The organism is Marinobacter persicus (assembly GCF_002934325.1).
GTDB lineage: Bacteria > Pseudomonadota > Gammaproteobacteria > Pseudomonadales > Oleiphilaceae > Marinobacter > Marinobacter persicus_A.
The window spans coordinates 1-57024 of record NZ_PTIV01000024.1 but is presented as its reverse complement, the minus strand read 5'-3'; the positions used below and the strand labels follow the sequence as shown (position 1 = coordinate 57024).

57 protein-coding genes and 1 pseudogene (1 of these 58 only partly in view) are annotated in these 57024 nt (G+C 59.1%); 29 read left to right on the top strand and 29 right to left on the bottom strand.

Features of this window, described 5'->3' with window-relative positions; translation table 11 throughout:
• From BY454_RS12510 to fdxA, 3 genes are all read left to right on the top strand, one after another.
• Positions 1-415: the 3' end of an autotransporter family protein gene (locus BY454_RS12510; RefSeq protein ID WP_146082710.1), read on the top strand. Its footprint begins 1589 nt before the window's first position; 415 of the gene's 2004 nt are visible here — the last part of the coding sequence; its start codon lies off the left edge, out of view; it ends in the stop codon at positions 413-415.
• Between the two features lie 176 nt (positions 416-591).
• Positions 592-3219 (top strand): DNA mismatch repair protein MutS, encoded by a 2628-nt coding sequence (gene mutS, locus BY454_RS12505; protein ID WP_104416806.1) that lies wholly within the window; start codon positions 592-594, stop codon positions 3217-3219.
• 160 nt (positions 3220-3379) lie between these two features.
• Complete coding sequence (fdxA, locus tag BY454_RS12500; RefSeq protein WP_104416805.1) at positions 3380-3703, top strand: ferredoxin FdxA; 324 nt, start codon at positions 3380-3382, stop codon at positions 3701-3703.
• Between the two features lie 48 nt (positions 3704-3751).
• Here fdxA and BY454_RS12495 read toward each other — a convergent pair whose 3' ends face one another.
• Positions 3752-5380 carry an acyl-CoA synthetase gene (locus BY454_RS12495; RefSeq protein ID WP_104416804.1) on the bottom strand — a complete coding sequence of 543 codons (1629 nt, stop codon included), beginning with the start codon at positions 5378-5380 and terminating at the stop codon, positions 3752-3754.
• Between the two features lie 57 nt (positions 5381-5437).
• On the opposite strand from BY454_RS12495, the gene BY454_RS16890 reads away from it, so the two are divergent.
• From BY454_RS16890 to BY454_RS12480, 4 genes are all read left to right on the top strand, one after another.
• Positions 5438-5608, top strand: coding sequence for a hypothetical protein (locus tag BY454_RS16890; RefSeq protein WP_181049702.1), 171 nt, complete (start codon positions 5438-5440; stop codon positions 5606-5608).
• Positions 5609-5793: 185 nt separating this feature from the next.
• Entirely contained in the window at positions 5794-7299 is a 1506-nt protein-coding gene (locus BY454_RS12490) for a sensor histidine kinase (RefSeq protein WP_104425563.1), read from the top strand.
• Positions 7292-7939 carry a response regulator transcription factor gene (locus BY454_RS12485; protein ID WP_104416802.1) on the top strand — a complete coding sequence of 216 codons (648 nt, stop codon included), beginning with the start codon at positions 7292-7294 and terminating at the stop codon, positions 7937-7939. Before BY454_RS12490 ends, BY454_RS12485 begins: the two co-directional genes overlap by 8 nt.
• Before the next feature lie 3 nt (positions 7940-7942).
• Positions 7943-9133, top strand: coding sequence for a BaiN/RdsA family NAD(P)/FAD-dependent oxidoreductase (locus BY454_RS12480; RefSeq protein WP_104416821.1), 1191 nt, complete (start codon positions 7943-7945; stop codon positions 9131-9133).
• Positions 9134-9142: 9 nt separating this feature from the next.
• On the opposite strand, the gene BY454_RS12475 is transcribed toward BY454_RS12480, so the two are convergent.
• Positions 9143-10573 (bottom strand): phospholipase D family protein, encoded by a 1431-nt coding sequence (locus tag BY454_RS12475; RefSeq protein ID WP_258075649.1) that lies wholly within the window; start codon positions 10571-10573, stop codon positions 9143-9145.
• A 134-nt stretch (positions 10574-10707) separates the two neighbouring features.
• Positions 10708-11559: a universal stress protein gene (locus BY454_RS12470; protein WP_104416801.1), complete on the bottom strand. Its 852-nt coding sequence runs from the start codon at positions 11557-11559 to the stop codon at positions 10708-10710.
• Positions 11560-11693: 134 nt separating this feature from the next.
• Here BY454_RS12470 and BY454_RS12465 point away from each other — a divergent pair, with 134 nt between their 5' ends.
• Positions 11694-12974 carry an MgtC/SapB family protein gene (locus BY454_RS12465; protein ID WP_104416800.1) on the top strand — a complete coding sequence of 427 codons (1281 nt, stop codon included), beginning with the start codon at positions 11694-11696 and terminating at the stop codon, positions 12972-12974.
• 15 nt (positions 12975-12989) lie between these two features.
• Here the strand turns inward: BY454_RS12465 and alkB are convergent, their stop codons facing one another.
• Positions 12990-13640: a DNA oxidative demethylase AlkB gene (alkB, locus tag BY454_RS12460; protein ID WP_104416799.1), complete on the bottom strand. Its 651-nt coding sequence runs from the start codon at positions 13638-13640 to the stop codon at positions 12990-12992.
• A gap of 134 nt (positions 13641-13774) precedes the next feature.
• Between alkB and djlA the strand changes: the two genes are divergently transcribed.
• Positions 13775-14557 carry a co-chaperone DjlA gene (djlA, locus tag BY454_RS12455; protein WP_104416798.1) on the top strand — a complete coding sequence of 261 codons (783 nt, stop codon included), beginning with the start codon at positions 13775-13777 and terminating at the stop codon, positions 14555-14557.
• 9 nt (positions 14558-14566) lie between these two features.
• Here the strand turns inward: djlA and BY454_RS12450 are convergent, their stop codons facing one another.
• Positions 14567-15175, bottom strand: coding sequence for a methyltransferase family protein (locus BY454_RS12450; RefSeq protein ID WP_104416797.1), 609 nt, complete (start codon positions 15173-15175; stop codon positions 14567-14569).
• Positions 15176-15266: 91 nt separating this feature from the next.
• Positions 15267-16019, bottom strand: a complete 753-nt coding sequence (locus BY454_RS12445) for a pseudouridine synthase (RefSeq protein WP_104416796.1) — start codon at positions 16017-16019, stop codon at positions 15267-15269.
• A 102-nt stretch (positions 16020-16121) separates the two neighbouring features.
• Here BY454_RS12445 and BY454_RS12440 point away from each other — a divergent pair, with 102 nt between their 5' ends.
• Positions 16122-17747: a methyl-accepting chemotaxis protein gene (locus BY454_RS12440; RefSeq protein ID WP_104416795.1), complete on the top strand. Its 1626-nt coding sequence runs from the start codon at positions 16122-16124 to the stop codon at positions 17745-17747.
• Here the strand turns inward: BY454_RS12440 and BY454_RS12435 are convergent.
• Entirely contained in the window at positions 17744-20833 is a 3090-nt protein-coding gene (locus BY454_RS12435) for an efflux RND transporter permease subunit (RefSeq protein ID WP_104416794.1), read from the bottom strand. The genes BY454_RS12440 and BY454_RS12435 overlap by 4 nt on opposite strands.
• 3 nt (positions 20834-20836) lie before the next feature.
• On the bottom strand, positions 20837-21919 hold the full coding sequence (locus tag BY454_RS12430) for an efflux RND transporter periplasmic adaptor subunit (protein WP_104416793.1): 1083 nt from the start codon (positions 21917-21919) through the stop codon (positions 20837-20839).
• 285 nt (positions 21920-22204) lie between these two features.
• On the opposite strand from BY454_RS12430, the gene ilvG reads away from it, so the two are divergent.
• A complete protein-coding gene (ilvG, locus tag BY454_RS12425) occupies positions 22205-23905 on the top strand; it encodes an acetolactate synthase 2 catalytic subunit (protein ID WP_104416792.1) in 1701 nt (566 codons plus the stop codon).
• Positions 23902-24183, top strand: coding sequence for an ACT domain-containing protein (locus BY454_RS12420; protein WP_104416791.1), 282 nt, complete (start codon positions 23902-23904; stop codon positions 24181-24183). Before ilvG ends, BY454_RS12420 begins: the two co-directional genes overlap by 4 nt.
• Before the next feature lie 217 nt (positions 24184-24400).
• Here BY454_RS12420 and BY454_RS12415 read toward each other — a convergent pair whose 3' ends face one another.
• The 3 genes from BY454_RS12415 to BY454_RS12405 all read right to left on the bottom strand — a co-directional run bounded on the left by BY454_RS12415 (position 24401) and on the right by BY454_RS12405 (position 27841).
• Positions 24401-25483 carry a proline racemase family protein gene (locus tag BY454_RS12415; protein WP_104416790.1) on the bottom strand — a complete coding sequence of 361 codons (1083 nt, stop codon included), beginning with the start codon at positions 25481-25483 and terminating at the stop codon, positions 24401-24403.
• The gene (locus BY454_RS12410) at positions 25483-26610 is read right to left on the bottom strand and encodes an alcohol dehydrogenase catalytic domain-containing protein (RefSeq protein WP_104416819.1); all 1128 of its coding nucleotides are present in this window, start codon (positions 26608-26610) and stop codon (positions 25483-25485) included. The genes BY454_RS12415 and BY454_RS12410 overlap by 1 nt, the downstream gene beginning before the upstream one ends.
• Before the next feature lie 127 nt (positions 26611-26737).
• Positions 26738-27841 carry an AI-2E family transporter gene (locus BY454_RS12405; protein WP_104416789.1) on the bottom strand — a complete coding sequence of 368 codons (1104 nt, stop codon included), beginning with the start codon at positions 27839-27841 and terminating at the stop codon, positions 26738-26740.
• A gap of 200 nt (positions 27842-28041) precedes the next feature.
• Here BY454_RS12405 and BY454_RS12400 point away from each other — a divergent pair, with 200 nt between their 5' ends.
• The 5 genes from BY454_RS12400 (at position 28042) to BY454_RS12380 (ending at position 31984) form a co-directional block, all read left to right on the top strand.
• Complete coding sequence (locus BY454_RS12400; protein WP_104416788.1) at positions 28042-28842, top strand: MBL fold metallo-hydrolase; 801 nt, start codon at positions 28042-28044, stop codon at positions 28840-28842.
• 132 nt (positions 28843-28974) lie between these two features.
• The gene (locus BY454_RS12395; RefSeq protein WP_104416787.1) at positions 28975-29715 is read left to right on the top strand and encodes a YebC/PmpR family DNA-binding transcriptional regulator; all 741 of its coding nucleotides are present in this window, start codon (positions 28975-28977) and stop codon (positions 29713-29715) included.
• 15 nt (positions 29716-29730) lie between these two features.
• On the top strand, positions 29731-30480 hold the full coding sequence (locus tag BY454_RS12390; RefSeq protein ID WP_104416786.1) for a glutamine amidotransferase: 750 nt from the start codon (positions 29731-29733) through the stop codon (positions 30478-30480).
• 107 nt (positions 30481-30587) lie between these two features.
• Positions 30588-30989: a PA2779 family protein gene (locus BY454_RS12385; protein ID WP_104416785.1), complete on the top strand. Its 402-nt coding sequence runs from the start codon at positions 30588-30590 to the stop codon at positions 30987-30989.
• 14 nt (positions 30990-31003) lie between these two features.
• Positions 31004-31984 (top strand): PA2778 family cysteine peptidase, encoded by a 981-nt coding sequence (locus tag BY454_RS12380; RefSeq protein WP_181049701.1) that lies wholly within the window; start codon positions 31004-31006, stop codon positions 31982-31984.
• A 31-nt stretch (positions 31985-32015) separates the two neighbouring features.
• Here BY454_RS12380 and BY454_RS12375 read toward each other — a convergent pair whose 3' ends face one another.
• From BY454_RS12375 to BY454_RS12335, 9 genes and pseudogenes are all read right to left on the bottom strand, one after another.
• Entirely contained in the window at positions 32016-32660 is a 645-nt protein-coding gene (locus tag BY454_RS12375; protein WP_104416784.1) for a class I SAM-dependent methyltransferase, read from the bottom strand.
• Positions 32653-33654, bottom strand: coding sequence for a CobW family GTP-binding protein (locus BY454_RS12370; protein WP_104416783.1), 1002 nt, complete (start codon positions 33652-33654; stop codon positions 32653-32655). The genes BY454_RS12375 and BY454_RS12370 overlap by 8 nt, the downstream gene beginning before the upstream one ends.
• Before the next feature lie 62 nt (positions 33655-33716).
• Positions 33717-34520 carry an ABC transporter permease gene (locus BY454_RS12365; RefSeq protein ID WP_104416782.1) on the bottom strand — a complete coding sequence of 268 codons (804 nt, stop codon included), beginning with the start codon at positions 34518-34520 and terminating at the stop codon, positions 33717-33719.
• A complete protein-coding gene (locus BY454_RS12360; protein ID WP_308471503.1) occupies positions 34507-35124 on the bottom strand; it encodes an ABC transporter ATP-binding protein in 618 nt (205 codons plus the stop codon). The genes BY454_RS12365 and BY454_RS12360 overlap by 14 nt, the downstream gene beginning before the upstream one ends.
• Before the next feature lie 8 nt (positions 35125-35132).
• Positions 35133-35525, bottom strand: coding sequence for a hypothetical protein (locus tag BY454_RS12355; RefSeq protein WP_104416780.1), 393 nt, complete (start codon positions 35523-35525; stop codon positions 35133-35135).
• 116 nt (positions 35526-35641) lie between these two features.
• Positions 35642-37210, bottom strand: a complete 1569-nt coding sequence (locus BY454_RS12350) for a GNAT family N-acetyltransferase (protein ID WP_104416779.1) — start codon at positions 37208-37210, stop codon at positions 35642-35644.
• Between the two features lie 33 nt (positions 37211-37243).
• Complete coding sequence (gene thpR / locus BY454_RS12345) at positions 37244-37810, bottom strand: RNA 2',3'-cyclic phosphodiesterase (RefSeq protein WP_104416778.1); 567 nt, start codon at positions 37808-37810, stop codon at positions 37244-37246.
• Between the two features lie 28 nt (positions 37811-37838).
• The gene (locus tag BY454_RS12340; protein ID WP_104416777.1) at positions 37839-38510 is read right to left on the bottom strand and encodes an SDR family oxidoreductase; all 672 of its coding nucleotides are present in this window, start codon (positions 38508-38510) and stop codon (positions 37839-37841) included.
• 77 nt (positions 38511-38587) lie between these two features.
• Positions 38588-39649: pseudogene (locus BY454_RS12335) on the bottom strand (RNA-guided endonuclease InsQ/TnpB family protein).
• A 295-nt stretch (positions 39650-39944) separates the two neighbouring features.
• Here BY454_RS12335 and BY454_RS12330 point away from each other — a divergent pair.
• From BY454_RS12330 to BY454_RS12320, 3 genes are all read left to right on the top strand, one after another.
• Positions 39945-41006, top strand: a complete 1062-nt coding sequence (locus BY454_RS12330) for an alpha/beta hydrolase (RefSeq protein WP_258075647.1) — start codon at positions 39945-39947, stop codon at positions 41004-41006.
• A 112-nt stretch (positions 41007-41118) separates the two neighbouring features.
• Positions 41119-41688 (top strand): DJ-1/PfpI family protein, encoded by a 570-nt coding sequence (locus BY454_RS12325; protein ID WP_104416776.1) that lies wholly within the window; start codon positions 41119-41121, stop codon positions 41686-41688.
• A 137-nt stretch (positions 41689-41825) separates the two neighbouring features.
• Positions 41826-42329, top strand: a complete 504-nt coding sequence (locus tag BY454_RS12320; protein WP_104416775.1) for a C40 family peptidase — start codon at positions 41826-41828, stop codon at positions 42327-42329.
• Between the two features lie 7 nt (positions 42330-42336).
• Here the strand turns inward: BY454_RS12320 and BY454_RS12315 are convergent, their stop codons facing one another.
• Positions 42337-42942 (bottom strand): LysE/ArgO family amino acid transporter, encoded by a 606-nt coding sequence (locus tag BY454_RS12315; RefSeq protein WP_104416816.1) that lies wholly within the window; start codon positions 42940-42942, stop codon positions 42337-42339.
• Between the two features lie 86 nt (positions 42943-43028).
• Here BY454_RS12315 and BY454_RS12310 point away from each other — a divergent pair, with 86 nt between their 5' ends.
• Both BY454_RS12310 and BY454_RS12305 read left to right on the top strand, forming a co-directional pair.
• Positions 43029-43904, top strand: a complete 876-nt coding sequence (locus BY454_RS12310; protein ID WP_104416774.1) for a LysR family transcriptional regulator ArgP — start codon at positions 43029-43031, stop codon at positions 43902-43904.
• 15 nt (positions 43905-43919) lie between these two features.
• Complete coding sequence (locus tag BY454_RS12305; protein ID WP_104416773.1) at positions 43920-44324, top strand: DUF2721 domain-containing protein; 405 nt, start codon at positions 43920-43922, stop codon at positions 44322-44324.
• Between the two features lie 22 nt (positions 44325-44346).
• On the opposite strand, the gene BY454_RS12300 is transcribed toward BY454_RS12305, so the two are convergent.
• Both BY454_RS12300 and BY454_RS12295 read right to left on the bottom strand, forming a co-directional pair.
• Positions 44347-44937 carry a CPBP family intramembrane glutamic endopeptidase gene (locus tag BY454_RS12300; RefSeq protein WP_181049700.1) on the bottom strand — a complete coding sequence of 197 codons (591 nt, stop codon included), beginning with the start codon at positions 44935-44937 and terminating at the stop codon, positions 44347-44349.
• Between the two features lie 3 nt (positions 44938-44940).
• On the bottom strand, positions 44941-45795 hold the full coding sequence (locus BY454_RS12295) for a crotonase/enoyl-CoA hydratase family protein (RefSeq protein ID WP_104416772.1): 855 nt from the start codon (positions 45793-45795) through the stop codon (positions 44941-44943).
• Positions 45796-45901: 106 nt separating this feature from the next.
• Here BY454_RS12295 and BY454_RS12290 point away from each other — a divergent pair, with 106 nt between their 5' ends.
• From BY454_RS12290 to BY454_RS12275, 4 genes are all read left to right on the top strand, one after another.
• Positions 45902-46873: a ribonuclease Z gene (locus tag BY454_RS12290; RefSeq protein WP_104416771.1), complete on the top strand. Its 972-nt coding sequence runs from the start codon at positions 45902-45904 to the stop codon at positions 46871-46873.
• 98 nt (positions 46874-46971) lie between these two features.
• Positions 46972-47391, top strand: a complete 420-nt coding sequence (locus tag BY454_RS12285; protein ID WP_104416770.1) for a universal stress protein — start codon at positions 46972-46974, stop codon at positions 47389-47391.
• Positions 47392-48231 carry a M90 family metallopeptidase gene (locus BY454_RS12280; RefSeq protein ID WP_104416769.1) on the top strand — a complete coding sequence of 280 codons (840 nt, stop codon included), beginning with the start codon at positions 47392-47394 and terminating at the stop codon, positions 48229-48231.
• 49 nt (positions 48232-48280) lie between these two features.
• Positions 48281-50485 carry an OsmC domain/YcaO domain-containing protein gene (locus tag BY454_RS12275; protein WP_104416768.1) on the top strand — a complete coding sequence of 735 codons (2205 nt, stop codon included), beginning with the start codon at positions 48281-48283 and terminating at the stop codon, positions 50483-50485.
• On the opposite strand, the gene BY454_RS12270 is transcribed toward BY454_RS12275, so the two are convergent.
• From BY454_RS12270 to BY454_RS12250, 5 genes are all read right to left on the bottom strand, one after another.
• The gene (locus tag BY454_RS12270) at positions 50475-52442 is read right to left on the bottom strand and encodes a hypothetical protein (protein ID WP_104416767.1); all 1968 of its coding nucleotides are present in this window, start codon (positions 52440-52442) and stop codon (positions 50475-50477) included. The genes BY454_RS12275 and BY454_RS12270 overlap by 11 nt on opposite strands.
• On the bottom strand, positions 52439-52849 hold the full coding sequence (locus BY454_RS12265) for a PAS domain-containing protein (protein ID WP_219820632.1): 411 nt from the start codon (positions 52847-52849) through the stop codon (positions 52439-52441). The genes BY454_RS12270 and BY454_RS12265 overlap by 4 nt, the downstream gene beginning before the upstream one ends.
• A gap of 38 nt (positions 52850-52887) precedes the next feature.
• A complete protein-coding gene (locus BY454_RS12260; protein ID WP_104416766.1) occupies positions 52888-53295 on the bottom strand; it encodes a GFA family protein in 408 nt (135 codons plus the stop codon).
• Between the two features lie 167 nt (positions 53296-53462).
• A complete protein-coding gene (locus BY454_RS12255) occupies positions 53463-53726 on the bottom strand; it encodes a Txe/YoeB family addiction module toxin (protein ID WP_104416765.1) in 264 nt (87 codons plus the stop codon).
• Positions 53723-53965 carry a type II toxin-antitoxin system Phd/YefM family antitoxin gene (locus tag BY454_RS12250; RefSeq protein WP_104416764.1) on the bottom strand — a complete coding sequence of 81 codons (243 nt, stop codon included), beginning with the start codon at positions 53963-53965 and terminating at the stop codon, positions 53723-53725. Before BY454_RS12250 ends, BY454_RS12255 begins: the two co-directional genes overlap by 4 nt.
• Positions 53966-54166: 201 nt before the next feature.
• On the opposite strand from BY454_RS12250, the gene BY454_RS12245 reads away from it, so the two are divergent.
• From BY454_RS12245 to BY454_RS12235, 3 genes are all read left to right on the top strand, one after another.
• On the top strand, positions 54167-54349 hold the full coding sequence (locus BY454_RS12245; RefSeq protein WP_104416763.1) for an addiction module protein: 183 nt from the start codon (positions 54167-54169) through the stop codon (positions 54347-54349).
• 199 nt (positions 54350-54548) lie between these two features.
• Positions 54549-54788, top strand: a complete 240-nt coding sequence (locus BY454_RS12240; protein ID WP_104416762.1) for a type II toxin-antitoxin system ParD family antitoxin — start codon at positions 54549-54551, stop codon at positions 54786-54788.
• Complete coding sequence (locus BY454_RS12235) at positions 54788-55084, top strand: type II toxin-antitoxin system RelE/ParE family toxin (protein WP_104416761.1); 297 nt, start codon at positions 54788-54790, stop codon at positions 55082-55084. Before BY454_RS12240 ends, BY454_RS12235 begins: the two co-directional genes overlap by 1 nt.
• 65 nt (positions 55085-55149) lie before the next feature.
• Here BY454_RS12235 and BY454_RS12230 read toward each other — a convergent pair whose 3' ends face one another.
• Positions 55150-56901, bottom strand: a complete 1752-nt coding sequence (locus BY454_RS12230) for a GmrSD restriction endonuclease domain-containing protein (protein WP_104416760.1) — start codon at positions 56899-56901, stop codon at positions 55150-55152.
• Positions 56902-57024 lie beyond the last annotated feature (123 nt).

The following is a 57024-nucleotide window of genomic DNA, read 5'->3' as shown; positions in this document are numbered from 1 at the left end:
CGCGACAGCGGGCCTGAAGACAGACTATACCTGGATTCGCGATGAGTCCTATCGTGAAACCGGGGCGGGGCTGCTTAACCTGGATGTCGACAGCAACACCACCGAAGCCCTGGTAGTGGGTGTGGAAGGGCAGTTGTCCCATTCTATCAGCCAGTCAACCGAGCTTGGAGTGAACCTGGGCCTGGGCTACGACGTGCTGAATGAACAGGCCAGCATTACATCGAGCTACGCTGGCGCTCCCAGTGCCCAGTTCACAACAGACGGGATTGACCCCAACCCCTGGATTGCCACCGGTGGTTTTGGACTGACCCATGTTCTTGAGGCTGGTGCGGAACTGAGTGCCAGTTATGACGCGGAGTATCGTTCTGACTATCTGAGCCAGAGTGTGTCCCTGAAGTTACGCTGGGCTTTCTGATCGTCGAGCTGTTAAAAAGTAAAAAAGCCAGGGAGCGGCTCCCTGGCTTTTGGTTTTAGATTTCCCTAGGTTGCAATGAATCCGTACCGAATCAACGGAGCTTTTACGTTTCATCGCAGCCGGTATTTTCTTACAATCGCGGCTTTATCCAACGGCAACATCAACCGGACCAGTCCATGCCAGCACCCCAGACCGAACAGCCCAAACACACCCCCATGATGCAGCAGTACCTGAAGATCAAGGGCGAGCATCCCAACGAGCTGGTGTTCTACCGCATGGGGGATTTCTACGAGCTGTTCTACGAAGATGCCAAGAAGGCGGCGGAGTTGCTGGACATCACCCTCACCGCGCGAGGCCAGTCCGGCGGCAATCCGATTCCCATGGCAGGCATCCCCTACCATTCGGCGGAAAACTACATCGCCCGGCTGGTGCGAGGTGGCCATTCCCTGGCCATTTGCGAGCAGATTGGCGATCCGGCCACCAGCAAGGGGCCGGTGGAGCGCAAGGTGGTGCGCATTGTCACGCCGGGTACGCTGAGTGACGAGGCATTCCTGGAAGACCGGCGCGATAACCTGCTGGCGGCTATTTTCAGTCACAAGGAAAGCTTCGGTATCGCTTCGCTGGACATTTCCAGCGGCCGGTTTGCCGTGTCCGAACTGGCTGGGCTGGAGGCTCTGCAGGGCGAACTTCAGCGCCTGCGCCCGGCGGAAATCCTGATCAGCGAGGACTTTCCCTACGGCGAGATCCTGGAAGGCTTCACCGGCGTTCGCCGTCAGGGCCCCTGGCTGTTCGAGGAAGATTCGGCGCACCGCATCATTACCCAGCAACTGCAGGTCAAAGACCTGACCGGCTTCGGCTGCGAAGACCTGCACCTGGCCATTTGCGCCGCCGGCTGCCTGCTGCAGTACGCCCGGGAAACCCAGCGCACCGCCCTGCCCCACATTCGCAAGCTGAGCCGCGAACGGCGTGAGGACGCGGTGATCCTGGATGCCACCAGCCGCCGCAACCTGGAAATCGACACCAACCTGATGGGCGGCACCCAGCACACCCTGGCCTGGGTGATGGACCGCACCGCCACCGCCATGGGTGCGCGGGAATTGCGCCGCTGGCTGAACCGACCGCTGCGGGACGTGGAAACGGTGAAACACCGCCAGCAAGCGGTCTCCGCCCTGCTGGACGGTTTCCACTACGAACCGGTGCACGATCTGCTGAAGAAGGTCGGCGACATCGAACGCATCCTGTCCCGGGTGGCCCTGCGCTCAGCCCGCCCCCGGGATCTGGCCCGCCTGCGCGATGCCTTCCAGGCCCTGCCGGAGCTTCAGGGTGCTCTGAAGCCCGTCAACTCCCATCACGTGGTGAAACTGGCCACTACCGTGGGCGAGTACCCGGAGCTGGCCGATCTGCTGGAACGGGCCATCATTGAAAACCCACCCGTGGTGGTACGCGATGGCGGTGTGATTGCCGAAGGCTTTGATGAAGAGTTGGACGATCTGCGCAACATCAGCGAAAACGCCGGCCAGTTCCTGCTGGACGTGGAAACCCGGGAGCGCGAACGCACCGGCATCTCGACCCTGAAAGTGGGCTACAACCGGGTACACGGCTATTACATTGAAATCAGCCGCGCCCAGTCTGACCAAGCACCGGTGGACTACATCCGCCGCCAGACCCTGAAAAATGCCGAGCGTTTCATTACGCCGGAACTGAAAGAATTCGAGGACAAGGCCCTGAGCGCGAAAAGCCGGGCCCTGGCCCGGGAAAAGGGCCTGTACGATGACGTGCTGGAAGCCGTGGCCGAGCAGCTCGCGCCCCTGCAGGACGCCGCCCAGGCCCTGGCCGAACTGGACGTGCTGAGCAACTTTGCCGAGCGCGCCACCAGCCTGCGCTTCACCGCGCCGGAATTCACCGACCAGCCCGGCTTCAACGTGGAGGAAAGTCGCCATCCCGTGGTGGAACAGCTATTGAGCGAACCGTTTGTGCCCAACAACCTGCTGATGGACAACAAGCGCCGCATGCTGGTGATCACCGGCCCCAACATGGGCGGTAAATCCACCTACATGCGCCAGGCCGCACTGATTGCCCTGCTAGCCTATACCGGCAGTTTCGTGCCCGCCGACCGCGCCGTGCTGGGCCCGGTGGACCGCATTTTCACCCGCATGGGCTCGTCCGATGACATCGCCGGTGGCCGCTCCACCTTCATGGTGGAAATGACCGAAACCGCCAACATCCTGCACAACGCCACGGAACACAGCCTGGTGTTGATGGACGAAGTGGGCCGGGGCACCAGCACCTTCGACGGCCTGTCCCTGGCTTGGGCCACGGCCGAACACCTGGCCAAACAGACTCGCTGCTACACCCTGTTCGCCACCCATTACTTCGAGCTGACTCAACTGGCCGAAGATCTGGAGCACGCGGTGAACGTGCACCTGACCGCCACCGAACACGACGATTCCATCGTGTTCCTGCACAACGTCCACGACGGCCCCGCCAGCCAGAGTTACGGGTTGCAGGTGGCCAAGCTGGCCGGTGTGCCCCAGGGCGTGATCGCCAACGCAAAAAACCAGCTGGCGCAACTCGAGGGCGAAGAGCGGCCGACGGCGCCCACCGCGCCAACACCAACCGAGCAACCGGTGGCCAAGGCCAAAGCACAACCAACCGCCAGGGAATCCGTGATGCAGGGAGACATGTTTGCGAGCATGGAACCCAGCGTGGTGGAAGAGCGCTTGCGGGAGCTGGACCTGGACGGACTGACGCCCCGGGAAGCCCTGAACCAGCTGTACGAGCTCAAGGAAAAACTGGAAGGTTAAAAGAAACTGGCAGAAAATTGACCCAGGCAATAAGGATATAGCGAGCCAAAGCTTGCGGCAGTGCGGGTCGCTCCCTACAATATCGCGCACCCAATTAGAACTGGACCTGCTTCAACAGGCTCCTGATGAGACCGATTACTCCACGACCAGGGATCTGACTATGGCCTTTATCGTTACTGATAACTGCATCAAGTGTAAATACACCGACTGTGTGGAAGTCTGCCCGGTAGACTGCTTCTACGAAGGCCCGAACTTTCTGGTAATCGACCCGGACGAGTGCATTGACTGCGCCCTGTGCGAGCCGGAATGCCCCGCCGAAGCGATCTTCTCGGAAGACGAACTGCCGGCCGGCCAGGAGCCGTTTATCGAGATCAACGCCGATCTGGCAGGCAAGTGGCCGAACATCACCGAAAAGAAAGATCCGCTGCCGGATGCCGAAGAGTGGGACGGCAAGCCGGACAAGCTGCAGTACCTGGAGCGCTAAGTTCCGGGCACCGCCCTTCGCGCAGCGGGCGCAAACGCCCGCTGTCGCTTACTGCATTTCCTTCGCCTGATTACGCAGCACAAACTTCCGGATTTTCCCGGTTGAGGTCTTCGGCAAGCGCGTAAAGATCACCTTCCCCGGAACCTTGAACACCGCAAGGTGCTGCCGACAGAAAGCGATAATCTCGTCCTCGGTTACCTCATCCGCTTCCGGCTTGAGCGTCACAAACGCACAGGGCACTTCGCCCCATTTCTCGTCTGGCCCAGCCACCACGGCCGCCTCCAGCACTGCCGGATGCCGGTACAGCGCGTCCTCCACCTCAATGGTGGAAATGTTCTCGCCCCCGGAAATGATGATGTCTTTCAGACGGTCCCGGATTTCCATGTAACCGTCTTCGTGCCAGACCGCCAGATCCCCGGTATGGAACCACCCACCCCGGAACGCCTCGGCGGTGGCTTTGGGATTCTTCAGATACCCCTTCATCACGGTGTTGCCACGCAAGAAAATCTCGCCCAGCGTCTTACCGTCCTTGGGCACGGGCTTCATGGTTCTGGGTTCGGCCACCATGGTGCCTGCCAGGGTCTGGTAACGAACCCCCTGGCGGGCCTTGAGCCTGGCCCGGTCATGAACCGGCAGCGCATCCCATTCGGGCTTCCACGCACATAGAGTCACCAGGCCATACACCTCGGTCAGGCCATAGGCGTGGGTCACCCGCACGCCCATTTCCTCGATGCCCTGGATGAGCGGCGCCGGCGGCGCGGCACCCCCGGTCAGTGCGTTCACTTCGTGGTTCAGTTCGGCCTTGGCTTCCGCCGAGGCATTGAGCAGTGCGTTCAGCACAATGGGCGCTCCGCACAAGTGCGTTACCTGATGCCGGCGGATCAGCTGTAGCACCTTCTCCGGGTCCACCCGACGAAGGCAGATGTGCGTGCCGGCCATGGCGGTGATCGTCCAGGGGAAGCACCAGCCATTGCAGTGGAACATCGGCAGCGTCCAGAGGTACACCGGGTGCATGCCCATGGACCAGGCCGCCTGGTTCCCCAAAGCCTGCAAATAGGCGCCACGATGGTGATACACCACGCCCTTGGGGTTACCGGTGGTGCCGGAGGTGTAGTTCAGGGAAATGGCGTCCCATTCATCAGACGGGAACTGCCAGTGGGCCTGTGGATCACCCTCCAGCAAAAAGGCCTCGTAATCCAGCTCACTCACCGGCTCCCCTTCGCCGTATTCCGGGTCGTTCACATCAATCACCAGGGGCTTGCGCTCCAGGCGTTCAACGGCATCCCGAATCACGTCACCGTATTCCCGGTCAGCAATCACCACCGAGACTTCACTATGCTCCAGCATGTAGGCGATGGCGGCGGCGTCCAGGCGAACGTTCAATGCGTTGAGTACGGCCCCGGCCATGGGAATACCAAAATGGCATTCCACCATGGCGGGAATGTTGGGCAGCATCACCGCCACGGTATCGCCACGGCCGATACCCCGGCCATTCAGTGCCGAGGCCAGCCGCCGGCAACGCCGGCCAGTTTCGGCCCAGGTATACCGGATGGCCCCGTGAATAATCGAGGGATGGTCCGGATACACACTCGCTGTACGCTCAATGAAGTCAACGGGAGACTGGACCGCGTAATTGGCGCTGCTGGGCTCCAGATCCTGGTCATAAATGGATGTCACAACGAAAACTCTCTGGCCGGGCTATGGTTTCGAGGAAGCAATTCTGCAGTTAGGCCAGTGTCCCGTCTGGTTAATTCGCTGATCTACTGCGTAGCTCTGGGATTTCTGGCCAAGGCGCCAGTGTGCTGGTGTGGTGGTTCCACATCAAGCGCTGGCAACACCGGCCAGGAATCCCAGAGCTACGCCCTTCGGGAGCCACTGAGAGCGCTGATAGCCGCGTTGCGCTAATTCGATATGGGGCCACCATACCTTCATTAGCACGCCTTGCTCTCAGCGCTCTCAGTGGCTCATTAGGTCAGCGAATTAACCAGACGGGACACTAGCAGGTATACTATATACGTGCCGAACGATGAGCGCCCGGAACGATACCATAAAAGCGCTCTAATTCTTACGAGGAACCAGCAAAGGGCTTCATGAGTACCACTAAGCACCCTCACACCAGCCAGTTGCTACCCAACGACCCCCAGCCCACGCTGATTCTGGATCAACGGGGGCAGGTACTCGCGTCTACGCAGTCCACCAACGAACTGATGGCGGACGCCGACATCACCTCGCCGGAAGCCCTCTTGCCCGTTAACACCGTGCACCTGATCCGCGCCGCTCTTACACAGAACCGGGCGATTGAGGACGTGGAATCCAGCTTTGGGGATCGATACTGTGTCTGGTGCTTCATTCCCGACACCGACAACCAGCAGGTTGTGGCCCGGGGCCGGGAAGCCACCAAGGATATCCGGCTGCGCGAACAGGCCCAGCGCTCCAACCGCCTCTACCGTCTGATCACCGAAAACACCACCGACCTGATTTCCCGCCACGCACCGGATGGCCGTTTTATCGACGCCACCCCGGCCTCCTGGCAACTACTTGGCTACCGCCCGGAAGCCCTGCGCGGTAAGACGCTGGAAGAGGTTTTTGCCACCGAGCAGGCCGCCGAGAAGCTGGCCGAAGCGCATCACAAACTGCGTGAGGAGGGCTACGCCACCCTCACCCTGAAAATCGCCCATGCCGATGGCAAGGACCGGCATCTGGAAATCTCCAGCCGGGCCATTCGCGAAACCTACACCGGGGCGGTGGTGGAGGTGATCAGCGTGTCGCGCGACATCACCTCCCGGGTGGCCTCGGAAGAGAAAAACCGATTGCTGGCAGAGGAACTGGCCCACACCACCCGGCTGGCCACCCTCGGTGAACTGGCTTCCAGCGTGGCCCATGAAATGAACCAGCCGCTGGCTTCCATTGTGAACTTCGCCAGCGCCAGCCAACGGTTCCTGCAGGGCGCCGAGCACCAACCGGCCAGACTGGCGAAAGTGGAAGACGGACTGGAAAAGATCGTGCACCACGCCAACCGTGCCTCGGAAGTGATCAAGCGCCTGCGGGCCTTCCTGCGCAAGGGCCAAAAACGCATGGCGCCCATTGCCGTTAACGAGGTGGCTGGCAACGTGGCCCGTCTGTGCCAATGGGAAGCGGAAAAAAAGCGCGTACGCATTGTTGAAAGCCTGACCGACAGCCAGCCCATCGTCACCGCCGACCCGGTGCTGCTGGAGCAGGTTCTGATCAACCTGATCCGTAATGCCATTGATGCCAGCGTGGAAGCCCGCCAGAACGGCAGCAAGATTCAGGCGGAACTGGCCAATGTCATCATCACCACACGGGTGAACGACGATCAGGAAGTCCTCCTGGAAGTCACCGATGAGGGCATGGGCCTGAGCGAAGAAGCCATCCGCCAGATGTTCCAGCCCTTCTACACCAGCAAACCCCAGGGCCTGGGCCTGGGGCTGTCCATGAGCCGTTCGATCATCGAAGACTTTGGCGGGTTTCTGGACGCAATCCCCGCCAGCACCGGCGGCCTGACCCTGACCTGCCGATTCCCGGCGAACACACAACGAAACACGCCCGCAAGTATGGAGAACTGCCCCGATGACTGATTCAGCCAACAGCCAGTCGGCCACCGTATGCGTGGTGGACGACGACGCCGGCATGCTCGAATCCACCCAATGGTTACTGGAATCCGTGGGCCTGACCGTTCAGGCCTTCAGCGATGGCCGGCGGTTTCTGGACACCGTGAACGACACCAACGTCGGCTGCGTGGTCCTGGATGTGCGCATGCCCGGCCTTGGTGGCCTGAACGTTCAGGAGGAAATGCAGAAGCGCAACCTGAACATCCCCATCATTTTTGTCTCGGGCCATGCGGACGTACCGATCGTGGTTCGGGCGTTCAAATCCGGCGCCTTCGATTTCATCGAAAAACCGTTCAATCAGCAGTTATTGCTGGACAGCGTCCAACAGGCGCTGCAGGAGCACCAGAACGGTCGTCCGCTTCAACCGGACGCCAGTACCGACGAACTGCTCGACACGCTCACCCGCCGCGAAAGAGACGTATTCCTGCCACTGGCCCAGGGTTACACCAGCCGCGAGATTGCCGATCAGCTCGGCGTCAGCGTCAAGACCATTGACCTTTACCGGGCACGGGTCATGAAGCGCCTGGGCGCGGACCGCCTACCGGATGTGACCGGACTGGCCATTGCGGCCGGATTGCTGAATCCGTTGAATCTCCGAAAACAATAAATGATGGCGACCTCCTCCAACACCTACGACGTCATCATCATCGGCGCCGGCGCCGCCGGGCTGATGTGTGCAGCCACAGCCGGTTACCGGGGCCGGCGCGTGCTGGTGCTGGATCATGCCAACAAACCCGGCAAGAAAATCCTGATGTCCGGCGGCGGGCGCTGTAACTTCACCAACCTGAACAGTACGCCGGCGAATTTCCTGTCGGGCAACCCGCACTACTGCATCTCCGCCTTGAAGCGTTACACGCCGCAGGATTTTGTCGAGCTGATGGACCGCCACGGGGTGGAATACGAGGAGAAAGCACCCGGGCAACTGTTTTGCCGGGACAGCGCCAAGGATGTGCTGAACGTATTGCTGACCGAATGCGAATGGGCTTGCGCGGAGGTCCGCATGGAGACCTCAGTCAACAAGGTCACCGAAAACGAAGACGGCTATCGCCTCGCCACCAGCGCTGGCGAACTGACCTGCGAATCGTTAGTGGTGGCCACCGGCGGCCTGTCGATCCCCACCATGGGCGCGACCGGCTTTGGTTACGACATTGCCAGACAGTTTGGCCTTGAGGTGTTGCCCACCCGCGCCGGGCTGGTGCCATTCACCCTGCACCCGGAGCTCAAGCAGCAACTGGCCCCGCTGTCCGGTGTCAGTTGCCCAGTGGATGCCCACTGCCACGAGCACCATTTCCGGGAGCCCATGCTGGTCACCCACCGAGGCCTGAGTGGCCCGGCCATGCTGCAGGTGTCCAGCTACTGGCAGCCCGGGGATGAGGTACACATCAACCTGCTGCCAGCGCAGAAAATCCAGGAGGACCTGCTGGCCCTGCGCAAGGACAAACCACAGTCCACCCTCGCGCAGTACCTCAACCAGCACCTACCAAAGCGCTTCGCCCAGGCCTTCAACGAGCTACAGGGCTGGCAGGGGCCGTTGCAGGAGTGCCGGAACGCCGACATTGAACAGGTGGCCCACACCCTGGGGGACTGGACTATCAAACCCGCCGGCACCGAAGGTTACCGGACCGCCGAGGTCACCCTGGGCGGCGTGGACACCCGCCAGCTGTCATCAAAAACCATGGCGGTGAAAGAGCGCCCCAACCTGTTCTTCATCGGGGAAGTGGTGGACGTTACCGGCCACCTGGGTGGCCATAACTTCCAATGGGCCTGGGCTTCGGGTGTGGCGGCGGGCAACGAGGCCTGAAGCCGTGGCTTAAAGGTACTTCTCAATCGGCAGCCAGGACAGCACCCTCGAGGTGGTCCGCAACCAGAACCCGGCCCTGGGTTCATGATCAAACGTCAACTCATTGGCTTGCCAGACCAGATCACCGCTGTTATTCAGGCGCACGTGCCAACTGTTTTGCGGCTCAATCGCCTCTTGGATATCACTGGCGACAGCCTGGGCCAGCTCGGGGCTGTGGATAATGAGTACGGTTTCCCCGTTCAGGTAAATCGACCGCAGGTTCACGTTCAACGAGCCAATGAACAGGGTTTCCCGATCAAATACCACGGCCTTTGAGTGCAGGGTCAGCCCCTGCCCGCCACAGGCGCCGTTCTCCACAATCCAGTTGCGGCAGCCCTGGGCATCCGGGCGCAGCTCGTACAACTCCATGCCCTGGCGCAGCATTTCCTCACGCCACCGGGCGTAGCCGGAATGGTTTGTCACCAAGTCGTTGGTGACCAGGGAATTGGTGAAAGCCACCACGGAGAGCTCGTCGTTGCCAAAACCATGGGTTAGGTCCAACTGATCGTCCGTCAGGATGAGGTAGGCGGACTCGATCAGAATCTCCGACTCGGCCGATGCCGCCAACCGATACAATGCCTTCGCAGAGGGTTGTGGCGTGTTCGCAGGGGCCTCAAAGTCTGCCGGCGGCGGGTCGAACACCAGCTCAGCCTGGGCCGGAATCAATGCCTCGAACCGGCCCTCAAGAAAGGCCTGTGCCGCCTGCTGTCCGCGTGCCGGTTGGGCGTGAAAGCTCAGCTGGCCCGTACTTTCTGCCACCAGTCGGGCCCGTGCTTCGGCATCCAGGGCCACCTCCGGTTCGTACAGGCGACTGACCGGGTAGGTCCGGCCGTTATTCCAGTAGGCCAGAAAGCTGTCGCTCAGCGGCCCAATAAGCGGGCCCAACATCAGCACATCCCGGTCCCGGGCGTTCACTGCGGGGTCTTCGTCGAAGTATTCATCGCCGATATTGCGGCCACCCGTGATGCCTGCAGCGCCATCCACCACAAAGCTTTTGTTGTGCATCCGGCGGTTGACGCGGTCAAAGTTGGCCAGGAGAGAAAACCACCGGCCGACACCGCTGCGGGGCCGCACCGGGTTGAAAATACGGACCTCAATGTTGGGGTGGGAGTCCATGGTGGCAAACAGTGCGTCGTCACCTGCTGCGTTCATGTCATCCAGCAGTACCCGAACCTTCACGCCCCGGTCAGCGGCCGCAATCAGGCGACCGGCAAGGTAACGGCCGGTGGGGTCGTCATTCCAGATGTAATACTGGGCATCGATGGTATGGCTGGCCGCCTCAATCAGGGCGGCACGAACCAGGAACGCATCCCGCCCAGTATTCAAAAGACTGAAGGCGGTATAGGGGCTGTAAGGTTCCAGGTGCTTTTGACGCTGTTCCAGCACGAAAGAATCCGCCACAGGAACTCCTTTTAAACCCGCTTCATGAGTCATCGGGGACAGGCCGCTGGCACACCCTGCCAGGGCCAGAACCAGTAGCAGGGGGAAAATACGCAGCAGCCCCAAGCACTGATCACGGCAAATGATCTCTTTTATCAACGCAGGATCACCAGGGGCTTTTCCGCGGTTTTCAGCATGGTCGCCGTAGTACTGCCCACCAGGAATTGGCGAATGCGGGAATGGCCGTAAGCCCCCATGACCAGAATGTCGATGTCGTTTTCGTCCTGATACTCGTGCAATGCCGGCTCCACGTCCCCAGCCCGGATCGCTAAGGTGATTTCCGCACCCAGGTCGGCCAGCATCCGTTCGGCCTTTTTCAACTGCTCCCAGCGATCAGCGGTGTCGGGCCCCACCATCACCAGATGCAGCGGCATGCCCTTGAGCACCGGGCTGGAGGCTATCAGCTCCACACCCTTGAAAGCCGTTTCGCTGCCATCAAACGCCAGCATGGCACTGCGCGGTTCAGAGTATTCATCCGGCACCAGCAGGATCGGCCGGTGAGCACTACGGATAACCGTTTCCAACTGGCCGCCGGGGTGGATGTCCCGATCGGTGCTGCTTTCCCCGTGCAATCCCATGACAAACAGGCGGGTATCTTTCTCCAGCGCCAGTACCGAGTCGGTCAGGGTGCCGTGGCGCTGGCGCTTGATGGCGTCAGTCATTCCGCCTTCCCGGACGCGCTCCTCTGCCTTATCAAGCAGATGATGCCCATGCTCCCGGGCTAGCTTGGCACGCTTGCGGTCCAGCTCCGCCAGTTCGTCCAGCAGCTGTTCGCGGCTGCCAAGGCCAATGTTGCCCACCAGATCCGGCTCCGAGGGGTACTTCTCCTCATCCAACACATGCAGAAGCATCAAAGGCGCTTCCATGTGGCGACTGGCCCAGGCGCCGTAGTCACATACCGCCGGTGCGGCCCGGGAATCATCAATACAGGAGACAACTTGCAACATCTTCACCTCGCCTTGGAATCGCTATGCTTGTTATTGTGGCACCGAATCATGATATTTCGTTGTTGTGGCGCATTTTTTCTATAGTGCCGCAAACTTAAGCACCTGCGAACCCTTGAGCCCGGGAGACTCTTTACATGGACGACGTCGCCAGCCAATTCCTGACCAACCACCAGACCACATTTCACCTGGCCATCGCCCTGATGTTGGGCGCGCTTGTTGGCCTTGAACGTGGCTGGGACGCGCGGGAACAGAAGTCTGGTGAACGTATCGCGGGCATACGCACTTTTTCCCTCATCGGCCTGTTGGGCGGCATTTCCGCCCTGCTGGCAGACGAGATCACCGTCTGGGCGTTCCCGGTCTTGTTGATTTGCGTGGTGGCAATGGGATTAGTGGCCTACAGCGAACGCCTGGCTCACATTCGCAATTTCAGCATCACCGGCCTGGTGGGCATGGTACTGACGTTCTGTTTTGGCGCGATAGCCGTTGGCATTGATCCGGTCATCGCCACGGCAGCGGCGGTGGTCACAACCATCATTCTTGATAACAAGGCCGAAATTCACGGCTGGGTCCAGAAGCTTCAATCACATGAACTGGATGCCGCCCTGAAACTGCTGCTGATTTCCGTGGTCATGTTGCCACTGCTGCCCAATCAGGGAATGGGCCCGGGTGGTGTCCTCAATCCCCGGGAAATCTGGTACATGGTGGTGATGATTGCCTCGATTTCCTTCGTCGGCTACTTCGCCATCCGCATGGCCGGCACACGCAAAGGCATTCTTTTTACCAGCCTGTTTGCCGGGCTCAGTTCCTCCACCGCCCTGACCCTGCATTTCTCACGGCAAGCAGACAAGAACCCGGACTTTAACCCTCAGTTCGCCGCCGGCATCCTGATTGCCTGTGGCACCATGTTTCCCCGAATCCTGATCTACTGCCTGATCATCAATACCGCCCTGTTGCCCAACCTGATCTGGCCGGTGGCCGTGATGACGGTGCTGCTCTATGGTCCCGCCATCTTTATCTGGCGCAAACATTCCCGGCAGGCAAAGGTCAGCCAACCGCCCCTGAGCCAGAACCCGCTGGATCTGTCCTCGGCACTGGTTTTCGGCGCCCTGCTGACCGGCATCCTGTTGCTGGGTGAGTTCCTGAAGAACAGCTTTGGCGACGCCGGCATCTACGCGCTGGCCGCCACCTCCGGCGTGGCGGACGTGGATGCAATTACCCTGTCCCTCACCCGCATGTCCAACAACGACCTGGCCATGAACGTCGCCGTGGTGGGCATCGTCATCGCCGCTGCGGTTAACAACCTGGTGAAGTCCGGCATGGCCTGGAGCATCGGGAACCGTCAGACCGGCCTGATGGTGGGTGGCCCAATGGTGCTGTCACTGGCCGCCGGACTGCTGGTTGCCTGGCTGCAATAGCAATTGATGGCAGGCCTAGCCCGCCTTGCGGAAGGTCAGGTTGTAACGATAGGGACCGGTTAGGGGGTGACTCCCCTTCTTCAAAGTGAGCACCCCGTGATAGTTCAGCCGCGCCGGGCCGCCCCAAACCACCACGTCGCCGTGCTCCAGTAAAATCCGCTCGGGTTTGTCACTGCGTTTTGGGCCACCCATTTGGAACACAATGGGCAGCCCCAGGGATACCGAAACAATCGGCCAGGAAAAATCCCGTTCGTCGCGGTCCTGATGCAGGCCCATTTTGGCGCCGGGCTCGTAGCGGTTGATCAGGCAGGCGTCTGGCTGGAATCCCGGGAACCCGGCTTCCTCGGCCGCGCGCCCTGCAAGCTGTGAAAACCTCTCAGGGATCGCCGGCCAGGGTGCCCCTGTCTGCGGGTCCTCGTGTTGGTAGCGATAGCCCTTCCGGTCGGTGACCCAGCCCCAATCCCCGGCGCAGGTCATGGCGGCAGACATCTCGTGCCCACCCGGTGTGATCATGTTTCGAAAGCCAGCCTGGCGGGCAATCTTTTGAATGTCATCCAGCAATGTGGGCGCGTCAGCCCTGGCGAGACGACGCAACACGACCACGCCTTCACCCCGGGGCTCAGCCCATGGCTGCTCGTTTTCTGATTCGAACAAATCCCCGGTCATAAACAGCTCCCCTCCAGTCACACCGTCAGCATATCCAGCTCAGCCGTCTTCACCAAGTGAATGAACCGCGGGCCATGAACGTCCGGGCAAAAATCCGTATAGTAAGCGCTTCAGACAAGAATCAAGGACTTTCAATGCTGCTTGCCTTTTTCATTGGTGGCCTGATCGGCTACGCCTTCGGTCGCCTACCTGGATTTTTCATTGGCGGTGCCCTGGCCGTATTTCTGGTGAAACGGATCAGGAACCGGGTTGTCGGTCGTCTTCAGGAAATGCAAAGTGGGTTTGTTGAATCCGTGTTCGCAGTGATGGGGGCGCTCTGCAAGGCCGATGGCCAGGTCTCCCAGGATGAGATCGACATGGCGGAAGCCATGTTTATGCGCTTCCGCCTGAATGACGACCAGCGAGCTGCCGCCAAGGCAGCCTTCAACCGGGGCAAGGCACCGGATTTTGACCTGGACGCGGAACTGGATAGCTTTCTGCGCAATTCCGGTCGCCAGCCCGCCTTTTTGCAGATGTTCCTGCAGGTGCAGGTCCAGGCGGTGGCGGCGGATGGCCAGGTACACCCGGCAGAGCATGACATGCTGGTGCGCATTGCACGGCGCCTGGGGCTGCCGGAAAGCCAGGTGGACCAATTGGAAGCCATGCTGCGGGGCGCTTACGCTGGCCAGGCCGGGGGCGCCTCGAATTACTCGAGCAGCCAGCAGATTGACGATGCCTACAAGGTGTTGGGGGTAAGCTCGGAGGCTTCAGACCAGGAGATCAAACGGGCGTACCGCAAGCTGATGAGCGAGAACCACCCGGACAAGCTGGCTGGGCGTGGCATGCCTGAAAGCATGCGGGAAATGGCCGAAGAGCGGACCCGGGAAATCAGCCACGCCTACGATGTGATCAAGGAAGCCCGAAGCAAGGGACACTAAAAGCACTGTTTAAAGCCAGCGGGGCACCCGCTGGCGATACTCTTCATAAGCCTGCCCAAACCGGCTCGCCAGGGCCTTTTCCTCTTCTCTGGCCTGGCGGGTAATCACCAGCACCCCGGCCACCAGGCACACCAGCGAAAACACGCTGGGCAATGCCAGGAAAAACCCCAGCTGCCCCAGCATGACCGCCAGGAACAACGGATTCCGGCTGCGGGCAAAGGGGCCGGTAGTCAGCAGCTTGCCAGCATCCCGGCCTTCATCAATTCCGGAACGCCAATCTTCATGCATGTAAGCCTGCAGGTAGTTCACCAAAGTAAACGAGGCCATCAACACTACCATGCCCGCCAGCAGAACCGGCCACTGGTACAACCAGGGGAAAACGCCCAGCCATGGGTCGATATCCACGCCAATGCGGATAAGGCAGACTAAAAGGATGGCAGCCCGGAAAACATTGAAGGTATGGCGGTGCCACCAGGTGGCCCGGCCACGGCCACCGTAATTAATATGGGAGAACCCCATTCGATCATAAAGACCGATAGTCCGCGCGGAGAACTGCAGACCAATCATCAGAAAAAAGATGCCGAGAAAAACGCGGACAACCGGCTCCACAAGCTCCATCACACCTTCCGGGTCAGTAAATGAAGGGTCAGCATAATGCTGGCCGGTGGCGATTGAAAGTGATATCCATCAATGCAGAAAATGATAATTTTCAATGATCTTCGAGCAGGAATTGCCACTGCGCGGGAATTTCCCCGAACACGCCCAGCACCCGCACGAAACTCTCTTCCGGCGGCGCATACAGGGTGACTGGCTGGCCCGTCTCAGGGTGCTGGAAACTCAAATGGGTAGCCGCCAGCATCAAACGTCCCTCCCCGAACCGCTCGGCAAAATAGCGGTTATGTCGACCACGGCCGTGGTTAGCATCGCCAATGATGGGATGGCTGATGTGCTTCATGTGTCGGCGTAGCTGGTGCTTGCGGCCGGTCTTCGGTTGCAGCTCCATCAGGCTGTAGCGACTGGTTGGGTAGCGTTCGATGGCGACCGGTATTTCCGTGGTGGCCAGTCGCCGGAAATGAGTCAGTGCCTCCCGCACCGGCTGCGGCTCATTTTTTCTGCGTCGGTCCTCGGGTTCCTCCCGCAAGGGGTGATCAATGACACCGGATTCCGGCGCCCAACCCCGCACCATGGCCAGGTACGTCTTCGACACTTCCCCGGCCATCATGGCCTGCCCCACTAGCCGGGCGGTTTCCGAGTCCCGCGCGAACAGCAGAACCCCCGATGTGGGCCGGTCCAGCCGATGCACCGGGTACACGTGCTCGCCGCCGTTCAGTGCCCGGGCGTACTGCAGCGCAAACTCTGTTTCGTGTTTATCGATCGGGCTTCGGTGCACCAATAATCCAGCGGGTTTATGCACCGCCAACAGCCATTGGTCGCGATAAATTTCGGTCAAGGGGTTCAGCATGGGCAATCACAGCCGATAAAAAATGAACTGGCGGCAACAACAACCGCCTCCGGATGCCCGGATGATACTGCCCCTTTCATATTTTCTACAGGATTCGCGGCTATGACCTGGTTCTCCAAAAGTATCCTGAATCGCGTTCTTACCATCATCATTCTCGTCAATCTGGTGATTGCCGCCGTGGCCGGCGTGTACTTCAGCAAGACCCTGAAGACCGAGGAGCAATACGGCCAACTGATCAGCCAGGAGATGGTGACGGCCCTCAAAACCCAGGACATTCTGGGCGACTTCAAGACTCAGGTTCAGGAGTGGAAAAACGTACTCATCCGGGGCGGTGACGACGACCAGCGTAAAAAGTACTGGCAACGCTTCCTGGAAACCGAATCCGATATCCAGTCTCAACTGGATAAACTGATCCCACAAGTCACCAACCCCAAGGCCAAGGAGTTACTGACCCGCTTCCAACGCGCCCACCGAGAGATGGGAAGCGCCTACCGAAAAGGCTTCAACGCCTTTGTCGAGTCCGGATACCAGCAATGGGCCGGTGACAGAGCCGTGTCCGGCATAGACCGCGAACCCGCCAACCTGATTGAGCAGGCCGCAAGCAAGATCCGCGCAACAGCACTATCCCAATACGGCGAGCTCAAAAATAATGCCTCCACCACAAACATGCTGATGGCCGGGCTGCTGATCGCGGCCATCATTCTGGGCACCCTGGCCTGCCTGCTGGTGCTGGTGCGCTCGGTGGTTCGGCCCACCCAGGAGCTGATTGGCAAGCTCACCTACATTGGCGAGGGTAATCTCACCAACCCGGTGACCATGCAACGGCCGGACGAACTCGGCCAACTGGCGGATACCGCCCGGGCCCTGCATCGTTTCCTGTCGGAAACCGGCGACATGCTCAAACACAACGCCGAACAGCTGGCAGAAACCGGCGGCACGATTCGCGGCAACGCCAATACCGTCTCGGATCAGTCTGAACGCGCTCACCAGCGCATTGACCAGATTGCCACGGCCATGAATGAGATGTCGGCCACCGCTCAGGATGTGGCCAGCCATGCGGCTTCTGTCGCCAGTCAGGTGGAGGAAACCACGCAGCAGACCCGGCATGCCGATGAGCAAATCAACCAGTCTGTTGCCAGCATGAACCGGCTGACCGACCAGATTCACAGCTCCACCGAAACCGTGAAAAAACTGGCAGAGAGCGGCCAGCGGGTGGGCGATGTGATGAAGGTGATCCGCGAAATTGCGGACCAGACCAACCTGCTGGCCCTGAATGCCGCCATCGAAGCGGCCCGGGCAGGCGAAGCAGGGCGCGGTTTTGCGGTGGTCGCGGACGAAGTCCGCAACCTGGCTGCCAAGACCCAGGAAGCCACCGTGGAAATTGACGAAATTATTGCCAACATTCGCAGTGGCTCCCAGGATGCCACAGAATTCATGCAGGCCTCGGAAGTGGTGGCCCAGGAGAGCAGTGATTCAGTGGAAGCCGTTCGGCAGACCCTGGCAGACATCACCCAGCGCATGGCCAGCGTGAATGACGCCACCACCCAGGTAGCCACGGCCGCCGAAGAACAGACCAGCGTGAGTGAAGACATTAACCGCAACATCACCGAAGTGGCGGAAATCTCCGAGGCCATGCACAAGACGGCTGACGACAACCTGCGCACTGTGCCCGAACTGGAAGCCATGGCCCACAAAGCCCAGGAGCTGGCCGACCGGATTCGTCACTAACCGACGGCCCCGCCGCCACCGCCGGTCAGCCTTCGAAAGCGCTGGCCGGCGGCCTCACCCAGCACCAGCAACACCGGCGTCAGCAGCAGCGTCAGGAAGGTGGCAAATGCCAGCCCGCCGGCGATGGCACTGGAGAGCTGGGTCCACCACTGGGTGGATGGCGCGCCCAGCCCAAGGCTGGGAGACAACAGATCCACGTTTATCCCCAGCACCATCGGCATCAGCCCCAGCACGGTGGTCACAGCCGTTAGCAGTACCGGCCGGAAACGCAGGCACCCGGTTTCCAGGGCGGCCTCAAACGCAGGCCGCCCGTCTTTTCTCATCTGATTGAAGGTGTCGATCAGGATGATGTTGTTGTTCACCACGATCCCCGCCAGGGCAATGATGCCCATGCCCACCATTACCACGCCAAACGGTTGACCATTGAGCAGCAGGCCCAGCAACACCCCGGCGGTGGACAGCACAATGGCGGAGAGCACCAGCAGGGTCTGGTACAGGGAATTGAACTGGGTCAGCAGGATCAGCACCATGAGCCCGATGGCCACCAGGAACGCGGTGGTCAGGAAGTTGGCCGCCTGCTGCTGGTCCTCGTTTTCCCCGGCGGCGCGAACGGAAATGCCCTCCGGCGGTTCGGGCATCTGTGCCTGCAACGTCTGCAACAGTTCGTCCATTTGCCGACCGGCGGCCACATCCGATTTGATCGTAATGGTGCGCAACCCATCCACCCGCACCACGGTGCCGGTTTTATTGCCAGACTCCAGGGTCACGAACTGGGAAAGCGGCACCTGGCCCCGAGGGGTGTTGATGGTCTGCCGCTCCAACTGATCAAGCTCCCGCCAGTCCCGGGGTACACGCACGGCGATGTCCACTTCGTCGCGTACGTCTTCCGGGCGGTAGGTGGCCAGCACCAGGCCATTGGTTACCAACCGCACCGCGCTGCCGACACTTAGCACATCGGTGCCAAAACGGGCCGCTGCTTCCCGGTCCACCTTCAGGCGCCATTCAATACCGGGCAGGCTGCGGTCGTCCTCGATGTCGACAAAACCGCCCATCGCCCGCATTTGCTCCTCAATCTGGTCCACATAGTTATCCAGATCATCGCCATTGCGGCTACTCACCTGCAGCTCGATAGGCTTGCCCTGAGCCGGCCCGCCTTCCTGTTTGCGGAATTCCAGCTTTATACCGGGAATATCCGCGGTGCGTTGCTGGAAGTCGTCCAGGATCTTGCTGGCCGGGCGACGGGTGAACCAATCATTGAACTGGAACTGCAGCACGCCAATCACATCCGGCGCCATCTGGTTATCCGGGCTGATCATCGAACGGGCATACAGTGCCTTCACCTCAGGCATGCCCTGCAACCGCCGCTCCACTTCCCGGACAATGGCATCCCGCTCCCAGACCGACAGATCCCCCCGGGCACGCACCTGCACCTGGGCCGAATCCGGCTCCACGCTGGGGAAGAATTCCACTCCATGGTTGAAGCGAGCGTATGCCGCGTAAATAACCGCAATCAGCACCAGCGCTCCGAGCAGTGCCAGGCCCGGCCTGCGCAGCAATACCGCCAGAACCTGTCGATACACCCCCATCGCACGACTTTCCGACTCCGGTTGCCGGGAACGGCGACCACCACTGACACCACCCATGACCGGCAAGAACACCAGTGCCATGGCCAAAGAGGCCAGCAGGCAGATCAGCACCGTCATTGGCAGGTACTTCATGAACTCGCCCACCACACCGGGCCAGAACAGCAGTGGCACGAATACCGCCAGGGTGGTGGCGGTGGAAGCGATCACCGGCCAGGCCATACGCGAGGCCGCCGCCACCCAGGCGGCCCGGGATGACTGGCCATCGTCCAGGTTCCGGTCCGCCAGCTCGGACACCACAATGGCGCCGTCCACCAGCATGCCGGCCACCAGAATGAGGCTGAACAGCACCACAATGTTGAGGGTGAGCCCCATGCTCCAGATCACGAGGATGCCGGTCAGGAAGGCGCCGGGAATAGTCAGCCCCACCAGCAGGGCCGAGCGCGGCCCCATGGCGGCGATCACCACGATCAGCACAAGCACAATCGCAGTCAGCACGTTGTTGAGCAGGTCCGACAGCACATCCTGGACTTCATCGGACTGGTCCATGATATAGCGGATGTCCAGGGTGTCCGGCAGTTTCTCCTTCGCCTGGTCAATCAAGGCCCGGACCTGGTCCACGGTCTTGATGATGTTGGCGCCGGAGCGCTTGGAGACTTCCAGTACCAATGCCGGCTCGCCGTTGATGCGGGCAAAGCCGGTGGGGTCCTTGAAGGTACGCTGCAGCATGGCGACATCGCCAAAGGTAATCACGGTGTCGCCGCTGACCTTCACCGGCATGGCCATGACATCCTCTATGTTCTCGATTACCCCGGGCACTTTCAGGGCCATCCGGCCATTGCCGGTGTCCAGCGAACCGGCCGCCACCAGCTGGTTGTTGCGGCTGACCAGGGTCGCCAGCTGGTCGAAATCCACGCCGTAGCTTTCCAGCACCTGCGGGTCCACCACGATTTCCAGCAGATCCTCCCGGTCGCCGCCAATCTCCACTTCCAGTACTTCGGGGATGGCTTCAATCGAGTCCTGCAGCCGCCGGGCAATGGTGATCAGTTCCCGCTCGGACAGAGGCCCGGACAGGCCAATCGACAACACCGGAAACAGCGAGACATTAATCTCATGCACACGCGGCTCATCCGCTTCCCGGGGCAGCTTGCTGCGGGCGGTATCCACCTTCTCCCGCACGTCCTGCAAGGCCTTGTCCGGGTCAAACCCGGCGTCGAATTCCAGCATCACCGAAGCATGCCCCTCCGCACCGGTGCTGCGCATTTCCTTGATGCCTTCCAGCGATCGCAACTCCTGCTCCATGGGCCTTATCAACAGGCGTTCGGCATCCTCCGGGCTAATGCCGTCAAGGGTCATTGCCACGTAGATCATGGGAATGGTGACGTCGGGGTTCGATTCCTTGGGAATGGTCTGGTAGGCCGCCACGCCGCCCAGAATCAGGAAGAGAAAGGTCAGCAGCGTGGTCCGGCTGCGGTCCATGGCTGCGGAAATCAGTGCCTGCATGGATCAGTCCCGGGCGTCGGATTTTGCAACGGGTATCACGCGCTCGCCATCGGCCACAAACCCGCCACCCCGGGTGATCAGGCGGATTTTATCCGGCAGGCCGGCCACCCAGGCACCGTCGGTTGAAACGCTCAACAGGGTCACGGGTTCGAACACCACCTGGTCCCGGTCATTCACAAATTTCACGCCCGGACGACCCTCGTCGTTCAGGGACAGGTAAGCCGGGGAAATGAACATCGCCGGCTGTTCCGGCAGCAGGATGCGCAGGCTGGCCGAGCCACCGGCCACCCGTTTGCGTTCGGGGTTATCCAGCACCGCTTCCACCTGGAACGTGCGCGTGGCGGGGTCTGCCGCATTGGCGACAAAACTGACCGTGCCCTGGAGACTGCCGCCATCCAGCAGGTCCAGTTCCACCGTTTGGCCGGGCGTCACCCGGTGCACGCGCTGCTGGGGCACCTGGCCGGTGGCCTTGAGCCTGTCGATTTGCACCAGTTCAAACAGCGGGCTGCCCACCTGAACCAGGGTGCCGGGGTCCACGTCCCGGGCATTGATCACACCGTCAAACGGCGCTTTGGGCTGAAGATATTGCAGGGTGAGTTCGGCGGCGGTCAGTTCCGCCCGGGCCGCGGCCAGTTCGCTCTGCAGCCCCAGGATGTCGGTTTCCGCTGCCAGGTTGTTGGACCGCAGGCGACGGGCAGCGGCCAGATCGGCTTCCAGCTTGCGAACACTTGCCCGCCAGCGTTCCACCACGGCGTCCCGTCCGTCCTTCGACAACGTCAGCAGGGGCTCGCCGGCCTCCACCCGCTGGCCCAGGTCCACATGCAGTTGTTCAACGGTGCCACCAGCACGGGCACTGACCATCACCGACTGCCAGGGCTCCAGTTGCCCCTGCAGTTTCAGGGAGGGCTGATACGCCTGGGACTGGAGGGTCTGTACTTCAACCCGGGTGGGTTCGTCATTTTCCTGACCCGGCTCGGGCGGCGGCTCGTCACTGGCCATCCGGACCTCGCCGGTGGCCATCCAGACAACGAGGGCGACGATCACCAGCAGGGAAAGACCGAGTGAACTCCATTTTGCTCTAGTCATTGACGGCTCGCGTTTTAAAAGGGGTTGCATCCGGCTAAAAACCTGGGGTAGATTCTACACACATTGTTTGAATCAATTCAGAGCAGATTGTCGATTTCATGAATTTCAACGCCGTAGTCGTCCTAGTGAAGCTTGTCCTGGTGGTCGTGGTACCGTCCGGGGGCTTTTGCGTGGACAGACAGGTGAGATAGCAGATACCGACAACCTGACAAGACACGACAAAGCCCCCGGCACCGAAAGGTCCCGGGGGCTTTTTTTTGCACCGAAGAAAAAGGGAAAACGACCATGAACGGCGCACAGCACATTCTCGACGCGTTCCACCGCCACCACATCGGCACGGTTTTCGGCTACCCCGGCGGCTGCATCATGCCGCTGTACGATGCCCTGGTGGACGATGTCGGTGTCGAGCATGTGCTGTGCCGCCACGAGCAGGCCTGCGCCCTGGCCGCCGACGGCTACGCCCGGGCCAGCGGCAAGCTGGGGGTTTGTATCGCCACCTCCGGCCCCGGCGCCACCAACCTGATCACCGGCGTGGCCAACGCCCACCGCGACTCCATTCCCATGCTGGTGATCACCGGCCAGGTGGCCTCCGGCATGATCGGCACCGACGCGTTCCAGGAAACCGACGTACTGGGCATGACCCTGGGCATAGTCAAGCACAGCTATCTGGTGGATAGCGCGGAGGACATACCCGCCATCATGGAAGAAGCCATGGCACTAGCACAAAGCGGGCGCCCCGGACCGGTCTGGATCGACATTCCCAAGGACATCCTGCTGACCGACGTTAAGACCCCGACGCCGGAGCAAACACAAACCCCATCGGCCAGCACACCAGACCTCTCCGAAGCCCTGGCCATGCTGCGCGAAGCCAAACGCCCCCTGCTCTACAGCGGCGGTGGCGTCTCCCTGGCCAACGCCGAAGACAGCTTCCGGGCCTTCGCCGAGGCCTCGGCCATGCCCGGCGTAGCCACGCTCAAGGGCATCGGCAATGCCGGCAAGCACAACCCGAACGATCTGGGCATGCTCGGGATGCATGGCTCCCGGGCCGCCAACCGCGCGGTGGAAGAATGCGATCTGCTGTTCATTGTCGGCGCCCGGCTGGACGACCGCGCCACCGGCAAGCTGGACGGTTTCGCGCCCAACGCACGCACCATTCACATTGACGCGGACGCGGCGGAAATCAACAAATTAAGGGCGACGGATGTGGCGCTTCGGGGGGATCTGAGCGGCATACTGACCGCGTTCACCCATGAAATGGAAGCGCAGCCATTAGCCATCGACGACTGGCGGACCCAGTGCCAGACCTGGCGCACCACCGGCGGCTTCCAGGCCGCCGATAACGAAGAACCCCTGGCCCCGATTACCGGCCCCGCCTTCATTCGACAGCTCTCCCGTATCACTCCCGACAACGCCATCATTGCCTGTGACGTGGGCCAGCACCAGATGTGGGTGGCCCAACACTACCACTTCAATCACCCGCGCCATCATCTGACCAGTGGCGGTTTGGGCACCATGGGCTACGGCCTGCCGGCCGCTATTGGCGCGCAGTTCGCCGACCGGCAAAGCACCGTGATCAACGTGACCGGCGACGGCTCGTTCATGATGAACGCCCAGGAACTGGCCACCATCCGCCGTTACAACCTGCCGCTGAAGCTGATCATCCTGGACAACCAGTGCCTGGGCATGGTCCGCCAGCAGCAGGAGTTGTTCTACAACAACCGGGAGAGCCAGATCGATCTGGACGACAACCCGGATTTCGTGGCCATGGCCCGGGCTTTTGATATTCCGTCGCTGCACATCGAACGCACCGACCAGATCCGCCGGGGCATTGAAACCATCCTGGCCTACGACGGCCCGATGCTGCTACACGTGGCCATCAGCCGCGAAGAGAACGTCTGGCCAATCGTTAAGCCCGGCGCCAGCAACAAGGAAATGATCGACGAACCCAAGCGCACCACCACTGCCAAGAAGGAACAGGTAGCATGAACCCGACCAATAAAAACGCCGCCCCAAGCTACACCCTGAACTGCCGCATGGCCCAGGAAGCCGCCGCGATCGAACGCCTGTGTCAGGTGGTGCGTATTCGCGGTTTCCGGATTGCCAGCATGGCGGTGGAAACTGCCGGTGACTATTTCGACATTAATCTGACGTTGGAAGGCTCACGGCCGGTGGCCATGCTGCAGAACCAGCTGGAGAAGTTGCATACGGTGGCGGAGGTGGTTGTTAAGCAGCCTGCGGCGAAGCTGGCACGCCATTCAGCGTGAAATCTCCCGGCAGCTACTCGAGGATGAATGAGCAGGCGGGTAGGCCTTTCCAAAACTGTCTGCAGCCAGGGATGGCTGCAGTCAAGCTTACGACCGCCATGGACGGCGGAAGTGCAGATTTTGCAGGAGCAAAAATCTGCCAGGGACGTACTTGCGGGCGTGTTTTGGAAAGGCCTACCCGCTTGCTCTAACCCCTAGATAAGCCTATCGCCGGGGATTACCCCGGCAGTATCGTCTTATTGCCGGCTGTCGAAATATTGTGTGAATGCCGACTCGACAGAATGTGATGCAACCCATCGCATTCCACCATCGGGTCGTCGCAGTTCACCACAATATCCGAGCGGGTAATCACATAGCTCTTGCCGGTGATGCTGTTTTTCACCACCTGGTATTCGCCCTCGGTATGCACGGAGGTGAACTCACCGATAAAGCCGGTGTTACGCAGGGAGACAGTTTCCAGCTTGTCGCCCGGCTGGATCAGACCCTGGTAGTGCATCAGCGCAAGTCGGGCAGAGGTGCCGGTGCCGGTGGTGCTGCGGCAGATCACGCCGGGGTGCACATAGGTGGCCGACCGGGAGCGGTAATAACCATCCGCCACCTGTTCCACCGGGCCCATGAAGTGCAGGAACGGCAGGGGACCGACATCACCCAGGGTGTAATGGGAAAAGCCACGTTCCGCCTGGATGGCCTCGACAATGGCGTGGGCTGTGCGGGCCAGGTCCCGTTCTTCATCCATGGTCAGATCAAAGCCCAACGCTTTGGCATCCACCAGCGCATAAAAACCACCACTGTAAGCCACGCTATAGGTCACCTCACCAATGTTTGGCACATTGATGGAGGCCTCATAGGTGTGGATGTAGCTGGGCAGCCCTTCACACGTAATGGCTTCCACCACGCCGTCATGCACCACCGCCTCAATGTTCACCAGACCGGCCGGCGATTCCAGCATGAAATGCTGCTTGCCTTCCTGCTTGGGCACAATCCCCAGCTCCAGAACCGCCGTGGCGGTGCAGATGGTGTTGGAGCCGGAATAAATCGGGTAGCCCATCACTTCCATGATGATGTAGCCGACCGCCGCGCGCGGGTCAGTGGCTGGCACCAGCAGGTCCACCGACATTTCGGGGATGCCGTAGGGCTCTTCCAGCAGCAACCGGCGCAACCCATCGGCGTCGTCCCGCAGGTATTCCATCTGCTCGCGAACCGTCTCGCCCGGCAGCAGATCGATGCCACCCGTCACGATGCGGCTGACATCACCGCCGGCATGGGTGTCCATCAATTGGATGCTCAGTTCCGGTTTCATCAATTAGCCTCCAGGGCGAAAGGTTGGCCATGTTCCTGCCATTGCTCGTCGGGTACGATCACGATCTTGCCCAGATAGTTGCTGCCCCGGTGCACAAAATAATCCTCGGCCTTATGCAACTCAGACAGACGGAAGGCACCATGCAACACCGGCTTGAGGTGCCCGTCGCCAATCCAGGTCATCAACTGGGCCGCCTCCTCACGGGTGCCATGGGAGACGCCGAAAATCTGCACCTGATAGAGGTAGATCCGTGTCCAAAGGATCTCGCTGATGTTACCGCCGCTGGCCCCGGCGATGCTGAGGCGCGGATAGGTATGGCGGGCGTTCATGTCGAAGATCATGGCGTCAATGAAATAGTCGGTCATCTCGCCACCCACCAGGTCCATCACCGCATCCAGCGGTTGGCCGCCAGTGGCTTCTTTCACCCGGTCCAAAAACGTGTCCATGTCGCTGCGATCCAGCACCACCTCGGCGCCCAGATCCAGGAGCGAATCTGCCTTGCTCTTCTGGCTCAGCGCGTAGGGAATGGCACCGATAATCCGGCACAGCTGAATCAGCGCAGTGCCCACGCCACCGCTGGCGCCGGTCACCAGTACGTGTTCACCCGCCTGCACATTGGCGGAGGTCAGCATATGGAAGGCAGTCTGGTACGAACACATACCCATGGACGCCAGCTCGGCATCGGCCAGATCCGGGTTGGGAATGTGATGAAACTGGTCGGACGGCAGCGCCACGTATTCGGCAAACCCGCCATCCGCGCCGTGGCCATAATAATCCGGAGTCAGGTTGATGTCGGTGCGTTCGTTGGCATACAGGTTGAAATCCAGCAGCCCCCGCTCACCAATCCGGCTGCCACTGACGCCTTCACCCACGGCAACCACACGGCCAACAATGTCCGCACCCTGGATGCGAGGGAACTCAAGCGTGGGCTTGCCCCCCATCTGGAACGAGGTCATCTCGCCCTTTTTCGTGGGGTACAGGCCTTCCCGGGCCTTACGGTCGGTGTTGTTCTTCGCCGTGGCCGTTACCTGAACCAGCACCTGTCCGGCGCCCGGCTCCGGTACCGGTACTTCCTGATACTCAAGCTTGTCGGTGCCACCATGACCGGTCAGCACCATGGCTTTCATGGTTTCGGGAATCTTCGACACAAGTGCCTCCGTGTTGGTTCATCCAGTCACTGTCGGCGTCAGGATTTACCAAAGGATAGGAAAGATCTGCCGGCCTGTCAGGAGGGTATTTCGGGTAACTGCCAGTTCATCGGGCAATCACCTTGTACACCGGGCGCAGCTTGGGGATCTGTTTCAGCACCACCTGAATCACCGTCATCAGGGGCACCGCCAGAAGAACGCCCACCGGCCCCCAGAGCCAGCCCCAGAAGAAGATGGAAACAAAAATGACCACCGGGTTAATGGCCATGCGGAACCCGTGAATCCAGGGCTCCAGGAACAGCCCCACCAGTATCACCAGGCCGATAAAGCTCAGCGGGGCCACTGCCATCATCCATGGATTATCCAGGGTAATGACCGACACCAGGGTCAACAGACTGATGGTCAACACATTACCCAGGTAAGGAATAAACCGCGCCAGGCCAGCCACCAATCCCCAGACTGCGGGGTCAGGCAGCCCAATGGCCCAACAGATCAGGCCGGTGAGCAAACCCACGGACACGTTGTTCAGGGTCAACACCGCCAAAAACTGGGCTATCAAATGCTGGGAATCGTGGGTGATTCTCAGCACCGTTTTCCGGTGCTGGCGAGGCAATTGCTGAATGAAGTTGCGTATCAGCCGATCGCCGCTGACCAACAGGAAATAAGTCAGGGACAGCGCAAGCGCCAGCCCGAAAATGCCATTCCGGGCTTTCGATATCAGCTGGCTGCGCCAGGACTCGGTCTTCAGTACCACAGTCGTTGGCGAAGATTGATCCTCTTCCGACAACTTCTCCACGGACCGCTCCACCTCCTCGGCCGAGCGGCTGACCCGATCCAACTGACGCATGAATTCGCTGTCGCCCATCAGTACCCGCGAAAGGCCCTGAGGCGCACGCTCGGCCCACTCCAGCGCAGGCGCGGTAACCGCAGCCCCCAGCCCCACAATGCCCGCCAGCACCAGCAACACCAGCACCAAAGCGCTCACCACCCGGGGAATGTGCCATTTACGGCGAGCCTTTTTCACCAACGGCGACAGCAGCAGGCTGGTCATGATCGCCAGAGTGATCGGCAACACAATCTGGTGCGCCAGATACAGCGTGTAGAGAACGCCCAGCGCAAAAATCCCATACAGAGGCGTGCTCAGCTCTGCGGCGAGCTTCCTGAGGTTCTCACCCCCAGTGTCTTTGTGTTCCGGCGTTTGCTCATCCATTCACTAAACCTACCCTTTTCTAGCGACCGGTTTTAAAAGCCCCGCCCCCACTCTTGAGTTGAGCTTATGTGTTATCAAACTGCAATTGACTTGCAGCAAAAGGTGCCCCGGCGTGATTCTGTAATCTGCTCCGAGTTGCAATATCCGGCTCTTTTCACTCGCGCCGTAACGCCGGCTTTCTATTAATGCAGGAGAATTTAATGGCGGCTGAACCGATTGTTCTGTTTGACGATGGACATCATAAGTGCCTGATGTTTGATTCCCTCGTTACTGGTGAAGGCGTTCAGTCCAACCAGTTCCTGATCGTTGACGGCGAGCACGAAGCCCTGATTGATCCAGGCGGTGACCTGACCTACACCCCACTCTCCGTGGCAGCCTCCCGCTACATGAACATCCGGGACATGGACTTTGTCTTCGCCTCGCACCAGGACCCGGACATTATCGGTGCCATTGACCGCTGGATCATCCACACCAAGGCCAAGATCGTGACTTCCAAGCTCTGGTCGCGTTTCCTGCCCCACCTGGTGTCCAGCTACGTGAGCACCCAGCTCAGTGGCAGCGTGTACGACCGCATTATCAGTGTCCCGGATGGCGGCATCAATGTGAACTTTGGCGATACCTTTATCCAGTGCCTGCCCGCCCATTTCATGCACTCGGTTGGTAATCTCCAGTTCTATGATCCGGTCTCCAAGATCCTCTTCTCCGGTGATCTGGGCGCATCGCTGGGCGGCGAAGACGACCACAAACCGGTTGAGAATTTCGAAGAACACATCCCGACCATGATCGGCTTCCACCGTCGCTACATTGCCTCCAAGCGTGTCTGCCAGCTGTGGGCCAACATGGTCCGGAAAATGGACGTGCAGGCCATCGTACCCCAGCACGGCAAGCGCTTCGAAGGTCCGGCCATGGTGGACCAGTTCCTGAACTGGGTCGCCAGCGTGGACTGTGGCATCGACCTGGTCACTCAGGATAACTACCGCCAGCCGGTGGATTACGCCTGACCGCTTGTCCCCTTGTTTCCGCAAGGACGCGGAAACACCTTCTTCCTCCCTTCAAACCACAATAGCCCTGTTCCAATGCCTCCCGGTTGAGTAAAATCCGTTCTTTTGATGGAAAACCGAGAGGCACCACCGATGGGCAGAGCGTTCCAGAACCGCAAAGAGTCCATGGCCAAAACGGCCGCGGCAAAAACCAAGGTTTACAGTAAGTATGGGCGTGAAATCTACGTTTGCGCCAAATCCGGCGGTGTAGACCCCCAGGCCAACCTTTCCCTTCGTGGTTTGATTGAACGGGCCAAGAAAGACCAGGTTCCGGCTCATGTTATTGAGAAGGCCATCGACAAGGCCAAGGGCGGCGGCGGTGAAGACTACGCAGCGGCCCGCTACGAAGGCTACGGCCCGGGCAACTGCATGGTCATTGTCGATTGCCTGACCGACAACCCCAACCGAACCTTCGGCGATGTCCGCCTGGCCTTCACCAAAACAAAGTGCAAGATTGGCACCCCGGGTGCCGTCTCCCACATGTTTGACCACTGCGCCATCTTCGCTTTCGCCGGCGACGATGAAGAAGCGGTTCTGGAAGCCCTGATGGAAGCGGACGTGGATGTCACCGACATCGAACAAGAAGACGGCAAGATCACCGTCTTTACCCCGAACACCGAATACGCCAAAGCCAAACAGGCCCTGGAAGACGCGTTCGAGGGCATCGAGTTTGATGTCGACGAAATCCAGTTCCTGCCCAAGACCACCACCCCGGTGGAAGGCGACGATATTCCGCTGTTCGAGAAGTTCATGGACATGCTGAACGACCTGGACGACGTGCAGAACGTTTACCACAGCGCCGAACTGCCCCAGGAAGAAACCGCCAACGACTGATAGCAGGAGCCCTGCATGAAAGCCCCGACCACTGACCAGGCCCCGAAGGTGCTGATTCTTAAAACCGGCACCACCTACCCGGAAATCCGGGAGCAATACGGCGACTTTGACGCCTGGTTCGTGCGGGGGCTTTCGGATCAGCTCGACCTGACGGTTGTGGATGTCACCCGCGAGACTCCCCCGGGCCAGCCAACCGACTGGGACGGCGTTGTGATTACTGGTTCGCCAGCCATGGTCAGTGAACGGGCCGAGTGGAGTGAGAACGCCGCCGCCTGGACGCGGCAAGCGGTGGAAGCACAGGTACCGGTTTTGGGCGTATGTTACGGCCACCAGCTGTTGGCCCATGCCCTGGGCGGCAAAGTGGGATTTCATCCTGATGGCCGGGACACCGGTACCAAACAGGTCACCCTGCTGGATACCGCTCAAAACGACCCGATCTTTCAGCGCCTGCCGGCGCAGTTCCCCGCCCAGCTGACGCACAAGCAGTCCGTGCTGGAACTGCCACCCGGAGCCGTGTTGCTGGCCAATTCCAGCTTTGAGCCCCACCAGGCATTTCGCGTCGGCGACAGCGCCTGGGGCGTGCAATTCCATCCCGAATTCACCGACCAGATCATGAAGGCTTATCTTGAAGTGCAAACGCCAGACCTGGATAAAGAAGGTTTGGACGCGCCCCAGCTTCTTGCCGAGGTCACCCCGGCACCGGCGGCAAGCAAGGTTTTGACCTACTTTTCGGAACTGGTCACAGACCGCCTTGTCAGCGCCTGACATACTCCGCTCCCTCCCGGGCAGAGTTCGGATTGATTCTCAGTAATTTGAACCATCAACTGACTCTGCCTACGCTTTATTCAACACAGAACCGAGGAGGGTCTGAAATGTCTGAACTACGCGCTTATCTGAAGCAAGTCTCAATCGTTATGATTGCCCTACTGGCGATGGCGACCACCTTTTCCAGCGTTGCCAATGCCTCCATGGTCAGCACCGGCGATATGATCCAGCAGGAACAAACCCAATTGGACCGGCAGCAACTGTTGAATATGCTGGAAAAACAGGAAGTTCAGGACAAGCTCTCCGAGCTGGGCGTCAGTAAGGATACTGTGGCGGAACGCATCAACAACCTGACGCCCGCAGAACTGGCGGACTTTGAACAGCAACTCGCACAAGCACCAGCCGGTGAAGGCGTTGTTGGCGTCATCGTGCTGTTCTTTGTGGTCTTCATCGTTACCGACATGCTCTGTGCAACCGACATCTTCCCGTTCGTTCGTTGCATACGCTAAGCATTTACCCTGAGATGATTCACCGTCATCTAGCCCGGGGGTTGGGTGCCATTCTGGCACTCAGCCTCCTTGCCGGCTGCGCTTCCGCTCCCCCCTGGCCTGAAACAGGCTCGACTCAGGACTCAACCGAACGACCATCAACGGTACTGGTGGACGACGTCCCGTTCTTCCCCCAGGAAAAATACCAGTGCGGCCCCGCTGCCCTGGCCACCATGCTGAACCATCGAGGTCTGGACACCCGCCCTGAAGGGCTGAAAGAGCAAGTCTTCATTCCCGGCCGGCAAGGCTCATTGCAGGTCGAAATGGTCGCCACCGCCAGGGCCCATGGCATGCTGGTGTATCCGCTGGAACCGGAACTGAGTGCGGTACTAGAAGAAGTGGCCGCGGGCAACCCGGTGCTGATCCTGCAAAACCTGAGACTGGACTGGTGGCCACAATGGCACTTTGCCGTGGTGACCGGCTATGACCGGAAAAAGGAAACCCTGATTCTGAACACCGGCACCCTGGAGCGATACGCCATGCCCTACGAGGCATTCATGGCCACCTGGGACCGGGCCGAGCGTTGGGCCGTGGTGACCGTGCCTCCGACACAGGCCCCGGCAACCGCCCAACGACTGCCCTACCTGCGGGCCGCCCATGACCTGGAGGCGAGCAACAACTCCAACGCAGCCCTAAGCGCCTACCAGACCGCCGAAGCAAAATGGCCGGACAACCCGACACCCATCATGGCCCAGGGAAATCTGGCCTTTAGCCAGAACAGGGTGGAAGAAGCCACCGACCATTTCCTCCGCGCCGTCAAACAGTTCCCTGACTTTGCCGCCGCATGGAACAACCTGGGTTACACGCTCGAAGCCCAGGGCTGTGAAGCCATGGCCCTGCGAGCCAAAGCCTGCGCTGGAAGCCTTGCGCCAGATGTGTTCGGTAACGAACCTCAGCCAGTCGGGTCTTCAACAGCCGGCGATTGCCCAGCATTACCAACCTGCCCATCGGACTAATGTCCCGTCAATGAATCCACCAAACGGGACACTAGCGTTTCTGCAGTAACACCACGTCCTTGCGGGGAATCTCCAGGCGCCAGCCGTAATGGCTCGCGAGCCATTCAAAGGTTGCTTCCCGGTAGAACACCACATGGGTTGGGTCCCGGCGATAGTGCCAGTTGTCAAAACGGGCATCGTCGGTCTGAAAGCAGGTCATGATCCCCAGCCAGCCACCGGGTTTGAGCAGGCCGTCCAACTGGTCAAACACCTCAGCCGGCTGGTGCAGGTGCTCCACCACCTCGGTGCAGGTAATGAAATCGTAGCGGGCACGCAGTGCGGTCGGGTCCGGGTGGAAAAACGGGTCGTACAGCGCCATGTCAAAGCCGGCTTCAGTGAACATCCGTGCCAGCGCCGGGCCCGGGCCACAGCCAAAATCCAGGCCTCGGGCACCCTCTGGAAGTTGCGCCATCAAAGGCTCCGCCAGCTTTGACAGGAAACGACGGTAGCCGGCATCGGCCGGGTCGTTATCGTGCAGCTCGTAGATGCCTTTCTCATCCTCGGCCGTAAGTCGGGATTCGGGCGCCATCACCGTGGCCTCGCAGTTCGGGCAGCGCAGGTAAACCTGATCCCCCACGCGACGAAACGGGAGCAGCCTCGAGACCCGACACACCGGGCATTGGGCCAGCTCACTCATCCAGAGTACTCCGTCCCGCCGCTACGCGAATAGCACGGTCCAGCTCATCGGCGTTGAGCTCGCTGGCACTGATCAGCTCAATGCGACTCATGTCCCGAGCCTCCGAATCAAAGACCGACAGCGCACCGTCCACCACGTTAATGACCCGCCAGCCCTCCGGGGTGTTCACCACCGCCTTGAACCGGACAATCCGTTCATCGCCCGCCAGCGCCATCAGCCGGTTTTCATCGAACACGACATCCGGATGAACTCGCCACCCCAGACTGAAATGTCCCTGGCCCTGGTTACTGACCCGTTGCCAGGGCTTTGTCTGAATATCCGGGGCGGGCGCCACCTCTCGTGGGCTGTGGTGCTGATGCGCGTGCGGTGTGCTCACCGCCCGGGAATCCGCCCGGCCATCCAGCCAAGCCGGTGCCAGCTGGCCCTGTTGCGTGTGAAAAACGTGCTGCTTGGGCGGATCAAGTTCACTGGCCCAGCGGTCGAAGGCGGCCAACTGCCGGGTGCTGCAGAGATCAGTCTTATTTGCCACCAGGATATCCGTCGCGGCCACCTGGTCACGGAAGTGCACGTTTTCCAGCACGCGGGGATCTTCCAGCTTGCGCGGGTCTACCAGCGTCAGTACCGGCCCCAGCGAGAGCACGTCCTGGTAATGTTCAGTGGTCAGTGTGTCCAGAATCTGGGACGGATGGCCAAGCCCGGTCGGTTCAATCAGCAGACGGTCCGGCCGGGCCCGTTGAATCAGCTGGTTCAGGCCGATCTGCATGGGCAGGCCCGCCACGCAGCACATACACCCACCCGGCACTTCCCGGACGAAGGCACCCTCCACCTCCAGCATGGCGCCATCAATACCCACTTCACCAAATTCGTTCACCAGCACCGCCCAGCGTTCCTCCGCCGGCTTCTGTTTGAGCAGATCAAGAATGGCGGTGGTTTTACCAACACCGAGAAACCCGAGGATCAGGTTGGTGGGAATGGTGCGGGACGAGTCAGGCATCGGGCTGGGCCTCCATAAATGTTATACTATAACAACAAATAACTTGCGGAGACCATCGCAAATCAATGTTCTGTCTTGATTAGCCGGTCCAAGCGCAGCCGCTCGCGGTCGTCGAATAGACGGCGGCTGCCCCAGCTCACCGCCATCAATGTCCCGAAGCCGGTCCCGACCGTAATCAGCAGCATCACCAGGATCTGGTATTTCACCGCCACCGCCGGTGGGCTGCCCGCAAGAATCTGACCGGTCATCATGCCCGGCAGGCTGACAATGCCGGCTGCCGCCATGGCGTTGATCAAGGGCATCATGCCACTGCGCATGGCTTCCACCCGAATGCCTTCCATGGCCTCGCGCCAGCTCTGGCCCAGCATCAATCGGTTTTCGATCACCGCTCTCTGGCTCCAGACCGAGTCGTTGAGGCGATCCAGGCTCAACGCCACGCCGGTCATGGTGTTGCCCAGCATCATGCCCAGTAATGGAATGGCATATTGCGGGGTATACCAGGGGCTGGGGCCGATAATGACCGTCAATGCCAGAATGGTCACGGCGAAGGACGATACAAACATCGCCCCGGTGCCCACGCCAAAGGCCCACACGCCATAGAGGCGACGCTTCTGCCGGGCCATCACTTCACGTCCGGCCACCAGCAACATCACCAGGGACAATAGCGCAATCCAGTAGAGTTCCGCGGAGGCGAACAGGGCCTCCAGCACCAGGCCAATCAGGGCCAACTGAATCCCGGTCCGGGCCGCCGCCACCAGCAGGCTGCGGGTCACTCCCAGTCGCGCGTAAAGGCTGACACCGGCCAGCGCGACAATCAGCAATGCCGCCAGGGCCAGCTTCCACCAGGCCAGATCAATCACTTCCATGGATCGGCTCCAGGGTGTTGCCCACAATGTGCAGGTGCCGGTCGGCCACCCGCTGAATCTGCGCCCGGTCATGGGCCACCCAGAGCACGGGCATCTGGCGGGTCCGGATTTCCGCCAGCAACCACTCCTCCACGGCAAGGCTCAGGTCATGGTCCAGGTTGGCGGTGGGTTCATCCAGCAACAGGGCGCTCGGTTCCAATGCCAGCGCCCGCCACAGGGCCAGGCGCTGACGTTCGCCAGAGGACAGACGGCTGATGGTCCAGTGCATGACTTCCGGGGCAAAGCCCAGGGCCTCGGGCACCTGCTGACGGCAGGCCTCGGGAAAGTGGGCGCCCACCTCGTCAAACCACCACTGACTGTCGGCCGGCACCAGCATTACCTGTTTGCGCCAGTGGTGAGCCGGCACGGAGGCCTGCTCGGTATCGCCCAGGAATACGCGCCCTTGGTGGGGCTCCAGGTCGGCTACCGCCCGCAACAGCCGGCTTTTACCGCTGCCGGAGGGCCCGGAAAGGCAGACCACTTCTCCGGCCCCGACATCCAGCCCCACGTTTTCCAGGCTACCGACGGAGACCTCTTCCAGGCGCAAGTCTGTCAATCTCGGCACTCCCGGGTTCAGGACCCGCCTTTTTTCTTGAGAAACCGGCCCATCACGCCTTCAGACAGGCACACATGGGCCAGCGCGGGGTACGGCAGGTAATGCAGGAACAAGGTGGCAAAAGTGACCGCATCCAGCCCTTCGCCCAGGAACAGCCAGCCGGCAAAGGCGGCGAACAGGGCGCCAATAAAGCCGCCGTAGATCCACAGGAATCGGGCTTTCTCTTCCTTGCTTGGCACACGTTCAAGGGTCTTGGCCAGGGAGAAGGCCATGTGCAGTGCGATCACTGCGGCCAGAATCAGTGACACCAGCGGCCCGGTGATCCCCAGCAGGAACCGGAACAGGTAATTGGCGAGAAAGAAAAGAATAATGCCGGTGACGGCGACAATGGTGATACGAGCTTTTTCCATAAAATCCCTGAACTTATTGTTTTGAGAGGCAACGGGTCGGCGGACAATATGGCAGAGACGGGCCGCCAGTGCTACCCAGCGAAAAGTACCACTCCCGCACAAGGAACGGCCGGCCGCTACTCGCCGCGCCAGTTCACACTGTACAGGTCGTGCCGGCGATCCTGCAGGTTCTTCACCGTGCCACTGTTCCTGGCCGTCAGCAGGGTTTCCGGCCTCAGGTCAGCAAACGCCACGGTCTCAACGTTGGCGTCGGTATCCGCCGCGATGCCATCCCGGGCGAAGGGAAAATCGCAGGGCGTGAGGATGCAGCTCTGGCCGTACTGGATTTCCATGTTTGGCACTTCCGGCAGGTTACCCACGTTGCCGGACATCACCACGTACACCTGGTTTTCCACCGCGCGGGCCTGGCAGCAGTAACGCACCCGCAGGTAGCTCTGGCGTTCATCGGTACAGAAGGGCACGAAGATGATGCTCACACCCTGGTCCACCAGATGCCGGGCCAGCTCGGGAAATTCCGCGTCGTAACAGATCAACACCCCGATGGTGCCGCAGTCGGTCTCAATGGCGTTGACCCGGTCGCCACCGCGCACGTTCCACCAGTAGGTTTCATTGGGGGTGGGGTGAATCTTGGGCTGGGTGAACACCTGCCCATCGCGCAGGAATACATGGCCCATGTTGCGAATGGAGCCGTCTTCCTCCCGCACCGGGGTGGAGCCGGCAATAATGTTGATGTTGTAGCGCAGGGCCAGGTCCCGCATCAGCTCACGATAACGCTCGGCATAATGGGTGACGGCGGCAAAGGATTCCGCCGGACTGCCCCGCCGGGCCTCGATAGACAACAACTGCAGGGTGAACAGCTCGGGAAACACCACGAAATCGCCCTTGTAGTTGGACACCACATCCACGAAGTAGCGAACAATCTCACTGAACTCAGCAAACGAGGCCACCGGCCGCTGCTGGTACTGCACGGTGCCAATGCGCACGGTGTCCGGCATGCGATGCCCGTACCGCTTGGGCTTTTCGTTGTCCTCGTGCCGGGCGACCTTGGGATTGCGCCAGATCAGGTGAATGCCATAGCCCAGGGAATCCCGATCGGCATCCAGGTAGTGGGGAATCAACCCATGAATCTCAAAACCCTGGTGGAGCTGGAACGACAGCACGGCGTCTTTCTGTTCCTTGCTTTTGATGGCCTCCACATAGGCTTCCACCGAAGGATACTTCTTCAGTCGCTGATGCAGGCTGGGCAGCCGGCCAGCAAAAACCACCCCCTGTAGTTCCAGATCCTGGCAGAGGCGTTTGCGCTCGTTGTACAGGCGCTCGCCAATGCGGTAGCCACGGCATTCCGGGTCCACACAGACTTCCATGCCGTAGAGCCAGTCACCTTCCGGGTCATGGCGCGAGGCGTAGCCGTTGCCGGTGATCGATGTCCAGTCGTGCGGGGCCAGGGCAATCTCCCCAGCAATGCGGAAGGTGGCGCAATATCCCACCACCTCGTCGCCCAGCATGGCAACGAACTGCCCTTCCGGGAAGGTGTTCAGTTGGCCGGTCAAAGGCCCCCGGGTATAGCCATACATGCCCGTGCCTTCATACACACGGCGACTCAGGGCGATAATGCCGGGAATATCGGCAAGGGTGGCGTTACGAACGTAAAGGCGTTGATCAGGGTCCGAAAAGGGTGGGCACATACCTACCTCACAACCAGCGAGAGTCTGTCCTCATCATTGGTCGTGAGTCCCAGTTTCGTCAAGCGGCCCGGCGAGCGGAAAGCGTTCGATCGCTGTATAGACGGAGCCCGAGTGCCCGGGGGTACTCTCGAACAGTACAAACTCGGTGACCGGCATGGGCCCGAAGCGTTCATCGCCGTGTTCATCCAATAGCGGGGCTACGGAACCTGGCTGCTTGCGGAACCGGGCAATGGTGATATGGGGCTGAAACCCGGAATGTCCTGACTCAAAGCCCGCCTCCGCCAGCTGCGAAGCCAACTGTTGCTGTAGGTCTCTCAAGGCTTCGTCACCGGAAACGCCGGCCCACAGGTTGCGTGGACGCTCGGCCTGGCCAAAGGTGTGCAGCCCGGCAACCAATAATTCAAATGCCGGCGCCTCAACACCGGCGGCGGCCTGACACAGGTCCGGCACGCTTTCCTCGTTCACCGTGCCAAGGAAGGCCAAAGTCAGGTGCAACTGGTTGCGGTTCTGCCATTTGGCACCCTTCACCGGCCCCTGAAGCGCCAGCAGGCGCTTCTTGACGGTGTCGGGCACTTCCAGGCCGAAAAAGACACGGGGCATGGCCGGTCACTCCTTTTAAACGCCCCGCTTACCAGGGCAGTTCTTCACCGTTGCTGTGCCAGAACGAACCGCTGTTCTCCAGGTTCAGGTTGGCAATGCGCTCGGCCAGCCCCTGGGCTGCTTCTTCCGGAGAGATAAACCCGCCGAAGTTCACCATGCGAGTCTGCACATAGCCCGGGTGCAACTGCGCAACAGCAATGCCCTTGGGTTTCAGATCCACCGACAGGGATTTGCCGAAGGCATTCAGGGCCGCCTTCGAGGCACGGTAGCCATACTTGCCGCCGGAATCGTTATCAGCGATAGAGCCCATGCGGCTGGTGATGTTGCCGATCTTGCTGCCTTCGCCCAGCTGCGGCAGCAGCGCATCAATCACCCGCAGCGGGCCGTAGGCGTTCACTTCCATCTGGGTACGAATGGAATCAAAGTCGATCTGGCCCAGCTCTTCGTTCTGCATCAGCCCGGCGTTATTGATCAGCAGCCCAATCTGCTTGCCCGCCAGGGCGGACTTCAGTTTCTCGATGCCGGCATCGGTGGTGACATCAACACCGTCCACCACCTCGGCTGCGACTTCGGCCAGTTCATCGGACGACTGACGGCACACGCCAATAACCTGCTGGCCTTCGCGGGCATAGTGTTTTGCCAACTCCAGGCCGATGCCCCGGTTGGCACCGGTAATCACGACAACATTGGATGTGCTCATGAATTCTCCTTTGAAATCAGTTTTGTTGACTGGCTGACAACAACCCTATGGGCATAAACTTTGACGTCCTCACCTCCCTATAGAGACGTGATTCCCACTACAGGAGGGCAACGTCCTGTCCCGAGACTGAGGATATTCCGGGCCGCGTTCACGTCCCGGTCGTGGAGCACACCACACTCCACGCACTCTCAGTCTCTTATTCGCAGCCCATTGACACCCCGTGGTCCGCTGAGCGAGCCGCAAGATGAACAGGTGCGGGTGGTGTATGCCTCACGTACCTCTCTGAAGACGATGCCTGCGTGATCGCACTTGTATTCCAGCATCCTCTTCAGTTGGCCCCAGCCGGCATCCAGGACCGACTTGGCCATGCGGGTCTTCGCGAGCTTGGTGGGTGAAACATCACCCACCAAGATTTCACCGTGCTGATTAACCAGCCGACGGGAGAACTTGTGCAAGGCATCCTTGCGACGGTTCTTGATCTTAGCGTGGATCGCCTGCACACGGCGCTTGTTGCGAGTCCTCTGCGCGATAACCAGCTTGTCTTCCAGGTCGCGATAGAAACGGCCATTCTCCAGCGTCACGCCATCGCTACAGGTCGCCACGTCCTTCAGCCCCAGGTCGACACCAATCGCACCTTGGCCGGCGGACGGCTGAACATCGACCTCAACCACTACGTTGAAGTACCAGCGACCTCGGGCGTCCTCGTTGAAGCTGCCAGAGCGAAACTTATACTGGCTAAAGCCAAAGCTGTCCCAGACCTTGAAGTATTGGCCGTTGAAGGTAACCTGCCCGTTTTTCCATTTGGCCGATCCCGATTTGAATGGCACCCAGCCAAGAGATCGGCGCACGCCGCGTGACTTGCGCCACGCCAGACGGGACTTCTTGAATTGCTTGCGGCGGGTAGCGTACTCGCGCGACACCTCTTGGAGCGTCTGAGAGTGCAATCCCAAGTCTTTACTCGCCCCTCTGGTATAGCGATCCATGTCGTAGGCAGACAAAAATAGACTCTTTTCCCGGATGGATCGGGCAGACAGTTCGTTGAGGTAGTTCCAGACGAAATTCACGCAACGAGCCATGCGGCTCAGGTCGGCGGCGTGTGTGTCCTTCACGCGAACCTTGAGGGTCTTGGTCTGTTTCATGTTTTCGAGTATAACCGGTCTGTAGACACGAAAAAAACCGACAGAACGGGCAGGTGCTGCGTTATTTATCCTCCACACGCATTTGGTCCTTGTCACCAATTACATACAGGGTAGGAAGTCTGCGGTGCTCCGCTCTGGCTGGTTCAGCAATACATCGAGCAGCAGAGCCGAACCACAAAAGGCCGCTTCGCGGTCAACGCCATTTCCGCCGCAAGGAAGTGCAGGGCATTCCGAATGTTTTGGTAAAACCAAGGTCGTTTGCTGGCCAGCGTGAAGGAAAATTCAGGAGAACAGCGTGGAAATTGTCGGAATCATTGTCGTCATCGTGGCTATTCTGGCCATTGCCCCCCGGTTTCTGTTTCACATCAAGGATCTTTCCTATCTGGATAACAACCGGCACCCGGTGCGCGAACAGTCGCCCTCCGAGGGCCTGAAACAGGTACTGGCCCAGATTCGGGAACTTCATGAGACCGTAAAGCCCATGAAGGGCATGGCCAAGCTGAAAGCATTGCGCCACTTCATGGACCACCTGAACGACGACCTGGAGATCACCGCTGAGATTCGCCCCCAGAGCCAGCCAGCGGGTGAGTGGGTACTGGCTCCCGGCGCCGATACCACCCGACGCATCCTTTACATTCACGGCGGCGGCTGGCTGGTGGGCAGCCCGCGAAGCCACCGCGCGATTACCGAACGACTGGCGCAGAAAACCGGCGCCGCCGTGTTCTCCCTGGACTACCGGTTGATGCCGGAACACCGCTTCATGGACGGCATGGAGGATTGCCGCGAGGCCTACCGCTGGCTACTGGAGAACGGCCCCAATGGTCCCGAACCTGCATCGTTCATGGTGGTGGCCGGCGATTCGGCGGGCGGCAGCCACACCCTGGCGTTAATCGCCTGGCTGCGCGACCAGAACCTGCGCCAGGCCGATGCGGCCGTGGCCTTGGCGCCATCCACCGATCTCACCCTGACCGCACCCAGCAACCGCGAGAACCTGGCCACCGATGCCCTGCTGGGCCCCATGGCAGGCCCCATTGGAAAGGTTCCCAGATGGCTTAGCTGGTGGCTGACCATGCTCGCCTTCCGGCTATCGCCGACAAACCCGTCGGCCTCCCCGCTTCGGGGTAACCTGGCCAACCTGCCGCCCACGCTGATTCACGCCACCGACCAGGAACTACTGCTGGATAACGCCCGGCGTTACGCCACCCGTGCCCGGAATGCCGGCTCCCCGGTGGAGCTGCACATCTGGCCCGGGCTGGTGCATGTGTGGCACATGTTTCGCCAGCAATTACCGGAGGCCGAAGAAGCGTTCGAGGATATCCAACGGTTCCTTGAAAAAGTGGAGTCGGAATCTCAGTAATTCATCAAGCACTGATTTCTTCTTCACGGCTGCCTTTTTCACGCCGGCTGCTATGTTTCTAGAGAGTCTCCGAATCACTCTGAAACTCACCCGACCAACTGAGGGAGAAACCATGAGCGCGAAGAAGATTCTGATGATCACCGGTGATTTCACCGAAGACTACGAAACCATGGTGCCCTTCCAGGCACTGCAGGCCGTAGGCCATTCGGTTCACGCGGTGTGCCCGGACAAGAAAGAAGGCGACACGGTTGCCACGGCCATTCACGATTTTGAGGGCGACCAGACCTACACCGAAAAGCCGGGCCACCGTTTTGCCCTGAATGCGGATTTTGAGGGACTGAACCCGGCGGATTACGACGCCCTGGTCATTCCCGGCGGTCGCGCACCGGAATACCTGCGCCTGAACAAGAACGTGCTGGACCTGATTCGCCACTTCTTCGACAACGACAAGCCGGTGGCAGCAATCTGCCATGGGGCTCAGCTGCTGGCAGCAGCCGGGGTCCTCAAGGGGCGCCAGTGTTCAGCCTACCCGGCCTGCCAGCCGGAAGTGGAACTGGCCGGTGGCAGCTTTGCCGACATTAACGTTGACCAGGCCGTTACCGATGGCAATCTGGTCACCGCCCCCGCCTGGCCGGCTCACCCGGACTGGCTCGCGAAATTCTTCAAACTGCTTGAAAAGTAATCCTCACGGGGCCGGTCCGCCGGCCCTTTTCTTGTCTTTAACCTGCAATTTCCCTAACAAAAGCTACGAACCGTAACCTGACAATCCCCGCCCGGCGTAATAAAGTGGAAACTATACAAATTGTTAAGGATTACTCCATGCGCCTGCCCAATCTCCTTACGCTGGCCCTGGTGACGCTGATACTGGGCGGCTGCGCCGGTGGCGGCCAGATGCACCACAGCCAGACCGACCGACAATCAGCACCAACGGCTTCGGCAAGCAATTCGGAAACCACACAGAAACTCTGGCAGGTGTTCGAGCGCTACCAGGGAACGCCCTACCGATACGGCGGCATGTCCGGCAGCGGGTTTGATTGCTCCGGCTTTATCAACACCGCCTACCGGGAAGGGCTGAATCGTCGCCTGCCGCGCACCACTGGGCAAATGTTGCAACAGGGCCAGCCGGTATCACCGGAGAACATCGCCCCCGGCGACATTGTGTTCTTCCGCATCAAGGGTAAGGAGCAACACGCCGGCATCTACATGGGCGATAACCGGTTTATTCACGCGTCCTCATCGGTTGGCGTTACCGAATCGGAGCTTAATGGGTATTACTGGCGGAACCGCCTGAGCAGCGCACGCCGGTTCCTGCCCAACCGCTAGCAAACCTCTACAACCCGGCAATCGCCAGCTGCAGGGCAATGGCCGCCATCATCAGGCCGATCAGCCCATCAATCACACGCCACGCGGCGGGTTTTGACAGGATCGGCGCCAGGGTGGAGCCAAACCAGGCCAGGCCGCTGAACCAGATTATCGAAGCACTGCTGGCACCGGCCACGAAGCTGGTCGCGTCTTCCTGCTGGGCTCCGATGGAAGGAATCAGTAGCAGGGTATCCAGGTAGACCTGGGGATTGAATAACGTAACCGCCAACGTGGTGAACACCACGCCTTTGACGCTGCGCTGGGTAGCGTTATCGGTTTCCAGGGCAACACGCCCCCACCCGGCCCGCACCAGCGCCTGCAGTGCCAGCCAACCCAGGAACGCCACGCCCAACCAGCGCAGGATTTCCAGCGCCTGGGGCATGGCCATCAGTGCCGCGCTCACACCAAACATGCCCAGGGTGAAGAGAATGACATCGGAGGTCATGCACAGCCCGGCCGACCACCAGTGGTGCTCCCGGCGGATCGACTGGCCGAGCACGTAGGCATTCTGGGCACCGATGGCAATAATGATACCGCCACACACCACCAGCCCTGTCAGATAACTCTCCAGCATGCTCACCTCCCTGAAATTTCCGGGCAGCATACCGCCTGGCGTGTATACTTGAAATTCATCCTGCTAATGCCGCATAAGTTCTACTTATGATTGATTACAAACTGCTCGAAGCCCTCGCCACGGTACTGGAACACGGCGGCTTTGACCGGGCCGGCGATGCCCTTGGCATCAGCCAATCCGCCATCTCCCAGCGCCTGCGCACCCTGGAAATTCGGCTGGGCCAGCCGGTGCTGGTCCGAAGCCCCGAACTCAAGGCCACGCCGGTGGGCCAGCGCCTGCTCAATCACTTCCAGCAGGTACGCTTGCTGGAACGGGACCTGACCAGCACCCTGCCCTCGCTCACCGAACCCTCGGCCCGCCTGCGCATCGCCCTGAACGCCGACAGCCTGGCCACCTGGTGGGCGGACGCCATCGCCGATTTCTGCCAGGAAGAGAGCCTGCTGCTGGATCTGGTGATTGAAGATCAGGACGTAGGCTTGCGCCGCATGCGCGAAGGCGATGTGGCCGCCTGCCTGTGCAGCAGCCCGCAGCCAGTGGCCGGAGCCCGCTGCCTGCCGCTGGGCGCGATGATCTACCGCCCGCTGGCAACCCCGGACTACGTGGCCCGTTACTTCCCCGAGGGGCTCACCGAAACCGCCCTGCGCCACGCCCCGGCCATCGTGTTCGGCCCCAATGACCAGTTGCAACACCGGTTCCTGGCCCAATGCGGTTTCCGCAACGCTTTCCCACATCACTTATGTCCTTCCTCGGAAGGGTTTGTGAAAATGGCACTGGCCGGCCTCGGTTACGGTATGATTCCCGAAATACAGGCCCGCGCCGAACTGGATGCCGGCACGCTCGTCTCCATTGCCCCGGACCAATACCTGGAAGTGCCGTTATACTGGCACTTCTGGCGTTATGGCGGGGGCACCATGGAACGCATGACACGGGCGCTGCAACACACGCACAGACGTCAATCGTAAAAGGAGCATTTACTCTTGGATCTCACCACACCGGCCCTGCTGTTCCCGGCGATTTCGTTGCTGCTTCTGGCCTACACCAACCGTTTCCTGGTGCTGGCCCAGCTCATTCGCAAACTCAAGGAAATGGATACCGAGGAAGATCACGCGCTGATCGAGCGCCAGCTTTCCGCTCTGCGCAAGCGTATTGTGCTGACCAAACGCATGCAGGCCTTCGGCGTGTTGAGCTTCCTGCTGTGCACGGTGTCGATGTTCCTGCTGTTCCTGGAGCTGCAACCCCCGGGTGTTATCGCCTTCGGCATCAGCCTGGTGCTGCTGTCCCTGTCGCTGGTGTATTCGCTGTGGGAAATCCAGATCTCCACCAACGCCATCAACGTGGAACTGGAGAACTTTGAATGGCGTAAAGGTCACCCCAAAAGCTGAGGTGGCCTCCAAAGAAAGGTCGTCAGGGGCGGGGTGTCACGCCAAACCAGTGCGGAAAACGCAGCAGACAGAAAATCGCCACCATGTCGTAAGCGGCGTGCCAGAACATCACCATTCCCAGGCTGCCTGAGAGCTGATAGGCCGTACCCAGAATCAGACCCAAGCCAGTCGCCATGACAAAATAAGTGAAGGAAATGTAGTGCACCAGGCCGAACAGCACGGAGGCGGCGATCACCGCCGTCCAGGGCCCGGTGTGCTGCAACAGCCAGCCCTGGGCCGCGCCCCGGAACAGCAGTTCTTCGCCCACGCCCGCCAGTATTGATAACCCCACCAGCACCGGCCAGGAATAGCTCCGGGCAAAGTTGTAGAGCCCCCGCATCTGCTGGTCCAGGTCGTCCGGGAACAACCCCGGAACCCGAGACAGCAACAGCAATCCACCATAGGTCGCCAGCGCGCCAAGCGCCCCGAACAGCACCAGCTCGATACCACCCAACCCTGCCCACTGCAGAGGAATATCAAACAACCAGATAACCACCAGCCCAACCAGGCCGATCACCGTCTGGAACCCCAAAGCCTGGGCGCTTGAAATCGCAGCTCTACGACGCGTCGCCATGCATCAACCGCCGAACAGGTCGTTTACCGGAAACAGGTCGTCGTACTCCGGGGCCTGTTTCTGGCCCTTGGCCTGGAAGGTTTTCATCATGTCCGTGGGCCGGAACATGCCCGCCTGCCAGGTAGCCATGTATTTGAGGCTGTCTTCGACACTGTGATCCCGGCTGAAATTCAGCATTTCCTTGCAGCCGGTCACCGCCAGTGGCGAATTGGCCGCAATGCTGGCCGCAATCTCCATCACACCCGCCAGCATGGCTTCCTGATCGTCGTATACCGCGTTCACAAAGCCCAGGCGGTGAGCTTCGTCGGCGCCAAACTTACGCCCGGTATAAGCCAACTCACGCACCACACCTTCAGGCATCAATTTGGGCAAACGCTGAAGCGTGCCCACATCGGCGGTCATGCCCAGCTCGGTTTCCTTGATGGTGAAGTAGGCTTCCCGGGTGCAGTACCGGCTGTCAGCCGCGCATATCATGTCGAGCGCGCCACCAATGCAACCGCCCTGCACCGCCGCCAGCACCGGCAGGCGTACCTTTTCCAGCGAGGTGACCGTGTCCTGAATCTGCAGCACCACCCGCCGCAGGTTTTCGGCCATGCGCCCGGGATCGCCGGACATGGGCACCGCTTTCGGATCACTGAACACGCCCAGATCCATCCCGGCGGAGAAATGTTTACCGGTGGAGGAAATCACGATCACCCGGGCGTCGGATTCCGACTCAATACGGCGCAGGCAGTCGGGCAAATCCAGCCAGAAGGCCTTGGTCATGGAGTTCATGGCCTCCGGGCGGCACAACTGTACATGGGCGATTTTCTGGTCGATCTCGACCCGAAAGCATTCGTAGCTGGCAAACTCGGACACGGCTCGGCTCCTTTTTTATTATCGCGATCACACTTATTCTGTCAGGAAGACAATAAGCATTCTAAGCTTGTGAGAAACATAGGACACTACCGCGAAACGAGGCACGATGGAATTCACGTTTCTGGGCTCATCCGCCGGCACGCCCACACGCTCGCGCAATGTGAGCGCGCTGGCACTCGGCCCGAATGGCCCCAAACCCTGGTACCTGGTGGACTGCGGCGAAGGCACCCAGCACCAGTTGCTGCGCAGCCGGTATTCGGTCATGCAACTGAAGGCCATCTTCATCACCCACATTCACGGCGACCACACCTTCGGACTGCCCGGCCTGCTGACCAGTGCTTCCATGCTGGGACGTGAAGAGCCGCTGGATGTGATTGCGCCGCCCCAGGTGCAAACGTTCATCCGGGCCGCCATTGAGAACAGCGATTCGAGCCTGAGTTTTGACCTGAACTTCATCAACTCCGAGGCCACGGAGTTTCACTGGGAAGACCGGTATTTCTCGGTTTCCACCGTGCCGTTATCCCACCGGGTGCCCTGCCACGCCTTCGTGTTCACCGAAAGAAACATCGAGCGCCAGTTGCAACAGGAAAAACTGCAGGCCGATGGCATTGAACCCGGCCCGGAATGGGGCGAGCTGCAAAAAGGCAAAGATGTGCTGTTGCCCGATGGCCGACTCTTGAAGGCCGACGACTACACGCAGATTGCACGGGATCCCCGCCGCATCATTGTGGCGGGTGACAACGACACCCCCGAACGCCTGACCGACGCCTGCCAGGACGCCCATGTACTCATCCACGAGGCCACCTACACCCAGGAGGTGTCTGAGCGCGTTGGGCCCTGGCCCCAACACAGCAGCGCGGAGCAAGTGGCACGCTTTGCCCGGCAGGTACAGTTGCCCAACCTGGTGCTCACCCATTTCAGCTCCCGCTACCAGTCCGGGCCTGGCGGCACACCCCACATCAACCAGCTGGCCGCTGAAGCGCTTCAGTACTACAAGGGCCAGCTCTTTTTGGCCAAAGACTTTGACACCTACCGCCTCGAAAAGGACTTTTCACTGCACCGGCTGGAGGCGTACTGAGCCCGGCAACGACAAAACAAGGGGTTGGCAGTCTGGCGTGATCAGTGTCACTCTGTAAGTAGAGGTTAGTTAATCTGGACATAAAGAGGAGCAACACCATGTATCACGAGATTCTGGTACCGGTAGACCTGTCACATCTGGACAAACTGGCCAAAGCACTGAACACCGCCATCGACATGGCCAAGCACTATAACGCCAGGCTCCACTACGTCACGGTGACCAACAGCACACCGGGCGCGGCTGCTCATAACCCGAAGGAGCTGGCCCAGAAACTGGAAGAGTTTGCCGAAGAACAGGGCAAGGCCCACGGCATCAAGACCGATTACAAAGTTCTACAGTCGGCGGATACCGCGGTGGAGCTGGATGAAAAACTGATTGAAGCCATCAAGGATGTCAGTGCCGATCTGGTCGTCATGGCTTCCCATGAACCGGGTATTGGCGACAAACTGCACCTGCTGCGCTCCAACGGCGCCGAAATCGTCAAACACACCGACATCTCGGTTTTCATCGTCCGATAAGTGCTTGCCTCAAACCCGCTTCTCTTCGCCTTTATCGCCGTCGGGGTTATTGCCCTGACGGTGTTCTACCTGTTCTTCTACCAGCGCTGGAAACGCCGCCGGGAGTTGGAACAGCCCTTCCCCAGCCCCTGGCGAGCCCTGTTGCGCCAGCAGGTACCGATTTACAACCATTTGAGCGATGACCAACAAAAGCGCCTGGAGCGCCGGGTGCAGCTGTTCCTGTCGGAAAAGGAGTTCTATGGCTGCAACGGCTTCGAGGTTGACGACCGGGTGCGACTCACCATCGCCGGCCATGCCTGCCTGCTAATCCTGGAGCGCGCTTTCTCTGATTTCGACGAGGTGCGCAGCATCCTGGTCTATCCAGACATCTACAGCACCCAGGCCACAGAAAGCGATGGGCTGGTGGTCAGCACCCGTCACGAAGTCCGTGCAGGAGAGGCATCCTCCCACGGCCAGGTGGTGCTGGCCTGGAACCAGTGCAAGAAGGCCGTCTCCCAGCCCCACAGCCCCCATAACGTCATCCTGCACGAGTTCGCCCACCAGCTGGATTACCTGGACGGCAGCGCCGATGGTGCGCCCCCATTAAGCGCCGAGCAGGCCCGGCATTGGCAGCAGACCATGAGCAAGGCCTGGGAACACCTGCAAACCACCCTGGAACACCACCACAAACCCTGGCTGGACCCGTACGGCGCCACCGAGCCGGCGGAGTTCTTCGCGGTGCTCACCGAGACCTTCTTCCAGCAGCCCAAACACCTGTGGCACGAACAACCCGAGGTGTACAACGTGCTCAGGGATTTCTACCGGTTAAACCCCATAGACTTCACTGGCCATGACGGCTAACCTCGCCGGACCATTTCACTCCTCATTCTGTTAATCCGGTAATCTGTTCATGGAAATTAAAGTCAATTATCTCGACAACCTGCGTCTTGAGGCGAAATTCGACGATTTTAACGTCATTTCAGACCAGCCCATCCGCTACAAGGGTGACGGCTCAGCCCCGGGACCGTTTGACTATTTCCTGGCCTCCTCCGCCATGTGCGCCGCTTACTTTGTGAAGGTGTACTGCAACGCACGGGACATTCCCACCGACAACATCCGTCTGTCCCAGAACAACATTGTGGACCCGGAAAACCGGTACAAGCAGATTTTCAAGATTCAGGTGGAACTGCCGGAAAGCATCTCCGAGAAAGACCGCCTGGGCATCCTGCGCTCCATCGACCGCTGCACCGTGAAGAAGGTGGTACAAACCGGCCCGGATTTCCAGATTGAAGTGGTAGAGAATCTGGACGAAGACGCCCAAGCGCTGCTCACGGCGGCACCGACCGGCGAAGCGAGCACTTACATCGAAGGCAAGGACCTGCCCCTTGAGCAGACCATTGCCAACATGACCAGCATCCTGGCCGACCTGGGCATGAAAATCGAAATCGCCTCCTGGCGTAACATCGTGCCCCACGTTTGGTCCCTGCACATCCGCGACGCCGCCTCCCCCATGTGCTTCACCAACGGCAAGGGCGCCACCAAGGAAGCGGCCCTGTGTTCCGCGCTGGGCGAATTTATTGAGCGGCTGAGTTGCAACTTCTTCTACAACGACCAGTACTTCGGCCAGGAAATCGGCAACAGCAAGTTCGTCCACTACCCGAACGAAGAATGGTTCCAGCCGGGGCCGAATGGCGAAATCCCGGACGGCATCCTGGACGACTACACCCTGGGCATCTACAACCCCGAAGGCGAACTGCTCGGCACGCACCTGTTCGACACCAACTCCGGCACACCGGAACGTGGCATTTGCTGCATTCCGTACCAGCGCCAGAGCGACGGCAAGACCGTCTACTTCCCGTCCAACCTGATTGAAAACCTGTTCCTGAGCAATGGCATGAGCGCCGGCAACACCCTGGCCGAAGCCAAGGTGCAGTGCCTGTCCGAGATTTTCGAGCGGGCGGTGAAAAAACAGATCATCGAGGAAGAACTGGCCCTGCCGGACGTGCCGGACGAGGTGCTGGCCAAATACCCGGACATCGTCGAAGGCATCCAGGCCCTGGAAGACCAGGGCTTCCCGGTACTGGTGAAAGACGCCTCTCTCGGCGGCCAGTTCCCGGTGATGTGCGTCACCCTGATGAACCCGAAAACCGGCGGTGTGTTCGCCTCCTTCGGCGCCCATCCCAGCTTCCACGTGGCGCTGGAACGCAGCCTCACCGAGCTGCTGCAGGGCCGCAGCTTCGAGGGCCTGAACGATTTGCCCGCGCCCACGTTCAACTCCATGGCCATCACCGAGCCCAACAACTACGTGGAGCACTTCATTGACTCCAGCGGCAAGGTCTCCTGGCGCTTCTTCAGCGCCAAGTCGGACGTGGACTTCGCGGAGTGGGACTTCTCAGGCTCCCATTCCGACAGTACCGAAGAAGAAGCCGCCACCCTGTTCGGCATCCTCGAAGACCTGGGCAAGGAAAGCTACGTGGCCGTGTTCGAAGACCTGGGCGCCCCCGTGTGCCGCATCCTGGTGCCGGACTACTCCGAGGTGTACCCGGTGGAAGACCTGGTGTGGGACAACACCAACACCGCGCTGGCGTTCCGTGAAGACATCCTCAACCTGCACCGCCTGAGCGAAGACGAACTGGTGGCGCTGGTGGAGCGGCTGGAAGAAGCCGAGCTGGATGTCTACATGACCATCATCACCCTGATCGGCATCGAGTTTGATGAAAACACCGTGTGGGGTCAGCTAACGATTCTTGAGCTGAAACTGCTGATCTACCTGGCGCTGGGCGAACTGGAAGAAGCCCGGGAGCTGGTGGAAATGTTCCTGCAGTTCAACGACAACACCGTAAACCGCAACCTGTTCTACCAGGCCATGCACGCCGCGCTGGAAGCCACCCTGGAAGACGACCTGGAACTGGACGACTACCTGCACAACTTCCGCCGCATGTACGGCGACGAGGTAATGGACGCCGTGGTCGGCTCCATCGAAGGCACCGTGCGCTTCCACGGCCTGGAAGAAACCAACATGCAGCTGGACGGCCTGGAACGGCACCTGAAGATGATCGAAAGCTACGAAAAGCTGCACGCCGCGCGGGCGAAGAAAGCAGGCATCAGCGGCTAGCGGGCTCCGCCGCCCAACTGGTGCGGCCCAGCTCCATAATACGGGCGACTTCCTCCGCCGGCACGGCTGAGGGGTCGCCCAGCTCCAGCGCGTCGTAGTGGAAGGCGTAGAGGCGGGAGGCAAACTCGGCAATCGGCAGCGAAGCCTCGCCACGAAACTCACCATGCCCCTGCGTGGAACAGGTAATGCCCTGCCCCCAGTCCTGACCGCTGTCATTATTGGGGTTGAAGAAGTAAACCCGCATCTCGTTAGTGGGGCTGAGCCCAACCCGGAGAATACTGATGGCATGGCGCCCGACAAAGCGCGCCGCGCTGTCGGTGATGGCAATGCCTGCAGGCTGGGCGTGAATCAACGGCATCTGGTCGTTGTAGAACGGATGGTAGCTGGCGTAGAAATGCCGGATAAAACCTTCGTAGTCCTCCACCTTGCCCGTCTGAGCATTGGCCACCACCCGGAAGCCGTGGCCGACCCACCAGCCATAGAATTCCGGATTGATCCAGCGGTGGGCATCGTCATCGCGGTTTTCACAGCGCCGCCACATTTCCCCGTACAGGCGATCCAGATGGGGGATGAGAATCAGCGAGACCGGGTCCACATCGACCGGCGTCCCCTTCACCAATCCCGACTTCAAGTCTCTGGAAGACACCTGCTCTCCTTCGAAACGACTCAACACCTCATCATCGCGAGCCGCCCAGGCCAGCACTTGCAGCAGGTAATCCGGCTCATCCGACGCCCACATGGACAGCCCCAGGGCCGACTGGCAGCTGGGATTGTTGCCCTGCCCCACACCCAGCGGCTGCCCCAACAGATTAAGGACACCGGCTAGTAGAAATACCCCGGGTGGCCGGGCATCGCCAAAGGCCTCCTGAATGTGCCGGGCCGTCTGCGCGGAAAGAGGAAGTTTGATTTGCCGCCACAGGGATTGGGCCACGGCGGGTGTAAACACCGATCCCCGCTCCATCATCATGGTCAGGCCATACACGGCCTGGCAGGTTTCCGGGTAGATGGCTTCGTCAATCAGGGCATGGGCCAGCTCGGTGTAGCAGTAGTAATCATCCAACCCGGTCATGGTCAGGCCCAGGGCAATCGGGATCAGGTCATCGTGACTGCCTGCACGCAGAAACCGCAACAGAACGGCATGGTAGGACGAAGCCAGCCCGGAGTCGTGCATGCTCTGGGCCATGTCGGTGGCTTCGGCATACAGCGTCAGGTCGTCCATATCGCTTAACCGCTGCTCATACACCTCCAAGCCCGGATCTTCGGCACTGGCCCGCGTGGGTGCAAACAGGGCATTGACCAGACGACTGGCTTCAGCGGTGCCGGCGGCTTTTATCTTCGGGTCATAGAGGCACTTGGCAATCTGGTTGATCATCTCGCAGATGCTGTCGACCTGCACCGGCCCCTGGTCCAGCAACCGCCAGACTTCCCCCACCAGACTGTCCAGCAGGTTTTCATAGCCCAGGTGGGCAATCAGATATTTATAGAGCCCCAGGACGATAGGCCCAAGCTCTTTTGGCCGTTGCCGGTCCGCCTCCGAGAGCTGGCCAGACAGCAGATCCAGGTTCAGCGCCATCACCTGGGTCAGGAAGTGACGCGCCTGCTCGGCGGAAATACCGGGGTGGAAGTAATCCCCGCGAATAACCGCAAGCATCCGTAGTTCACTGATGGCCTCAACAACGGTGGTCACTGCTCCGGCCTCACGCAGTGAATGCCTGGCCAGGGCCGGCTGCAGTATGGCCGGCTGGGCCCAGTCACTGGTGCCGAAGATGCCTGCGGACTCCAGCGAGCGAACCTTCCCGTATAGCTCATCAAAGCCGCCGGGCAGCGTCATCAGGTATCGGGCGCGCTCAAGCACTGCAAGACTGGGGGCCTTGGGATCAACACTGCGGGCACGGGCAAAGTCCATCAACGCCGCATCAAACTGCCGCAAGGCCGGCTCGAGCGCTGGGCCGGTCATTTTGATTTTTCCCTCTTCGCCCGCTCTTCCTTGAATCTCTCGGTGATGTCCCTCGCGCTTGATAGCACGCCCATCACCTCATTCTTGTCATCCAGCACAATCGAAAAGCCCAGCTCCACGTAAATCGTCGAGCCTTCCGAGTGAATGGCCTTGGTGGGCATGGACTTGCCCAGATACTTGGTGCCGCGGTTCTTGATGGCCTCGTCGTACCCGCGCCAATGAGGCACACGCAATTTTTCCGGAATGATGATATCCAGGGTCTCACCAATGGCCTCGTCTTTGGTAAACCCAAACACACGCTGCGCCGCCTCATTCCATACCAGGATCTTGCCGTCGGTATCGGCGAAGATCATCGCATCGGGGTTTTGCTCTATAAGACTGCCCATGATCTGGTCGTTTACCATCATTCCATCACCTCTCATGTAACATTTATATCAGTTACACCTTACAGCTGACCCTCATAGACCGCCACCCCTTCGGGAATGGTGTACCAGTCCTGCTTCTGGCTTACCCAGATATGGGCCGTGGGCTTGATGATGCTGGTGTCTTCGAGGTTGGTGGGCTTGAGTTTGATCTTCTCCGGCTCATCCGGGTTAAAGTGGTAAATCCGGTTGCCACAGGTGGGGCAAAATTTCGCGGCGCTGACATTGCCACTGTCGGCCGCCCGGCGCCATTCGGCCATCTCACCCTGGAACTCCACCTGAGAGGCATCCACCACGGCGGTGATGCTGAAGGCACTGGTGGAAAGCTTCTGGCACTCCCTGCAATGGCAGGCCACGAACATCTTGGGTTCGGATAACAACTGGTAAGTAACGCCGCCGCACTGGCAGGCGCCTTTGATGGGGTAGGTCATTTCAGCCTCCGGAGACTATCAACCGTTTCGAGGGAGTGTAGCTGTGAAATCAAAAACCTGCCGCTCAGTCCATGTTTCAAGGCCATGACGCCCGGTCCCCTAACTGCGTGGTCTGTTGGCTATGGTCATTAGGGACTAAGTCTAGGACATTCACAAATGATGGGGCATTATTCGTAATGGCTCCAGAGCCTGAGAACTTTCACCACTCGCTCGTTCTCGAGCACTTGGTAGACCAGACGATGCTGAATATTAATGCGGCGAGAATAGGCCCCCGCAAGATCACCAATTAGCTTCTCAAACGGCGGTGGTTTGCGGTATGGATCTTCCGCTATCAGCGCTAAAAGTTCCTGAGCTTTTGGTTTAAGGCCGCTGAAGGCTAACTTCTTTGCATCTTTCTGGGCTTGCTTGGTGTAAACCAACGTCCATGTCACCAGTCCAGCTCCTCATCGCATTCATCCACGGGGGTCTCCATCCCCTCACGAACAGACTCCCGCATACCCGGTACAGATAGTAGGTAAAGCGTTTCCTGAATGGCAGACCAGTCTTCCTCGGAAACCAGGACGGCTTTGTTCCGCTTCCCCATAATGACGATTGGTTGGTGGGACTCGGCGGTCTCGTCAATCAACCGATAAAGGTTGCTGCGCGCCTCTGTTGCTGTGATTCCGGTCATGACGCACCTCTTGCGTGTTTAACTATTAATCAAGTGTACGCCTATGGGTACGTACGTCAAGACGAACGCCTTTCATGTATCTGCAGCACGCGCACCCATGGAGTGGGGCCAAAGGCGCCTTGGATCTGCCCCCCCCAGTCACTTGTTATGGTGAGAAACATCCTGCATCATTTACCTATGTCTCTCTCCCCGAGGTGTCAAATGACTGCGCTTGAACTCGAAGCCCTCAGAAATGCTGCCATGACGCTCTCCGAACAGGAGCGTGCCGCTTTAGCTAAAGACCTGATGGCAAGCCTGGATGGCCCTACAGATGAAGGTGTCGCAGAAGCGTGGGACCGTGAAATTCGCCGCAGAATCCGGAGCAAAACAGCTCATTCTTCATAGAGTTCCTTTCTCGCTCATAACCATCCAAAGAAACCAAACTTTCATAGTCGTTGCTTTTGCCCACCACTCAAGAAAACCAGGCTACTGGTGGAGGCGGATTTCCCCATAACGCCAGCAATCACGCGCTTGTCGCGTGGATTGCATTGTTATGCCACCTGAACCAAAATATACCAATTATTGGTACTAGTGAGGCGGCACCATGCAGAAGAATACCAGCATCACTCTAGGCCAACATTTTGATGCGTTCATTGCGGAACAACTCAAAAATGGCCGATACAGTTCAACCAGCGAAGTCGTTCGTGCAGGCTTGCGCCTACTTGAAGAATCCGAAACCCGCTTGATCACGCTCCGCAAACTGCTCAAGGAAGGTGAGGATAGTGGTTTTGAGGACTACTCCTATGACTCCTTTATTAGTGAACTGGACAACGAAGGACACTGATGCCGAATTTTAAGCTTTCCAGGAAGGCAAAAGCTGACCTCAAATCTATTGCGATTTACACGGAACGTAAATGGGGCCGAGATCAACGAAACCACTACATTCTTCGGTTCGATCAGTGCTTCCACCTTCTGGGTGAGAATCCGAACCTGGGGCATGCCTGCGATGAGATAAGCCCTGGCTACCGACAATATCCGCAAGGAAGCCACATCATTTTTTATCGTCCAGCCGAGGAAGATGTTGTCGAAATTATCCGCATTCTGCACAAACGAATGCTGCAAGACGGGCATTTGCTGTAGGGCATAACGCCTTGCTCACCGGTAAATGCGAGCGCAGCGAGTAATTTATCCGCGTGCAGCACTTGTTATGCGATCTCCTGCTTTAGTAGCTTCTTAAATTCCGCTACGAGCAGTTTTTCTCTTTCTTCTATAAACTGCCTGAAGTTTTCTAATGTAAGATCAACATCTGGGATATAGTGTCTTTCCATATACGCTTTTCTATCCTTTTCATTCGGATACTTTTCTTTTATCCAGACATCAAAATCCTTCCCTGATTTTTCTTGGTTAGGAACGCCCTCAAGTAGTTGCAAATTGGCCAAATAATTATAGTTTTCGAGATAGAAATCGATATCATCGGTTTTGATTCCACGTTTCTCAAGCCGCTTTCTGGTAAATAGCTTTTTTGGAAATATGTGGTCTTGATGGAACTTATTTCTGAAATCTAGCGATGGATAGATAAATGCAAGGGCTGAATAGGTATATGCTTTAGAATATTTATAATACAAAATATTGTCTATTTCATCTTCATCAAATGATATTGACTTAGCTCCGCCCTTCAATTTATTCACAATTTCAAGGGAGGGAAAACCATCTACAGAAGCGTTGATGACCTCACGAATCGGCCTAAGCACATTGTCAGGCTGCCCGCTAAACGTCCTTTTCAAGAGCACCATTACAAGCCATTTAAAGATCTTTTTCCTATCATTTTGATATTTTGATGATTCAGAAAAGTTCTCTGGACTACCAATTTTATATAGGTATCCAGCTATAGGTATAAGGGCATTGTTTGAGGTTAATGTCTCTCTATGATAACCAAGACTTGAAACCAAAACGATTGCAGACCTAATTGCTTTCGTTATGTCATCCCACCGCTTTTCAATGGTAAGCATATTTTCCTGGTTAAAATTATCAACCTTAAATGCAATACCCCTAAAACCAGATATAACCAAGCAGCTTTTTAACACAAAATCTTTGTTAATATTAAAGCCATCTCCTATGGCGTTTATTTCGTCAACGAACGCTGTAATTTCCTCTCTGGCACCTTTTTCTTTCCATTGCGCAGTAGCTATAGACAGTAAAAGATCAGAATAACTTAATTGCGTCCCGCCACTATTAACACGAATAAATATATTAAGAACTTTATCTAAGCTTTCATCCTTTTCCAAAAAGAAATTTATAGACTTACTTTTATGAATGACCTCCCACAGCTTGTACAATGCCTCATTTGCAAATTCAGCCTTATCCTCTTCGACCTTAAGCAAACCGTTTCTGATTAGGTATTTATTTATGTCAGCAGGTTTTTCGAGATCGAGAATATCGCCAACTACAAACCAAAAATGGTCACCATCAGACCGATTATGTTCTTTCTTAGTCAGGAACTTAAAGTCAAATACAAAGTCAGCATCCTCTGCACGCGACAGCAGGTTAAGGCAAAGCTTTCTTTTTGGAAACGCGGAGTCATTATCCCATCTCTTTCGGGGGAGTTTATAGGCATACGTTCCTTTTAGTCCTATATATAGAGATGTAAGGCGCTGCTGACCATCCAATATAGCGGTAATCCCACTCTCACCACTTATATCTGCCTTTGGATTATGAGTGTTATCTCGTTCATGGTACTCACGAACAAACTCATAGAACTGAAAATTGCTTATATTCTGTTTTTCGACTTCCCAAAATAGGAATGAACTTATTGGGTAATCCCTCATTAATGAATCAAAAAGCCGTTCTATCTGATCCGTCCCCCAAACAAATTCACGCTGAATGGCCGGAAGCAAATAATTCTTCTTATGTACATTATCAATCGCTTCTTTGATCGTTATCGGCTCTACAAATGCCATTCAATTTACTCCGTTTGATTTATTCGCATAACGAGGCTGTAGAAAAACTAACTTCTGAGCCAGCTCTACCGCCTTTTTGTTCGTTTATTCGTCACGGCCAGCAATCGACTTGGCCGTGGTCAT

Coding starts and splice junctions, on each gene's coding strand:
- BY454_RS12395 (WP_104416787.1), top strand. CDS start 28,975: ATGGGCAGAGCGTTCCAGAACCGCAAAGAGTCCATGGCCAAAACGGCC.
- BY454_RS12405 (WP_104416789.1), bottom strand. CDS start 27,841: ATGGATGAGCAAACGCCGGAACACAAAGACACTGGGGGTGAGAACCTC.
- BY454_RS12415 (WP_104416790.1), bottom strand. CDS start 25,483: ATGAAACCGGAACTGAGCATCCAATTGATGGACACCCATGCCGGCGGT.
- mutS (WP_104416806.1), top strand. CDS start 592: ATGCCAGCACCCCAGACCGAACAGCCCAAACACACCCCCATGATGCAG.
- BY454_RS12275 (WP_104416768.1), top strand. CDS start 48,281: ATGGAAATTAAAGTCAATTATCTCGACAACCTGCGTCTTGAGGCGAAA.
- BY454_RS12270 (WP_104416767.1), bottom strand. CDS start 52,442: ATGACCGGCCCAGCGCTCGAGCCGGCCTTGCGGCAGTTTGATGCGGCG.
- BY454_RS12325 (WP_104416776.1), top strand. CDS start 41,119: ATGAGCGCGAAGAAGATTCTGATGATCACCGGTGATTTCACCGAAGAC.
- BY454_RS12230 (WP_104416760.1), bottom strand. CDS start 56,901: ATGGCATTTGTAGAGCCGATAACGATCAAAGAAGCGATTGATAATGTA.
- BY454_RS12470 (WP_104416801.1), bottom strand. CDS start 11,559: ATGTTGCAAGTTGTCTCCTGTATTGATGATTCCCGGGCCGCACCGGCG.
- BY454_RS12440 (WP_104416795.1), top strand. CDS start 16,122: ATGACCTGGTTCTCCAAAAGTATCCTGAATCGCGTTCTTACCATCATC.
- BY454_RS12245 (WP_104416763.1), top strand. CDS start 54,167: ATGACTGCGCTTGAACTCGAAGCCCTCAGAAATGCTGCCATGACGCTC.
- BY454_RS12320 (WP_104416775.1), top strand. CDS start 41,826: ATGCGCCTGCCCAATCTCCTTACGCTGGCCCTGGTGACGCTGATACTG.
- BY454_RS12385 (WP_104416785.1), top strand. CDS start 30,588: ATGTCTGAACTACGCGCTTATCTGAAGCAAGTCTCAATCGTTATGATT.
- ilvG (WP_104416792.1), top strand. CDS start 22,205: ATGAACGGCGCACAGCACATTCTCGACGCGTTCCACCGCCACCACATC.
- BY454_RS12340 (WP_104416777.1), bottom strand. CDS start 38,510: ATGAGCACATCCAATGTTGTCGTGATTACCGGTGCCAACCGGGGCATC.
- BY454_RS12240 (WP_104416762.1), top strand. CDS start 54,549: ATGCAGAAGAATACCAGCATCACTCTAGGCCAACATTTTGATGCGTTC.
- BY454_RS12260 (WP_104416766.1), bottom strand. CDS start 53,295: ATGACCTACCCCATCAAAGGCGCCTGCCAGTGCGGCGGCGTTACTTAC.
- BY454_RS12485 (WP_104416802.1), top strand. CDS start 7,292: ATGACTGATTCAGCCAACAGCCAGTCGGCCACCGTATGCGTGGTGGAC.
- BY454_RS12310 (WP_104416774.1), top strand. CDS start 43,029: ATGATTGATTACAAACTGCTCGAAGCCCTCGCCACGGTACTGGAACAC.
- BY454_RS12375 (WP_104416784.1), bottom strand. CDS start 32,660: ATGAGTGAGCTGGCCCAATGCCCGGTGTGTCGGGTCTCGAGGCTGCTC.
- BY454_RS12370 (WP_104416783.1), bottom strand. CDS start 33,654: ATGCCTGACTCGTCCCGCACCATTCCCACCAACCTGATCCTCGGGTTT.
- BY454_RS12435 (WP_104416794.1), bottom strand. CDS start 20,833: ATGCAGGCACTGATTTCCGCAGCCATGGACCGCAGCCGGACCACGCTG.
- BY454_RS12445 (WP_104416796.1), bottom strand. CDS start 16,019: ATGCTGAACCCCTTGACCGAAATTTATCGCGACCAATGGCTGTTGGCG.
- BY454_RS12465 (WP_104416800.1), top strand. CDS start 11,694: ATGGACGACGTCGCCAGCCAATTCCTGACCAACCACCAGACCACATTT.
- BY454_RS12365 (WP_104416782.1), bottom strand. CDS start 34,520: ATGGAAGTGATTGATCTGGCCTGGTGGAAGCTGGCCCTGGCGGCATTG.
- BY454_RS12450 (WP_104416797.1), bottom strand. CDS start 15,175: ATGGAGCTTGTGGAGCCGGTTGTCCGCGTTTTTCTCGGCATCTTTTTT.
- BY454_RS12410 (WP_104416819.1), bottom strand. CDS start 26,610: ATGAAAGCCATGGTGCTGACCGGTCATGGTGGCACCGACAAGCTTGAG.
- alkB (WP_104416799.1), bottom strand. CDS start 13,640: ATGACCGGGGATTTGTTCGAATCAGAAAACGAGCAGCCATGGGCTGAG.
- BY454_RS12285 (WP_104416770.1), top strand. CDS start 46,972: ATGTATCACGAGATTCTGGTACCGGTAGACCTGTCACATCTGGACAAA.
- BY454_RS12480 (WP_104416821.1), top strand. CDS start 7,943: ATGGCGACCTCCTCCAACACCTACGACGTCATCATCATCGGCGCCGGC.
- BY454_RS12355 (WP_104416780.1), bottom strand. CDS start 35,525: ATGGAAAAAGCTCGTATCACCATTGTCGCCGTCACCGGCATTATTCTT.
- BY454_RS12390 (WP_104416786.1), top strand. CDS start 29,731: ATGAAAGCCCCGACCACTGACCAGGCCCCGAAGGTGCTGATTCTTAAA.
- BY454_RS12250 (WP_104416764.1), bottom strand. CDS start 53,965: ATGACCGGAATCACAGCAACAGAGGCGCGCAGCAACCTTTATCGGTTG.
- fdxA (WP_104416805.1), top strand. CDS start 3,380: ATGGCCTTTATCGTTACTGATAACTGCATCAAGTGTAAATACACCGAC.
- BY454_RS12290 (WP_104416771.1), top strand. CDS start 45,902: ATGGAATTCACGTTTCTGGGCTCATCCGCCGGCACGCCCACACGCTCG.
- djlA (WP_104416798.1), top strand. CDS start 13,775: ATGCTGCTTGCCTTTTTCATTGGTGGCCTGATCGGCTACGCCTTCGGT.
- BY454_RS12400 (WP_104416788.1), top strand. CDS start 28,042: ATGGCGGCTGAACCGATTGTTCTGTTTGACGATGGACATCATAAGTGC.
- BY454_RS12420 (WP_104416791.1), top strand. CDS start 23,902: ATGAACCCGACCAATAAAAACGCCGCCCCAAGCTACACCCTGAACTGC.
- BY454_RS12265 (WP_219820632.1), bottom strand. CDS start 52,849: ATGATGGTAAACGACCAGATCATGGGCAGTCTTATAGAGCAAAACCCC.
- BY454_RS12350 (WP_104416779.1), bottom strand. CDS start 37,210: ATGTGCCCACCCTTTTCGGACCCTGATCAACGCCTTTACGTTCGTAAC.
- thpR (WP_104416778.1), bottom strand. CDS start 37,810: ATGCCCCGTGTCTTTTTCGGCCTGGAAGTGCCCGACACCGTCAAGAAG.
- BY454_RS12300 (WP_181049700.1), bottom strand. CDS start 44,937: ATGGCGACGCGTCGTAGAGCTGCGATTTCAAGCGCCCAGGCTTTGGGG.
- BY454_RS12490 (WP_104425563.1), top strand. CDS start 5,794: ATGAGTACCACTAAGCACCCTCACACCAGCCAGTTGCTACCCAACGAC.
- BY454_RS12380 (WP_181049701.1), top strand. CDS start 31,004: ATGATTCACCGTCATCTAGCCCGGGGGTTGGGTGCCATTCTGGCACTC.
- BY454_RS12235 (WP_104416761.1), top strand. CDS start 54,788: ATGCCGAATTTTAAGCTTTCCAGGAAGGCAAAAGCTGACCTCAAATCT.
- BY454_RS12430 (WP_104416793.1), bottom strand. CDS start 21,919: ATGACTAGAGCAAAATGGAGTTCACTCGGTCTTTCCCTGCTGGTGATC.
- BY454_RS12315 (WP_104416816.1), bottom strand. CDS start 42,942: ATGCTGGAGAGTTATCTGACAGGGCTGGTGGTGTGTGGCGGTATCATT.